The 57671-nt window shown below is 40.3% G+C and carries 53 protein-coding genes and 1 riboswitch (1 of these 54 running past the window's edge); of the genes, 41 read left to right on the top strand and 12 right to left on the bottom strand.

Going from position 1 to position 57671, the window contains the following annotated elements:
• On the bottom strand, window positions 1–1022 hold the 5' portion of the coding sequence (locus GLW08_RS19645; protein ID WP_160850329.1) for a glycine betaine uptake BCCT transporter. Its footprint begins 502 nt before the window's first position; 1022 of the gene's 1524 nt are visible here — the first part of the coding sequence; the start codon lies at window positions 1020–1022; the stop codon falls past the left edge of the window.
• A gap of 242 nt (window positions 1023–1264) precedes the next feature.
• A riboswitch (purine riboswitch) is annotated at window positions 1265–1366 on the top strand.
• Window positions 1367–1744: 378 nt separating this feature from the next.
• On the opposite strand from GLW08_RS19645, the gene purE reads away from it, so the two are divergent.
• The 11 genes from purE to purD are packed head-to-tail and all read left to right on the top strand — an operon-like array spanning window position 1745 to window position 13054.
• Window positions 1745–2233, top strand: coding sequence for a 5-(carboxyamino)imidazole ribonucleotide mutase (gene purE, locus GLW08_RS19640; protein WP_160850328.1), 489 nt, complete (start codon window positions 1745–1747; stop codon window positions 2231–2233).
• A complete protein-coding gene (purK, locus tag GLW08_RS19635) occupies window positions 2223–3347 on the top strand; it encodes a 5-(carboxyamino)imidazole ribonucleotide synthase (protein WP_160850327.1) in 1125 nt (374 codons plus the stop codon). Before purE ends, purK begins: the two co-directional genes overlap by 11 nt.
• Window positions 3348–3350: 3 nt before the next feature.
• Entirely contained in the window at window positions 3351–4070 is a 720-nt protein-coding gene (gene purC, locus GLW08_RS19630; RefSeq protein WP_160850326.1) for a phosphoribosylaminoimidazolesuccinocarboxamide synthase, read from the top strand.
• Window positions 4063–4311, top strand: coding sequence for a phosphoribosylformylglycinamidine synthase subunit PurS (purS, locus tag GLW08_RS19625; RefSeq protein WP_160850325.1), 249 nt, complete (start codon window positions 4063–4065; stop codon window positions 4309–4311). Before purC ends, purS begins: the two co-directional genes overlap by 8 nt.
• Window positions 4311–4994, top strand: a complete 684-nt coding sequence (purQ, locus tag GLW08_RS19620) for a phosphoribosylformylglycinamidine synthase subunit PurQ (protein WP_160850324.1) — start codon at window positions 4311–4313, stop codon at window positions 4992–4994. Before purS ends, purQ begins: the two co-directional genes overlap by 1 nt.
• The gene (purL, locus tag GLW08_RS19615) at window positions 4978–7203 is read left to right on the top strand and encodes a phosphoribosylformylglycinamidine synthase subunit PurL (protein WP_160850323.1); all 2226 of its coding nucleotides are present in this window, start codon (window positions 4978–4980) and stop codon (window positions 7201–7203) included. Before purQ ends, purL begins: the two co-directional genes overlap by 17 nt.
• Complete coding sequence (gene purF / locus GLW08_RS19610) at window positions 7179–8594, top strand: amidophosphoribosyltransferase (RefSeq protein ID WP_160850322.1); 1416 nt, start codon at window positions 7179–7181, stop codon at window positions 8592–8594. The genes purL and purF overlap by 25 nt, the downstream gene beginning before the upstream one ends.
• Before the next feature lie 2 nt (window positions 8595–8596).
• Window positions 8597–9631, top strand: coding sequence for a phosphoribosylformylglycinamidine cyclo-ligase (gene purM, locus GLW08_RS19605; RefSeq protein WP_160850321.1), 1035 nt, complete (start codon window positions 8597–8599; stop codon window positions 9629–9631).
• Complete coding sequence (purN, locus tag GLW08_RS19600; RefSeq protein ID WP_160850320.1) at window positions 9628–10212, top strand: phosphoribosylglycinamide formyltransferase; 585 nt, start codon at window positions 9628–9630, stop codon at window positions 10210–10212. The genes purM and purN overlap by 4 nt, the downstream gene beginning before the upstream one ends.
• 1 nt (window position 10213) lies before the next feature.
• Window positions 10214–11752 carry a bifunctional phosphoribosylaminoimidazolecarboxamide formyltransferase/IMP cyclohydrolase gene (gene purH, locus GLW08_RS19595; RefSeq protein ID WP_160850319.1) on the top strand — a complete coding sequence of 513 codons (1539 nt, stop codon included), beginning with the start codon at window positions 10214–10216 and terminating at the stop codon, window positions 11750–11752.
• An 18-nt stretch (window positions 11753–11770) separates the two neighbouring features.
• Window positions 11771–13054 (top strand): phosphoribosylamine--glycine ligase, encoded by a 1284-nt coding sequence (purD, locus tag GLW08_RS19590; RefSeq protein ID WP_160850318.1) that lies wholly within the window; start codon window positions 11771–11773, stop codon window positions 13052–13054.
• Here purD and GLW08_RS22305 read toward each other — a convergent pair.
• The gene (locus tag GLW08_RS22305) at window positions 13023–13139 is read right to left on the bottom strand and encodes an EYxxD motif small membrane protein (protein ID WP_337193966.1); all 117 of its coding nucleotides are present in this window, start codon (window positions 13137–13139) and stop codon (window positions 13023–13025) included. The two genes, purD and GLW08_RS22305, sit on opposite strands and share 32 nt — an antisense overlap.
• 149 nt (window positions 13140–13288) lie before the next feature.
• A complete protein-coding gene (locus tag GLW08_RS19585) occupies window positions 13289–13546 on the bottom strand; it encodes a YgaP family membrane protein (protein WP_160850317.1) in 258 nt (85 codons plus the stop codon).
• Window positions 13547–13629: 83 nt separating this feature from the next.
• Here GLW08_RS19585 and GLW08_RS19580 point away from each other — a divergent pair, with 83 nt between their 5' ends.
• The 3 genes from GLW08_RS19580 to GLW08_RS19570 are packed head-to-tail and all read left to right on the top strand — an operon-like array spanning window position 13630 to window position 16838.
• Complete coding sequence (locus tag GLW08_RS19580; protein WP_160850316.1) at window positions 13630–15369, top strand: adenine deaminase C-terminal domain-containing protein; 1740 nt, start codon at window positions 13630–13632, stop codon at window positions 15367–15369.
• Between the two features lie 47 nt (window positions 15370–15416).
• Window positions 15417–16517, top strand: coding sequence for a DUF3048 domain-containing protein (locus GLW08_RS19575; protein WP_160850315.1), 1101 nt, complete (start codon window positions 15417–15419; stop codon window positions 16515–16517).
• Window positions 16518–16535: 18 nt separating this feature from the next.
• Window positions 16536–16838 (top strand): YerC/YecD family TrpR-related protein, encoded by a 303-nt coding sequence (locus tag GLW08_RS19570; RefSeq protein ID WP_036823294.1) that lies wholly within the window; start codon window positions 16536–16538, stop codon window positions 16836–16838.
• A 291-nt stretch (window positions 16839–17129) separates the two neighbouring features.
• On the opposite strand, the gene GLW08_RS19565 is transcribed toward GLW08_RS19570, so the two are convergent.
• A complete protein-coding gene (locus tag GLW08_RS19565; RefSeq protein WP_160850314.1) occupies window positions 17130–18512 on the bottom strand; it encodes a glycine--tRNA ligase in 1383 nt (460 codons plus the stop codon).
• Between the two features lie 393 nt (window positions 18513–18905).
• Here GLW08_RS19565 and GLW08_RS19560 point away from each other — a divergent pair, with 393 nt between their 5' ends.
• The 16 genes from GLW08_RS19560 to rlmD all read left to right on the top strand — a co-directional run bounded on the left by GLW08_RS19560 (window position 18906) and on the right by rlmD (window position 38846).
• On the top strand, window positions 18906–19595 hold the full coding sequence (locus GLW08_RS19560; protein ID WP_160850313.1) for a heptaprenylglyceryl phosphate synthase: 690 nt from the start codon (window positions 18906–18908) through the stop codon (window positions 19593–19595).
• Window positions 19596–19610: 15 nt separating this feature from the next.
• On the top strand, window positions 19611–21869 hold the full coding sequence (gene pcrA / locus GLW08_RS19555) for a DNA helicase PcrA (RefSeq protein WP_160850312.1): 2259 nt from the start codon (window positions 19611–19613) through the stop codon (window positions 21867–21869).
• A 13-nt stretch (window positions 21870–21882) separates the two neighbouring features.
• The gene (ligA, locus tag GLW08_RS19550) at window positions 21883–23892 is read left to right on the top strand and encodes an NAD-dependent DNA ligase LigA (protein ID WP_160850311.1); all 2010 of its coding nucleotides are present in this window, start codon (window positions 21883–21885) and stop codon (window positions 23890–23892) included.
• 15 nt (window positions 23893–23907) lie between these two features.
• Window positions 23908–25068, top strand: coding sequence for a CamS family sex pheromone protein (locus GLW08_RS19545; RefSeq protein ID WP_160850310.1), 1161 nt, complete (start codon window positions 23908–23910; stop codon window positions 25066–25068).
• A gap of 369 nt (window positions 25069–25437) precedes the next feature.
• Window positions 25438–26079, top strand: coding sequence for a class I SAM-dependent DNA methyltransferase (locus tag GLW08_RS19540; RefSeq protein WP_160850309.1), 642 nt, complete (start codon window positions 25438–25440; stop codon window positions 26077–26079).
• A 23-nt stretch (window positions 26080–26102) separates the two neighbouring features.
• Window positions 26103–26570, top strand: coding sequence for an S-ribosylhomocysteine lyase (locus tag GLW08_RS19535; RefSeq protein WP_160850308.1), 468 nt, complete (start codon window positions 26103–26105; stop codon window positions 26568–26570).
• A gap of 13 nt (window positions 26571–26583) precedes the next feature.
• Complete coding sequence (locus GLW08_RS19530) at window positions 26584–27501, top strand: PLP-dependent cysteine synthase family protein (protein ID WP_160850307.1); 918 nt, start codon at window positions 26584–26586, stop codon at window positions 27499–27501.
• Window positions 27502–27505: 4 nt separating this feature from the next.
• Window positions 27506–28642 carry a bifunctional cystathionine gamma-lyase/homocysteine desulfhydrase gene (locus GLW08_RS19525; RefSeq protein ID WP_160850306.1) on the top strand — a complete coding sequence of 379 codons (1137 nt, stop codon included), beginning with the start codon at window positions 27506–27508 and terminating at the stop codon, window positions 28640–28642.
• A gap of 267 nt (window positions 28643–28909) precedes the next feature.
• Window positions 28910–30463, top strand: a complete 1554-nt coding sequence (pruA, locus tag GLW08_RS19520; RefSeq protein WP_160850305.1) for an L-glutamate gamma-semialdehyde dehydrogenase — start codon at window positions 28910–28912, stop codon at window positions 30461–30463.
• A gap of 498 nt (window positions 30464–30961) precedes the next feature.
• Window positions 30962–32479, top strand: coding sequence for a sodium/proline symporter PutP (gene putP, locus GLW08_RS19515; protein ID WP_160850304.1), 1518 nt, complete (start codon window positions 30962–30964; stop codon window positions 32477–32479).
• A gap of 396 nt (window positions 32480–32875) precedes the next feature.
• Entirely contained in the window at window positions 32876–33166 is a 291-nt protein-coding gene (gene gatC, locus GLW08_RS19510) for an Asp-tRNA(Asn)/Glu-tRNA(Gln) amidotransferase subunit GatC (protein ID WP_160850303.1), read from the top strand.
• A 12-nt stretch (window positions 33167–33178) separates the two neighbouring features.
• Window positions 33179–34654, top strand: a complete 1476-nt coding sequence (gene gatA / locus GLW08_RS19505; RefSeq protein ID WP_160850302.1) for an Asp-tRNA(Asn)/Glu-tRNA(Gln) amidotransferase subunit GatA — start codon at window positions 33179–33181, stop codon at window positions 34652–34654.
• On the top strand, window positions 34654–36084 hold the full coding sequence (gene gatB / locus GLW08_RS19500; protein WP_160850301.1) for an Asp-tRNA(Asn)/Glu-tRNA(Gln) amidotransferase subunit GatB: 1431 nt from the start codon (window positions 34654–34656) through the stop codon (window positions 36082–36084). The genes gatA and gatB overlap by 1 nt, the downstream gene beginning before the upstream one ends.
• Before the next feature lie 69 nt (window positions 36085–36153).
• Window positions 36154–36303 carry a hypothetical protein gene (locus tag GLW08_RS19495; RefSeq protein WP_160850300.1) on the top strand — a complete coding sequence of 50 codons (150 nt, stop codon included), beginning with the start codon at window positions 36154–36156 and terminating at the stop codon, window positions 36301–36303.
• Window positions 36300–37214 (top strand): diacylglycerol kinase, encoded by a 915-nt coding sequence (locus GLW08_RS19490; protein ID WP_160850299.1) that lies wholly within the window; start codon window positions 36300–36302, stop codon window positions 37212–37214. Before GLW08_RS19495 ends, GLW08_RS19490 begins: the two co-directional genes overlap by 4 nt.
• 237 nt (window positions 37215–37451) lie before the next feature.
• The gene (gene rlmD / locus GLW08_RS19485) at window positions 37452–38846 is read left to right on the top strand and encodes a 23S rRNA (uracil(1939)-C(5))-methyltransferase RlmD (RefSeq protein WP_160850298.1); all 1395 of its coding nucleotides are present in this window, start codon (window positions 37452–37454) and stop codon (window positions 38844–38846) included.
• Between the two features lie 21 nt (window positions 38847–38867).
• Here rlmD and GLW08_RS19480 read toward each other — a convergent pair whose 3' ends face one another.
• From GLW08_RS19480 to GLW08_RS19465, 4 genes are all read right to left on the bottom strand, one after another.
• Window positions 38868–40340: a recombinase family protein gene (locus GLW08_RS19480; RefSeq protein WP_160850297.1), complete on the bottom strand. Its 1473-nt coding sequence runs from the start codon at window positions 40338–40340 to the stop codon at window positions 38868–38870.
• A gap of 810 nt (window positions 40341–41150) precedes the next feature.
• A complete protein-coding gene (locus GLW08_RS22035) occupies window positions 41151–41240 on the bottom strand; it encodes a hypothetical protein (protein WP_337193968.1) in 90 nt (29 codons plus the stop codon).
• Window positions 41241–41355: 115 nt separating this feature from the next.
• Window positions 41356–41535 carry a hypothetical protein gene (locus tag GLW08_RS19470; RefSeq protein WP_160850296.1) on the bottom strand — a complete coding sequence of 60 codons (180 nt, stop codon included), beginning with the start codon at window positions 41533–41535 and terminating at the stop codon, window positions 41356–41358.
• Window positions 41525–41746, bottom strand: coding sequence for a hypothetical protein (locus GLW08_RS19465; RefSeq protein ID WP_160850295.1), 222 nt, complete (start codon window positions 41744–41746; stop codon window positions 41525–41527). The genes GLW08_RS19470 and GLW08_RS19465 overlap by 11 nt, the downstream gene beginning before the upstream one ends.
• A 977-nt stretch (window positions 41747–42723) precedes the next feature.
• Here GLW08_RS19465 and GLW08_RS19460 point away from each other — a divergent pair.
• Window positions 42724–44265, top strand: coding sequence for a hypothetical protein (locus GLW08_RS19460; RefSeq protein WP_160850294.1), 1542 nt, complete (start codon window positions 42724–42726; stop codon window positions 44263–44265).
• Between the two features lie 870 nt (window positions 44266–45135).
• Window positions 45136–46950 (top strand): ATP-dependent nuclease, encoded by a 1815-nt coding sequence (locus GLW08_RS19455; RefSeq protein WP_160850293.1) that lies wholly within the window; start codon window positions 45136–45138, stop codon window positions 46948–46950.
• Window positions 46951–47396: 446 nt separating this feature from the next.
• On the opposite strand, the gene GLW08_RS19450 is transcribed toward GLW08_RS19455, so the two are convergent.
• A complete protein-coding gene (locus GLW08_RS19450) occupies window positions 47397–47813 on the bottom strand; it encodes a hypothetical protein (protein WP_160850292.1) in 417 nt (138 codons plus the stop codon).
• Window positions 47814–47987: 174 nt separating this feature from the next.
• On the opposite strand from GLW08_RS19450, the gene GLW08_RS19445 reads away from it, so the two are divergent.
• The 7 genes from GLW08_RS19445 (at window position 47988) to GLW08_RS19415 (ending at window position 53591) form a co-directional block, all read left to right on the top strand.
• Window positions 47988–48185: a hypothetical protein gene (locus tag GLW08_RS19445; protein ID WP_160850291.1), complete on the top strand. Its 198-nt coding sequence runs from the start codon at window positions 47988–47990 to the stop codon at window positions 48183–48185.
• Between the two features lie 57 nt (window positions 48186–48242).
• A complete protein-coding gene (locus GLW08_RS19440) occupies window positions 48243–48590 on the top strand; it encodes a YdcF family protein (protein WP_237458515.1) in 348 nt (115 codons plus the stop codon).
• Window positions 48591–49211: 621 nt separating this feature from the next.
• Complete coding sequence (locus tag GLW08_RS19435) at window positions 49212–49754, top strand: sigma-70 family RNA polymerase sigma factor (protein WP_160850290.1); 543 nt, start codon at window positions 49212–49214, stop codon at window positions 49752–49754.
• Window positions 49723–50727, top strand: coding sequence for a DUF4179 domain-containing protein (locus GLW08_RS19430; protein WP_160850289.1), 1005 nt, complete (start codon window positions 49723–49725; stop codon window positions 50725–50727). Before GLW08_RS19435 ends, GLW08_RS19430 begins: the two co-directional genes overlap by 32 nt.
• 374 nt (window positions 50728–51101) lie before the next feature.
• Window positions 51102–51353 (top strand): hypothetical protein, encoded by a 252-nt coding sequence (locus GLW08_RS19425; RefSeq protein ID WP_160850288.1) that lies wholly within the window; start codon window positions 51102–51104, stop codon window positions 51351–51353.
• Window positions 51354–52098: 745 nt separating this feature from the next.
• Window positions 52099–53037, top strand: a complete 939-nt coding sequence (locus GLW08_RS19420) for a DNA/RNA non-specific endonuclease (RefSeq protein ID WP_160850287.1) — start codon at window positions 52099–52101, stop codon at window positions 53035–53037.
• Window positions 53038–53372: 335 nt separating this feature from the next.
• On the top strand, window positions 53373–53591 hold the full coding sequence (locus GLW08_RS19415; protein ID WP_160850286.1) for a hypothetical protein: 219 nt from the start codon (window positions 53373–53375) through the stop codon (window positions 53589–53591).
• A 101-nt stretch (window positions 53592–53692) separates the two neighbouring features.
• Here GLW08_RS19415 and GLW08_RS19410 read toward each other — a convergent pair whose 3' ends face one another.
• On the bottom strand, window positions 53693–54694 hold the full coding sequence (locus GLW08_RS19410; protein ID WP_160850285.1) for a thermonuclease family protein: 1002 nt from the start codon (window positions 54692–54694) through the stop codon (window positions 53693–53695).
• A gap of 181 nt (window positions 54695–54875) precedes the next feature.
• On the opposite strand from GLW08_RS19410, the gene GLW08_RS19405 reads away from it, so the two are divergent.
• Entirely contained in the window at window positions 54876–55163 is a 288-nt protein-coding gene (locus GLW08_RS19405) for a hypothetical protein (RefSeq protein ID WP_160850284.1), read from the top strand.
• Window positions 55164–55376: 213 nt separating this feature from the next.
• Here GLW08_RS19405 and GLW08_RS19400 read toward each other — a convergent pair whose 3' ends face one another.
• Together GLW08_RS19400 and GLW08_RS19395 are read right to left on the bottom strand one after the other, a co-directional pair.
• The gene (locus GLW08_RS19400; protein WP_160850283.1) at window positions 55377–55532 is read right to left on the bottom strand and encodes a hypothetical protein; all 156 of its coding nucleotides are present in this window, start codon (window positions 55530–55532) and stop codon (window positions 55377–55379) included.
• A 381-nt stretch (window positions 55533–55913) separates the two neighbouring features.
• Window positions 55914–56366: a hypothetical protein gene (locus tag GLW08_RS19395; RefSeq protein WP_160850282.1), complete on the bottom strand. Its 453-nt coding sequence runs from the start codon at window positions 56364–56366 to the stop codon at window positions 55914–55916.
• Window positions 56367–57222: 856 nt separating this feature from the next.
• Here GLW08_RS19395 and GLW08_RS19390 point away from each other — a divergent pair.
• The gene (locus tag GLW08_RS19390; RefSeq protein ID WP_160850281.1) at window positions 57223–57561 is read left to right on the top strand and encodes a hypothetical protein; all 339 of its coding nucleotides are present in this window, start codon (window positions 57223–57225) and stop codon (window positions 57559–57561) included.
• The last annotated feature ends 110 nt before the right edge of the window (window positions 57562–57671 follow it).

The raw sequence follows: 57671 nt of genomic DNA, 5'->3' as shown, positions 1-57671 counted from the left end.
AACTCACGGATGGTACGTCCTTTCGAAACACGTGCAATGAATGTACCAACGAATGGTGACCATGCAGTAAACCAAGCCCAGTAGAATACGGTCCAATTTTGAATCCAGTCGTTATGGTCCGAACTTAATGGTGCCATTTGGAAGGTCATCATTGGGAGATTTTGTATATAAGAACCAAACGTACTTGAGAACATGTTCATGATAAAGACAGTTGGTCCTAGGATTAACGTAAGAATGATAAGAGTACCAGCCAGCACAATGTTGGCATTACTCAAGTATTTAATACCTTTACCTATTCCACTCCATGCTGAAAGCATGAATAGAATCGTAACGGCAATAATGATGACAAATTGTGTCGTAAAGTTGTTTTCAATTGGACTAATGAAACTTATTCCACCACTGATTTGTTGCGCGCCAAGTCCTAATGACGTTGCAACACCAAAGATGGTAGCAAATACCGCAATAACATCGATTGTTTTACCAAATCCACCATTAATTTTATCACCAAGTAGTGGTTGGAATGTTGCACTAATAACACCTGGTGCTTGTCGGCGGAATTTGAAGTAGGCAATGGCAAGGGCAATGACGGTGTAAATCGCCCAAACGTGAATACCCCAGTGGAAGAAAGCATAACGCATTGCTTCCTTTGCTGCTTCCTTTGTCTCCGGATCTCCTGTTGGAGGCGTAGCGAAGTGAGCAAGTGGTTCAGCAGAACCCCAGAATACAAGTCCAATTCCCATACCTGCACTAAATAGCATAGCGAACCATGTAATCTTATTATATTCAGGCTTTTCGTCTGGTTGGCCCAATTTCATTTTTCCATATGGACTGAAGATTAAATAGATGGAAAAGATAACAAAGATGGCAATCGTTAGTAGATAGAACCATCCGAATTTCTCAGTAAGAAACCCTTGTAAATTCCCCGAGTATGTTGCTAAATTTTCTGGAGCAACAACACCCCATAACACAAATATGGCGGCTAGAGCAATTGATATCCAGAATACTGATGTAACCTTATTCATGATATCCCCTTTCTAGTCTATTTTGACTTTTTGTTAAGTTTAAACTGTATATACGTTTCATACCGGATATAAGTTTAACACTTTTTAAAAATTCGTCAATAAATAAGTGTTTTCAGCAAAAAATCCCTCTATAGTAGGCAAAATGTCGAATATTGTAATACACGAACGATTCCGTTTATCTGATCAAGTAATGTTCGAATTCAAGTTGACTTGTTTTTGTGATTACTGTTACGATGGAAGTAGACATTTTTAAATAGCGACCTCATATAATCTCGGGGATATGGCCCGTAAGTCTCTACCTGACGACCGTAAATCGTTGGACTATGAGGGAAGATGATGTGCACATAGTCAGGGGACCTCTATCTTTTAATAGGTAGGGGGAGACCTTTTACGGGATGCGCCTATATCTTCTCTCTTAGTGAGAGCAAGGTATAGGCGCTTTTTTATTTACAAAGTAAGAGGATAAGTTCTGGCGCTTATGTGTCTAACTCCAGCGCCTAGCAAACTTCCTGCTCCTCCTTACGATAAGTCAACATCGGATCGCTACCGCTCTCCGTGTTTCCTTTATCTCAAGGAAGTTCGATTAAGTTCGCTGCATCGTGCAGCAACATCGAACCAACCCACATCCTGTGGGCAGCAGTTTTTACGTCGCTATCAGGGCGCTTGCGCTTTTCTTCTATATAATAGGAAGTTTTTCAAAATAATTGGTGAGGTGATGAGGTATGGCAATGGTTGGAGTAGTGATGGGAAGCTTGTCAGATTGGGAAACAATGAAGTCTACATGTGACATGTTGGATCACTTTGGAATCGAGTATGAAAAAGAGATTCTATCTGCTCATCGAACCCCAGACGATATGTTTCAATTCGCAGAATCTGCACGGGAAAAAGGTTTGAAGGTTATTATCGCTGGTGCAGGCGGAGCGGCTCACTTACCGGGGATGCTCGCATCGAAAACAACGTTACCAGTGATTGGCGTGCCAGTTTCCTCTAAGTTAGATGGATATGATTCGCTATTATCCATTGTACAAATGCCTGGAGGAGTTCCAGTAGCTACGGTAGCAATCGGGGCTTCTGGTGCTAAGAATGCAGGGATTTTAGCTGCTGAGATGATAGGGGCATTTGATAATGAAATTGCTGAAAAATTAGCAGTCTATAAACAAGAATTGAAGAATCATGTTGAAGGGATGAGGGGGCAATTACATGAGTCATAGTCTTTTTCCAGGGAAAACGATTGGGATCTTAGGTGGTGGTCAGCTAGGAAAAATGATGGCGATGGAAGCCAAGCAAATGGGCTATCGCATTGCTGTATTGGACCCATCTCCTAATGCTCCATGCGCACAAGTGGCAGATGAGCATATCCAAGCTGCGTTAGATGATGTGGAAGCGGCTATTCGCTTAACGGATATTGCGGACGTCATTACCTATGAATTTGAAAATGTAGATTTAGAGCTTGCCAATGAACTAGAAAAACGCGCTAAACTCCCGCAAGGATCATATGCATTAAAGGTTACGCAGGACCGTGGTAATGAAAAGCTCTTGTTAACAGAAGCGGGTGTTGCTGTGGCTCCATATCGTTTAGTAGAAACTGTACCTGAATTGCATGAAGCTGTTACACAACTTGGATATCCATGCGTTATCAAAACAACGCGAGGTGGGTATGACGGAAAAGGCCAGCAGAAGCTTGAATCAGTGGAGGATCTTCAGGAAGCGGAAGACATTCTCCGTAACAATCCACCTTGCGTAGTAGAAGCTTGGCTTCCATTTGATATGGAGATTTCCGTAGTCATGACAAGAGGCATCGATGGAGACCTTACGATGTTTCCGGTCCCGGAAAACATCCATGAAGATCACATCCTGCGTCAAAGCATTGCGCCTGCACGAGTGAGTGCACCTATCATTGATCAAGCCAAGGAAGCAGCACAGTCTATTGCAGATCGATTGCAATTTTTAGGCACGTTTGCTTTTGAGATGTTTGTTGTAGGGGATGAGGTGTATGTAAATGAAATGGCCCCTAGACCTCATAACTCAGGTCATTACACGATAGAAGCTTGTAATGTTTCTCAATTTGGTCAGCATGTTCGAGCCATTTGTGGATTACCACTTCTAGATGTTCAAGCCCCTTATGCAGCGGTGATGACGAACATCCTGGGTCATGAAATCGAACCTTACTTGGAAGACGGTACAGCTTTTAAAGGAAAGCATGTTCATTTATATGGTAAAGATGGTGTGAAGCCAAAAAGAAAGCTAGGTCATACGACCGTGGTAGGAACGGATGTAGATGCATTGCTGCAACTTGTTCAGCACACTAGTAATAGAGGAGGGTAAGGCATGAAGAGTGCGTTGTTATACGAAGGGAAAGCAAAGAAGGTTTATTCGGTTTTAGGGGAAGAATTTCAGCTGATTCTGGAGTATAAAGATGATGCGACAGCCTTTAATGGAGAGAAGCATAAGATTTTTCGAGGCAAGGGTCGATTAAACAATCTGATATCCTCTCATATTTTTCAATATCTACATGAAAAAGGGATAGCTTCTCATTTTATTCAAGCCTTATCGGATACAGAGCAGCTCGTCTATCAAACTCGTATTATCCCAATTGAAGTAGTGGTTCGAAACATAGCTACAGGTAGCCTGACAAAACGCCTGGGTATCACAGAAGGAGAGGTTTTCCAGGAGCCTCTTGTGGAGCTTTATTACAAAGAGGATGCCCTCAATGATCCTCTAATGAATGATGATCATGCCAAACATATAACTGGAATCAGCGAGGGAGAACTGGAGTTTATCAAGGAACAAGCTAGAAACATCAACAACCATTTACAAGCGATGTACGACAAAATAGGTGTGAAGCTAGTAGATTTCAAGCTAGAATTTGGACGTTTACATGATGGCAGTATTGTGTTGTCAGATGAAATCTCTCCTGATACGTGCAGGTTATGGGAGGAAGAGACTGATCGCAAGATGGATAAGGATGTTTTCCGAAATGATATCGAAGATTTAGTTGAAATCTATGACACGATCTGGAAACGAATGGAGGAGAATGTACATGTATAAAGTGAAGGTATATGTAACGTTAAAAGAAGGGGTATTAGACCCACAAGGGAAGGCGATTCAACAGTCTCTTAGATCTTTATCCTATCAAGAAGTAGAAGAAGTACGGGTTGGGAAATATATTGAGTTATTTGTCGAACAGCATGAACAGCTAGAGGAGCGGATCAACAAAATGTGTGATGAACTGTTAGCTAATCCAGTCATTGAAGAGTATCAATACGAAATCGAGGAGGCTGTTCGCTAGTGAAATTCGCTGTCATCGTTTTTCCAGGGTCCAATTGTGACCGTGATATGTTGTACGCAATTACGGATGCGTTGCAGGAAGAAGCTCATTTCGTATGGCATTCCGAATCCGATTTGTCTTCCTATGATGCCATTCTACTTCCAGGTGGTTTCTCTTATGGAGATTATCTACGGTCCGGTGCTATGAGCTCTACCTCTCCTATCATGAGAGCTGTAAAGGAGGAAGCGGGAAAAGGAAAACCAGTACTAGGTGTTTGCAATGGGTTTCAAATCCTATTAGAAGCTGGGTTGTTACCAGGTGCGATGCTTGCAAATGAGAACCTCTCGTTTATCTGTCGAAACATCCCGGTCCGTGTGGAACAGAATGACACGCTATTTACGAATGCGTTCGATCAGAAGGAAGATATTATTCTACCGATTGCTCATGGAGATGGCAATTACTACTGCGATGATGCTACCTATCAATCGCTTGTGGAGCATGATCAAATCGTCTTTACGTACCCATCCAATCCGAATGGTTCGGTCCATGATATAGCAGGGATTTGTAATGAACAAGGAAATGTCCTTGGGATGATGCCACACCCGGAACGAGCGGTAGAAGCATTACTAGGTTCTACAGATGGACTGAAAATCTTTCAATCTATTTTGACCAATTGGAGGGAAGCACATGTACTCAACACTTGAGATCAGCCCAGAGAAAATCGACCAAGACCAACTTTACAAAGAGATGGGATTAACAGACGGGGAGTTTGCTTCCATTAAAACGATTCTAGGAAGAAGTCCGAATTATACGGAAACAGGTTTGTTTTCGGTTATGTGGTCAGAACACTGTAGCTACAAAAACTCGAGGCCTCTTTTGAAAAAATTCCCTACCAAGGCACCTCATGTGCTGCAAGGTCCTGGAGAAGGAGCGGGAATCATTGATATTGGGGATGACAAAGCGGTTGTATTTAAAATCGAAAGTCATAACCATCCATCAGCAATCGAGCCTTATCAAGGGGCGGCTACAGGTGTTGGAGGCATTTTGCGCGATGTCTTTTCCATGGGTGCTCGTCCGATTGGATTGTTGAATTCCCTCCGTTTTGGCGAGTTAACGTCTGAACGTGTGAAATACCTTTTCCGTGAAGTGGTCCATGGCATTTCTGGTTACGGAAATTGCGTTGGCGTACCTACTGTAGGTGGAGAAGTGCAATTTGATTCTTGCTATGAAGGCAATCCTTTAGTGAATGCGATGTGTGTTGGTCTTATTGATCAAAAAGACATACAAAAAGGAATTGCCACTGGTCTCGGCAACTCTGTTATGTATGTAGGCGCACCAACTGGTCGTGACGGCATCCATGGGGCTACGTTTGCCTCTGAAGAGTTGTCTGATGAGTCAGCTAGTAAACGTCCATCTGTCCAAGTCGGGGACCCGTTCATGGAGAAACTTTTGATTGAAGCATGCTTAGAGATTACGCAATGTGATGCCCTTGTAGGCATGCAAGACATGGGCGCAGCTGGATTAACGTCATCTGCGAGTGAGATGGCTAGTAAATCTGGTACAGGAATTGAAATGATCATGGATGATGTTCCACAGCGCGAACAAAACATGACGCCATATGAACTGATGCTCTCTGAATCTCAGGAGCGAATGCTGTTAATCGTTGAAAAAGGTCGCGAGACAGAGATAGAAGCAATTGTGCAAAAATACGGTCTTAGTGCTAGTACGATAGGGGAAGTCATTGATGATCAAGTACTTCGTTTACGTTTTCAGGATGAAACGGTAGCAGAGGTTCCGGTTGATGCCCTGGCAGAGGAAGCTCCTGTTTACTATCAAGATTCAAGACAGCCTGACTATTACACAGCGTTTCAACAACAAGCATCTTACCTTCCCCATGTAGAAAATGCAGAAGACATGATTGTGAAGCTTCTACAACAGTCCACCATCGCAAGTAAAGAATGGGTATATGACCAGTATGACACGATGGTTGGGACAAATACGGTTGTTACACCTGGTTCTGATGCTGCTGTGCTTCGTATTCGAGAAACGAACAAAGCCATTGCCATGACAACGGATTGTAACTCTCGATATATCTATCTAGATCCTAGCGTAGGTGGAAAAATTGCTGTTGCGGAAGCGGCGCGTAACATCGTGTGCTCCGGAGGGAAGCCATTAGCCCTAACCGATTGTTTGAACTTTGGAAGTCCAGATATTCCGGAGAACTACTGGCAAATGGAGAAGACAGTAGAAGGAATGAGTGAAGCATGTTCCAGCCTTACCACACCTGTCATCAGTGGAAATGTTTCTCTCTATAATGGTTCCAACAATCAATCGATTTATCCAACACCAGTTGTTGGCATGGTTGGTCTGATTGATGATGTAAACCACACTACCCGCCAAGGATTCACTACTACAGGTGATGCCATCTATGTAGTTGGCGATGCATCTCCAGAATTTGGGGGGAGCGAACTTCAGAAGGTGCTCGAAGGGGAGTACTTCGGTACGCCTCCAAGCATTAATATGGAAGTAGAACAAACACGACAAACGCAACTGCTGGAAGCGATTCAAAGTGGCTATGTTCATTCTGCCCATGATGTAGCAGAAGGTGGATTGGCCGTGGCGCTTGCGGAGTGTCTATTCGATAACGAGTTAGGTTGTGATGTACACCTGGAAGGAGAAGCAACAACCGAGCTATTTAGTGAAAGCCAATCTAGATTTATTGTCTCTGTTCCTCAAGCAAAGAGGTATGAGTTTGAAAATCTCCTAACAGATGCACGCCATATAGGAGTTGTAAATGAAACGGAAACAATGTCCATTCACTTAAACGAACAACAGGTTGTATCCTTATCAACAAAAGATATAAAGGCAGCCTGGAGGGAGGCGATTCCATGCCAGCTGAAATCAAAGGATTAAATGAAGAATGTGGTGTATTTGCCGTTTGGGGGCATGAGGATGCCGCGCAAATCACTTATTATGGCTTGCATAGCTTACAACATAGAGGACAAGAAGGTGCAGGAATTGTGGCCTCTGATGGGGAGCACTTGCACTTGGAAAAGGGACTTGGATTGATTACAGAAGTTTTTCAAGAGAAGAATTTCGATCGTTTGCATGGTCACGCAGCGCTTGGCCATGTACGCTATGCCACACAGGGGGACGGGGGCTATGATAATGTCCAGCCCCTTCTATTCCGTTCCCAATCTGGTGGTCTTGCCCTTGCTCATAATGGAAATTTAGTTAATGCCCAGGCGTTAAAAAGTCAACTAGAGGCACAAGGGAGTATTTTACAAACGACATCAGACACAGAGGTAATTGCTCACTTAATCAAACGTAGTGGCAACCTTCCATTGAATGACCGCATCAAGCAAGCTTTATCGATGCTGAAAGGTGCTTATGCGCTAGTGATTATGACAGAAGACCAACTGTTTGTAGCCCAAGACCCGAGAGGATTACGCCCTCTTTCCATCGGTCAAATGGGAGATGCCTATATGGTGTCCTCTGAGACATGTGCCTTTGATGTAGTCGGAGCAGAATATATCCGCGACGTAGAACCAGGGGAGATGCTGATGATAAACGAGGAAGGCATTCACGCGGACAGATTTTCAGCACCAATTCAACGTACAACGTGTTCGATGGAGTATGTCTATTTTTCTCGTCCAGATAGCAATATCGATGGCATCAATGTTCACTCCTCTCGTAAGCGCATGGGGAAACAATTAGCGCAGGAAGCTCCAATCGATGCTGATATCGTGACAGGTGTTCCGGATTCTAGTATTTCTGCAGCGATTGGGTTTGCTGAGGAAACCGGTATCCCTTATGAGCTAGGACTCATTAAGAATCGCTATGTAGGCAGGACGTTTATTCAGCCTTCTCAAGAGCTACGAGAACAAGGTGTGAAAATGAAATTGTCTGCTGTTAGAGGCATTGTGGAAGGAAAGCGTGTCGTGATGGTCGATGATTCCATCGTGCGCGGGACGACGAGTCGACGTATTGTCCGCATGTTAAAAGAAGCTGGCGCTTTAGAAGTCCATGTTCGAATTGGTGCCCCGCCTATCAAGAACCCTTGTTATTATGGTATTGACACCTCCACGACGTCTGAGTTGATTGCAGGCACTCACAACGTGGATGAAATTCAAGAATTGATTGAAGCAGACAGCTTAGCTTATCTATCTGTTGATGGGCTGGAAACAGCGATTGGGAAAAAAGAAGAATCGATTAAGCATGGCCATTGTCAGGCATGCTTTACGGGATCTTATCCAACGGAAATTTTCCCAAACACATTGCATCCACACGATAAGGAGGTGTAAGCATGCGTGATCATTATAAACAGGCCGGCGTTGATGTAGAAGCAGGGTATCAGGCTGTCGATCAAATGAAAGATCATGTGAAGCGGACCCATCGCCGTGAAGTCATGGGAGGATTGGGAAGCTTTGGTGGCATGTTCGATTTTTCCATGCTATCCTACAAGGAACCTGTCCTTATCTCTGGTACGGATGGGGTTGGCACCAAGTTAAAACTCGCTTTTGAGATGAATCGTCACGATACGATTGGCGTCGATGCAGTCGCCATGTGTGTGAACGATATTGTTGCTCAAGGGGCAGAGCCGTTATTTTTTCAAGACTACATTGCTTGTGGTAAAAATGAACCTGAACGCATTGAGGCCATTGTCAAAGGGATTGCGGACGGATGTGAACAGTCCGGTTGCGCATTAATTGGCGGGGAAACAGCCGAGATGCCTGGTATGTATAAAGAAGAAGAGTATGACCTAGCTGGGTTTGTTGTTGGAGTAGCCGAGAAAGAGCAACTCATTACGGGAAAAGAAGTAAACACTGGTGATGTTTTGATTGGACTTTCGTCGAGTGGGATACATTCCAATGGATTTTCATTAGTTCGTAAGTGGATCGAGGAATATGGATTGGACTTACAAGCGCAATATAAAGGTCTTGATCAAACGTTTGATCAATCTTTAGGAGACGTTCTGTTAACCCCGACGAAACTCTATGCAAAAGCGATTCAAGAAGTACAGCAACACGTTACCATCAAAGCTATTTCCCATATTACTGGTGGAGGATTTGAAGAAAATATCCCACGCATGTTTGGTGATGCATTTGGAGCCCAGGTTGAACAAGGTAGCTGGCCAGTACCGTCGATATTTACCTTCTTAAGTGATATCGTTGGTATGGAGAAACAAGACATGATGAGTATTTTTAACATGGGAATTGGCATGGTCCTAGCTGTAGCACCTGAGGACGTAGATGCTACTATAACTGCGGTTCAGCATGCAGGGGAAGAGGCTTATACGATTGGAACTGTCATAGAAGGGCAAGGTGTGACGTACCGATGAGTAATGGCTTAACGAACATTGCCGTGTTTGCCTCTGGAAGTGGGTCAAATTTTGAAGCAATCGCAGAAGAAGCGTTAGCGGGACGTCTCCCTTGTCAGGTGAAAGTGCTCGTTTGTGATCGAGAGCATGCACCTGTGAAGGAAAAAGCTCAAGCGCTAGGTATCTCCGTGTTTTGCTTCCGCCCACGTGATTATGAACAGAAAGCTGATTTTGAAGCTGAAATTGTTCGAATGTTACAAGAAGCGGATGTTGAACTTATTGCCTTAGCTGGGTATATGCGTCTGGTTGGTTCAACACTATTGAAAGCGTATGAAGGTCGAATTATGAATATCCATCCCTCCCTACTACCAGCTTTTCCTGGTAAAGATGCAGTGGAACAAGCGATGGAAGCGAATGTGAAAGTAACGGGGGTTACCGTTCACCTCGTTGATGAAGGAATGGATACTGGGCCGATTATAGAACAAGAGGTTGTTCGAATCCAAACTACAGACGATGCCCAATCCTTACAGAAAAAAATCCAACAGATAGAGCACCGACTCTATCCAGCAGTTATTCAACAATTTGTAGAAGGAGAGATCTAACGTGGCTCAGACAAAGCGCGCACTACTAAGTGTATCGAATAAAGAAGGTATTGTAGAATTTGCTACCCAACTAAACCAACTCGGTTATGAGCTTGTCTCTACTGGTGGCACAAAACGTACGCTAGAGGAAGCGGGTGTTACCGTAACAGGCATTTCTGACGTAACCGAATTTCCGGAAATTTTACAAGGCAGAGTGAAGACACTTCACCCTCATATACATGCCGGCCTGTTGGCTCAAAAGACAAACCAAGATCACATTCAACAACTAGAAGAGCTTGGGATAACAGGGATAGACTTAGTGGTTGTGAACTTATATCCATTCAAAGAAACCATCGCAAAAGAAGGCATTACAGAGGCTGAGGCAATTGAGAACATCGACATCGGTGGACCTACGATGCTTCGTGCAGCTGCGAAAAACTTCGAACATGTAACGGTTGTCGTGCAACCAGAAACCTACAGTGAAGTGCTCTCTTATTTACAAGAAGGCGATGTGCCTGTTTCCTACAAAAAGCAACTAGCAGCGAAAGTGTTTCAGCACACAGCAAGCTATGATGCTCACATTGCCAATTATTTTGCAGAAGCCATTGAAGAGGAAACTCCTGCGCAATTGACGAAAACGTATGAAAAAGTTCAGTCCTTACGTTATGGAGAGAATCCGCACCAACAGGCAGCTTTTTATCAAGATCCATTGTATAAGGGAGTCTCTCTTGCTCACGCAGAACAATTGAACGGTAAGGAATTATCTTTTAATAATATCCAAGATGCGAATGCAGCGCTTTCGATGGTGCTTGACTTTACAGAACCAGCAGCGATTGCAGTGAAGCATATGAATCCTTGTGGCGTTGGTGTGGCGGATGATCTACTCAGCGCGTATGAGCGTGCTTATGCAGGGGACCCTGTATCGATTTTTGGTGGAATCGTTGCCGTGAATCGTGAAGTAGATGAGGCTACTGCAGCAAAAATGAAGGAGATTTTCTTAGAGATTATCATTGCGCCATCTTTCTCACAGGAAGCCCTTAATGTCTTAACCCAAAAGAAGAACTTGCGCCTGCTTAAAGTGGATATGGAAAAAGAAAAAACATCTGACCAACAACTTGCTACCGTACGTGGAGGATTACTTGTACAGGATGTTGACCAAGGTACACTAGACGACGTCACGACTTCTGTTCCAACCGATCGTCAGCCGACAGAACAAGAATGGGAAGACTTGAAGCTTGCTTGGAAAGTTGTAAAGCATGTGAAATCCAATGCGATTGTCGTAGCGAAAGGGAATCAAACGGTTGGTGTAGGTGCTGGACAAATGAATCGTGTAGGTGCTGCCAAAATCGCCTTTGAACAAGCAGGGGATCATAGCAACGGTGCCGCGCTAGCAAGCGACGCATTCTTCCCTATGCCGGACACGGTGGAAGAAGCAGCAAAAGCCGGAGTGACTACGATTATCCAACCAGGTGGCTCTAAGCGCGATCAAGATTCTATAGATGCATGTAATCAGCATGGCATTGCAATGGTGTTTACGGGTATGCGTCACTTTAAACACTAAATAAAAGGGAGCGATAAAATGAATATTCTTGTTGTTGGAGGCGGAGGCCGAGAGCATAGTATCGTGCAAGCTTTATCGAAAAGTAACAAGGTTCAAACCGTTTATGTAGCTCCTGGGAATAAAGGTATGACCGAAGCAGAATTCGTGCCAATTTCAGCGACAGACCCTGTAAAGTTAGTGAATTTTGCAAAGGAGCAACAAGTTGGCCTAACGATTGTTGGGCCTGAGCTTCCTCTTTTAGATGGTGTGGTTAATGCTTTTCAAAAGGCTGGACTTGCTGTATTTGGTCCTACAAAGGAAGCAGCTCTCATCGAAGGAAGCAAGGCCTACGCGAAAACCTTGATGGAGAATTACGCTATTCCAACTGCTTCCTACCAAACCTGTACATCAACGGTTCAAGCGAAAGATTATGTGATTGAGAAAGGTGCTCCCATCGTAGTGAAGGCAGATGGTTTAGCTGCTGGAAAAGGTGTAACTGTAGCCATGACGCAAGAAGAAGCCTTTCAAGCCATCGATTCGATGATGGAAGATGAACAATTTGGTGCAGCTGGTTCTCAAGTAGTGGTGGAAGAGTTTTTGGATGGAGAAGAATTTTCATTGATGGCGTTTGTGAGTGGAGAAAAGGTCTATCCGATGATTCCTGCTCAAGACCACAAACGAGCACTTGATGGTGATCAAGGACCGAATACAGGTGGGATGGGGGCTTATGCGCCAGTGCCATCTCTTTCTGAAGTTTATATAAAGCAAGCTATAGAGACCATTCTAAAGCCTACAGCTAAGGCGCTTGTACAGGAGGGACGTTCCTTTACGGGGATTTTATATGCGGGATGTATTAAAACAAAGGAAGGACCTAAAGTCATTGAATTCAATGCGCGTTTCGGAGATCCAGAAACACAGGTAGTGCTACCTCTCTTGGAGAATGATCTTCTGCAGGTCATCGAGGATGTTTTGGCAGGTAAAGACCCGCAACTTCGTTGGAAAGAGGACTATTGCGCAGGTGTAGTGCTTGCATCTGAAGGCTATCCAGGCCCCTATGAAAAGGGAAACCTTGTACCGGAACTACCTCATAATAAGGAAGGCCAATTCATCAATTATGCAGGTGTGAGCAGGCATGAAGACAGGCTAGTATCCAATGGGGGGAGAGTCCTGCTCGTTGGAGCATTGGCTACTTCATTGAAAGATGCTGTGGCCAAAGTTTATAACACATTTTCATCCGTATCGATCGAAGAAGACGCATTCTTTTACCGACAAGATATAGCGCATAAAGCCCTTAACTCTTCCGCTTCTTGTGAATATAAATAAACGCTATAGCCACAATACTTCCAATAATCGTAGCAATTACAAAAGTCATATCAGTTAAGTACTCCGTGATGTTCAATTCATTCAATGGTTATTCCTCCTTATAGATGCGCCCGGTTCGAGGACCGGGCGTGTTTGTTTTAATACCAGGGTGTGGTGGTGTTAGTGGATATCCGCCCGTTTGCAGCAAATCTGTCAGTTTTAAGCAGTAAGAGTCCCAGCTAACCGCCACTCCTACTAAGAGGGATTAAAATAACTCTCTTGCTCTTCCTCGTTTTCCTCGTCTTCAGAATTCATCATGCTTTCGCCTACAGCTGTTAGAGGGCAGTATCTCACAATTCCCTCTGCAACTTTCATGGAGGCAAGCATGATCATGAACCAGTGACCTTGGCGCCACGGTCTCCGCACCATTTTAGCTGTGCTGTAGCAAAGCATCGTTAAGCCTACCGTAATTCGAATCATGGCATTGATGATGCCGATATTTTGACGTACCATTTTTTCACATTCCCTTCAAAACGTTAATGCAGCAAACTGCGCTGATGTGTTAAACTAGAAAAAAAGCAATGGAGGACTACACGATGAACGAACACCGTTATAGATGGCGCAACCGACAGCTACGTGAACATGTCGCTGTAGTAGACGGTCACGTGCTGCCAACAATCGTATTAACTAATGCAACGTATTTGAACGTATACATGAAACGATGGATGCAGGCTCATATTTGGATTTATGAGGATCGCATTGTGTATGTTGGAGACAAACTTCCTGAACAGAACGATACAACAGAGTTTGTGGATTGCTCTGACCAGTATTTGGTCCCGGGTTACATCGAACCTCATGTCCATCCATTTCAGTTATATAATCCCCATCGATTCGCTCAATATGCATCGCAAACAGGTACAACTACCTTAATTAATGACAACCTAGTGTTGCTTTTTTTATTGGAAACTAAGAAAGCGTTTTCTTTATTGGAAGACCTAAATGATTTACCTGTGTCCCTATACTGGTGGAGTCGATTTGATTCTCAATCTGCCTTGCAAGACGAAGATACATTTATTAAAGAAGAACAAGTCCTTTCGTGGCTTGAGCATGACGCCGTTTTACAAGGAGGCGAACTCACGTCTTGGCCAAGTGTTTTAAAGGATGATGACCGTGTTTTACACTGGATGCAAGAAACAAAACGAGCCCGCAAACCGGTGGAGGGACATTTTCCGGGTGCTTCTGTGAAAACCTTAACGAAGATGAAACTGCTTGGAACTGATGGCGACCATGAAGCCATGACAGGGGAAGAAGTGTTTAATCGGCTTAGCTTAGGATATAACGTTGCCTTGCGTTATTCTTCCATCAGACCGGATCTTCCACAAATCATTAAGGAAATGAACGAATTAGGCATTGATCATTATGATCAAATTATGATGACCACCGATGGAAGCACTCCTTCTTTTTATGAACAAGGAATTATGGACCGTTGTATCGAAATTGCATTAGAGAACGGCATCTCTGAGGTAGAAGCATATCGAATGGCTTCCTTTAATGCAGCCAAATACTTTGGAATGGAACACCGTATTGGTAGCATTGGTCCAGGCCGTGTAGCGCATATTAATTTTCTGAATGCCAAGGACGAACCAACCCCTCACTCTGTTATTGCAAAAGGGAAATGGGTGAAGCGGGACGGACAATCAATAGATGAGGCTGACACATTTGATTGGAGCCAACACGAAATGGGTCCGTTAGAATTGGATTGGGAAATGGACGATAAGGACTTTCAATTTTCATTACCACTTGGGCTTGAAATGGTGAATGACGTCATTTTAAAACCATATCCTGTTCAAGTTGAACTGGCATCTAATGAGGTAAGCACAGAGGATGAAGCGTTCTTAATGCTAGTCGATCGGGACGGCAAATGGAAAGTCAATTCAATGTTGAAAGGATTCACAACATCCTTAGGAGCGTTGGTGAGCTCCTATTCTAATACGGGGGACCTCGTTTTAATTGGGAAACGTAAGCAAGATATGAAACTTGCCTTTCAGCGGATGAAGGAACTAGGAGGAGGGATTGTACTCGCACATGATGGCGAGATCATTTTTGAGCTTCCATTGCATATTGCAGGTATGATGTCTGAAAAACCAATGGGTCAACTGATAGAAAAGGAAAAAGAACTGAAAAAGTTGCTATCAGAACATGGATTTCCTTTTGATGATCCAGTTTATACGTTGTTGTTTCTATCTTCTACCCACTTACCATTTATCCGAATTACACCAAAAGGAATTATGGATGTGAAAAAGAAAGAGGTACTCTTTCCTGCAATAATGCGTTAAAATATGAAATAGGTTAAAGAAATAGTTGTGAAAAGAAGGGTGTAGGTATGATGTATAAACGTCTAATCTTACTATTTCTTCTAGCTTTTCCACTTATATTAGCTGCATGCGCAGATAATTCTTCTAGAGAAGCACAAAATGTAGAAACAATCGACCGAGATGAGACTAACGTGCAAAAGGAAGAGGATGGGGGAAATACGAAAGAAGAAAAGCAAAAACAAGAGCCAGTATATCAAAATATGTACCCGCTAACAGGCGAGCCTACAAATGAAGATGTAGATGACCGGATTGTGGCGGTAATGGTGAACAATCACTCTTTTGCCCAACCACAAACGGGGTTAACGAAGGCAGATATGGTCTATGAAGTGTTAGCTGAAGGCCAAATCACTCGATTCGTAGCTTTTTTCCATAGTGACATGCCGGATGTAGTAGGTCCTGTGCGAAGTGCTAGGGAATACTATATTAATATTGCTAAAGGCTACAACGCACTTTACCTTTATCATGGAGCGGCTACATATATTGAGAATCAACTTAAGCAAGGTTGGATTGACCATTTAAATGGGATGTATTATGACGATAATGGAACGCTTTTTAAACGAGAAAGTTTCCGAAATCCTCCACATAACTCCTATCTCCAAATGGATGGAGTATATAAGACAGCCGAAGCCAAAGGGATGGAAGTCGAGAAAAATCATAAGCCCCTTCCTTTTCTAAGTGACCAAGAGGTGGAAGGCTTAAGTGGAGAGACAGCAACAGATGTGAAAATCACATACTCTACTACACCACAAGAGACAGTTACCTATAAGTATGACAAAACTTCTAAAAAATACGTGAGATACAGTGACGGGGATAAAACCATCGACAGAGAAACGGAAGAACCGATGACGGTTGATAATGTATTTATCGTCGAAACAGGTCACGAAATTATTGATAACGTCGGCCGCCGAGCAGTAGATTTAGACTCCGGGGGTAGCGGGTATTTACTACAAAGAGGGAAAATGCAAGAAGTTCAATGGAAAAATGTAAACGGACGAATTCTGCCATACAAGGATGGTAAGAAGCTAGGATTTGTTCCAGGGAAAACGTGGGTGAACATTGTTCCAGAACGTCCTGGGATCCAACAATCCGTAAACATGAGTGCGCAATAGACAAAAGGAGTGTCCAAGATGCAAATTGATAAGTTACGCGGAAAGGAACTAGACCAACTATTTAAAGCCATTCTATCTTTAGAAACAGTCGAAGAATGCTATGAATTTTTCGATGACCTAGCAACTATGAACGAAGTGCAATCGTTGGCCCAGCGCTTAGAAGTTGCGCGCATGCTCCGTGATGGCCATACGTACCATAAAATTGAGGAAGACACAGGAGCATCTACGGCAACCATCTCCCGTGTGAAGCGTTGCTTGAATTATGGAAATGATGCTTATGTGATGGCGCTAGACCGTGTTGCAGAAAATGAACAAGAATAAGAGAGGCCCCTGCTCAGTTGAGCGGGGGTTTTTTTAGTGTGCTTTGGTGGGGTGCATGGGGCTGCTGCGGAGATTGAGGGGCTCGGGGAATGGGGGTTGCTCGCAAATTTGAAAATATGATCCGAAATCTGCAATTTTGCTCGGAAATCGAAAAAGTTGCTCCGAAAATCAAAATTCTGCTCGCAAATCCCAAAAAATGCTCCGAACCCCGCCCACCCGCACCGCACCCCTGCATCCGCGCATCACAGCACAAAAAATGCCCAATCCTAAGATTGGGCATCCTTCACACCATTAATAATCTATTTTCCCCTCTAAAAAGCTGCGCAATTCAGAGATGTTCATACGTTTCTGCTCCATTGTGTCACGGTCCCGTACGGTTACTTGACCGTCTTCCTCTGAGTCGAAGTCATACGTAATGCAGAATGGTGTTCCGATTTCGTCGTGGCGGCGGTAGCGTTTACCGATAGAGCCAGCATCGTCATAATCGACCATGAAATGCTTGCTTAAGTCAGCAAATACTTCTTTCGCTTGCTCGCCAAGCTTCTTGGAAAGTGGGAACACGGCTGCTTTGTATGGTGCGACAGCAGGGTGGAACTTCATAACAGTACGAGAAGACCCATCTTCAAGCTCTTCTTCCTGATAAGCATCAGCTAGGAACGATAGCGCCAGGCGGTCTGCACCTAGAGCAGGCTCGATGACATATGGAATATAGCGGTCGTTGTTTTCTTGATCGATATATTGGAAGTCCTCGCCAGAATGTTCCGCATGCTGGGTAAGGTCAAAGTTCGTACGAGACGCAATGCCCCACAGCTCGCCCCATCCCATTGGGAATTTATATTCGATGTCTGTTGTCGCGTTACTGTAGTGAGACAACTCATCAGACTCATGCTCGCGTAAGCGAAGGTTTTCCTCCGTGATGCCTAGAGAGGTTAACCAGCTGTGGCAGAAATTCTTCCAGTATTCATACCATTCAAGCTCTTCACCAGGCTTACAGAAGAATTCCATTTCCATTTGTTCGAATTCACGTGTACGGAAGATGAAGTTACCTGGCGTGATCTCGTTACGGAAGCTTTTTCCGATTTGGCCGATACCAAATGGAAGTTTCTTACGCATGGAACGCTGTACGTTTTTGAAGTTTACAAAAATCCCTTGTGCTGTTTCTGGACGTAGGAAAATTTCATCGGTTGAATCCTCGGTTACACCTTGATGCGTTTTGAACATCAGGTTGAACTGACGGATACCTGTGAAGTTTTGCGCTCCACATGTTGGACAAGCGATATCATGCTCGTCGATTAGCTTTCTCATTTCATCAAATGGAAGGCCATCGACAATCATCTCGTTGCCTTCAGCTTCTAGTTTGTTTTCAATTAATTTGTCAGCACGGTGACGAGATTTACAGTCTTTACAGTCGATCATTGGGTCATTAAAGTTGCCCAGGTGACCAGATGCTTCCCATGTTTTTGGATTCATTAAAATAGCTGCATCCAATCCAACGTTCATCGGATTTTCTTGGATGAATTTTTGCCACCATGCACGCTTTAAGTTATTCTTTAGCTCAACACCAAGTGGACCATAATCCCATGTGTTCGCTAGTCCTCCGTAAATTTCAGAACCTTGAAAGATAAATCCACGATGCTTTGCATGTGATACTAGTTGCTCCATACTGCTTGACATAAGTATTTCCTCCTTTTGTTTCCAACAATTTGTAGCCCCTTGAGACAGAAAAAACTCCCGCCACTGGGACTAATTCTAATCCCAGGGACGAGAGTTTTTACCCGCGGTTCCACCCTGATTGATGCTTTTATGCATCCACTTTATGTGTGCATATTCGGGAATGCCGTTTCCTTCCTCCGTTCTCTAGGCTTTCACCATCCCTAGATCGCTTGGGTGAAGAGGGGGGAAGTACTATTTTTCCGTCATCATATGATCAATATTAATTTGCTTATTAATAGTAGCATAGCGGATATTGATTCACAAGTCCAGCCTAAAAACAACAACTTCCCGTTCATATGACGTGTCGATTTTTGGTATAATGTATAGATGGAAAACGAAAACGGAGGATCACACATGTATGATATGAACCAATGGGAGCACGTGTTTAAGCTTGATCCCAATAAAGAGATATCTGATAAAGATTTAGAAGACATATGCGAATCAGGAACAGACGCGATTATGGTTGGGGGTACAGATGGTGTTACGCTAGATCAAGTATTGTCATTACTAGCTAGCATTCGTCGCTATACCGTCCCAGTTATTTTAGAAATTTCCAATTTAGAATCGATCACTCCTGGTTATGATTACTATTTTGTCCCTACGGTATTAAATAGTACGGACAAGAAATGGGTGATGGATCTTCATCACCAGGCTGTTAAAGAATACGGCGAGATCATGAACTGGGATGAAATCATGGTAGAAGGGTATTGTATTTTAAACCCTGAAGCGAAGGCTTATCAACGAACGGAATGCGATATGCCTGATGACGAAGATGTAGTGGCGTACGCACAAATGGCAGAGAATATGTTTAAGCTGCCGATTTTTTATATGGAATACAGTGGAACTTATGGCAATCCTGAGCTTGTTGAAAAAGTAAGCCATGCCCTAAAAGACACGCTACTCTTTTACGGTGGCGGAATCCAGTCTAAGGAACAAGCGAAAGAAATGAAGGCGTATGCCGATGTTGTTATCGTTGGAAACTTAATATATGAAAATAAGAAAGCAGCACTCAAAACGGTCAAGGCCGTAAAAGAACGAGAGTAAAGGAAGGTGTCTCCTTTGAGCCCGTTAGCGAATGACTTACTAAAAGGTTTGAATAAAGAACAACAACAAGCAGTGAAAAAGACAGATGGTCCACTATTAATTATGGCTGGAGCAGGGAGTGGTAAGACCCGTGTACTTACCCATCGAATTGCGTATTTATTAGGGGAAAAAGATGTGTCGCCCCGAAATGTACTAGCCATCACGTTTACGAATAAAGCCGCCCGCGAGATGAAAGAACGTGTCCGCGATATTATTGGTCCAGAAGCCAATGATATGTGGATTTCCACATTCCACTCCATGTGCGTTCGCATATTGCGTCGCGATATAGACCGTATCGGAATCGATCGTAATTTTTCTATATTAGACTCTACGGATCAGCTTTCGGTTATTAAACAAATACTAAAAGATCTGAATCTTGATCCGAAGCAATACGATCCTCGTGCCATGCTCGGTGCGATTAGTAGTGCCAAAAACGAGTTGAAAACAGCAGAAGATTTTGCGAAAACGGTCGGCAATCATTACGAACAGCAGATTGCAAAGGTATATGAAAAGTATCAAAAAACTTTGCGGAAGAATCAATCACTAGACTTTGATGATTTGATTATGCAGACGTTAACGCTATTTGATCGCTTGCCAGAAGTGCTGGAGTATTACCAGCGCAGGTTCCAGTATATTCACGTGGATGAGTATCAGGATACGAACCACGCCCAGTATCAGCTTGTAAAGTTAATGGCAAGTCGCTACCAAAACCTTTGTGTTGTAGGCGACTCGGACCAATCGATTTATAAATGGCGTGGAGCCGACATTCAAAATATCATGTCTTTTGAGAAAGATTATCCAAGTGCAACGGTCATCATGCTTGAGCAAAATTATCGCTCCACGAAGAGCATTCTGAATGCAGCCAACGAAGTCATTCAACTAAACTCAGGCCGTAAGCCGAAAAATTTATGGACCGATAACGATGATGGGGAGAGCATTCAGTATTACCAGGCGCCATCTGAGCGTGATGAAGCACTGTTTGTTACGAATCGGATCGAAGAAATGGTTCACGGCAAGCAGTTCAACTATAAGGATTTCGCGCTTTTATATCGTACCAATGCCCAGTCCCGTACGATTGAGGAAACGTTTGTGAAAGCGGGCATTCCGTATCAAATCATTGGCGGTACAAAGTTCTACGACCGTAAAGAAATCAAAGACTTGTTAGCATACCTGCGTTTGGTTGCCAATCCGAATGACGACATTAGCTTTTCTCGTATCGTAAACGAACCAAAACGTGGTGTTGGGAAGACGTCGCTTGAAAATCTGCAAATGTATGCCGCTCGTCATGATATTTCCCTATATGAAGCAGTTGGGGAGGTAGAATTTGTTGGCCTGAGTAAAAAGGCAACTGCGGCCCTTAAGCAATTTGGCCAAATGGTGAAAAACTGGACTCAGCAACAAGATTTCCTATCTGCGACAGACTTAGTGGAAGATGTGTTAAAACAAACAGAATATGAAGAGATGTTGAAAAGGGATAACAGTTTAGAGGCACAAAGTCGTTTGGAGAATATTAACGAATTCCTATCGGTTACAAAAAACTTTGAAGAGAATAATGAAGATAAGAGTTTAATTAGCTTCTTAACGGATTTAGCACTCGTTGCCGATATTGATCAGGCCGATGATGATCCATTCGCTGATGATAAAGTAACGCTCATGACCCTTCACTCTGCCAAAGGTCTGGAGTTCCCAGTTGTGTTCCTTATCGGAATGGAGGAAAGCATCTTCCCTCATAGTCGTTCGCTCATGGACGAAGAAGAGATGGAGGAAGAACGACGCCTTGCGTACGTAGGTATTACAAGAGCGGAGCAACAGTTATTTTTAACCCATGCCAAAATGCGTACACTATTTGGTAAAACAAATATGAATCCAATGAGTCGCTTTATCGATGAGATTCCTCAAGAATTAATCGAAGGCCGAGACGGAAAGAGCAATCAGCAAAGCAGTTCGCCGTTTAGTGGAGGATATAATGATCCAGCTCCGTCCGGGTTTACTAATGGAAAACAATCTCAAGAACAACCAAAGCGTAAAGCAACCACGATGAAGAAGAATGCCGGAACAGGTGGCGAGAGCCTCGAATGGAAAACAGGTGACAAAGCGTCTCATAAGAAATGGGGCGAAGGTACAGTCGTCAATGTAAAAGGAGAGGGCGATTCCATGGAACTAGACATCGCATTTCCAGCACCAACCGGAGTCAAGCGTGTTCTAGCGAAATTCGCTCCTATATCGAAAGCGTAACTGAGGTGAGTGCATGAATAGAGAAGAAGCAATCGAGCAAATCAAATCCCTACGAGAAGAGTTGGAACAATACAATCATGAATACCATGTATTGGACCAACCATCTGTATCGGATTATCAATACGACATGAAAATGCAGGAATTACTCAAGTTAGAGGAAGAACACCCTGACCTTGTAACATCCGACTCTCCTTCCCAGCGTGTGGGAGGGGAGCCTTTGGATGCGTTCCAAAAGGTGCAGCATACGATTCCCATGCTCAGTCTTGGCAATGCATTCAATGAAGACGAGCTTCGCGAATTCGACCGTCGGGTTCGGGAAGGCGTCGGCGTCGATGAAGATGTGAGCTATGTCTGTGAGTTGAAAATCGATGGCCTCGCTATTTCCTTGCGCTATGAAGACGGCGTATTCACGCAAGGAGCTACTCGCGGAGATGGTACGACTGGGGAAGATATTACACAAAACCTTCGCACCATTAAAAGTATTCCTCTGCGCATTAAGGAAGAAGAAACGATTGAAGTGCGTGGCGAAGCGTTTATGCCTCATCGATCGTTTATTGCATTGAACGAAGCTAGAGAGGAATCGGAAGAGGAGCCTTTTGCCAACCCACGTAACGCGGCAGCAGGTTCGCTTCGTCAACTGGATCCGAAAATTGCGGCCAGTCGTAACTTAGATATTTTTCTATATGGCGTAGGCCAGTGGGATGCAGGGGAACTGGAATCTCATAGCGAACGCCTGGAATACATGCAGAAGCTCGGGTTTAAGACGAATCCTGAATGGAAAAAGTGCCCGACCATTGAAGATGTCATCGACTATGTAAACACGTGGACAGAATCACGCGAGAACTTAAATTATGAGATTGATGGAATCGTAATCAAGGTAGATAATCTCGACCAGCAAGAAGAACTTGGTTTTACGGCCAAGAACCCTCGTTGGGCCATTGCCTACAAATTCCCTGCCGAAGAAGCGATTACGAAGATTACTGACATTGAGTTAAGCGTCGGCCGAACGGGAGCAGTAACACCGACGGCAGTCCTTGAAGCGGTTAAAGTCGCAGGTACGACTGTCAAAAGAGCGTCCTTGCATAACAAAGACCTCATCCGTGAAAAGGATATTCGCATTGGCGATACCGTCGTCATCAAAAAAGCTGGCGATATCATCCCAGAAGTCGTGCGTGTTTTGTTTGATGAGCGCACAGGGAATGAAGAGGAATACTTTATGCCAGAAACGTGTCCAGAATGTGGTAGTGAGCTTGAGCATCTTGAGGAAGAGGTTGCTTTGCGTTGCTTGAATCCTAACTGTCCAGCTCAACTAAGGGAAGCGCTCATTCACTTTGTGTCTCGAAACGCAATGAATATTGATGGACTAGGGGAAAAAGTGATTGCGCAACTTTTCCGCGAAGATTTGGTTCATACCATCGCCGATTTATATAAACTAGAAAAAGAAGCGTTGCTTCAATTAGAGCGTATGGGCGAAAAATCAGCAGACAATTTATTGAATGCGATAGAAGCCTCGAAAGATAACTCCATGGAACGACTGTTATTCGGACTTGGCATTCGTTTTGTAGGAGAGAAAGCAGCCAAAACGCTATCACAAGAATTTGAGACGATGGAACGCCTCAGCCAGGCCACATACGATGAGTTGATTGAGATCTATGAGATTGGCGAAAAACTAGCAGACTCGGTCGTGCGCTATTTTGAAAAACCACAGGTGCTGGAACTCATTCAAGAATTAAAAGCGCTTGGCTTGAACCTGGAGTACTTGGGACAAAAGAAAAGCCAGGCAGCTGAAGATTCAATTTTTAATGGGAAAACGGTGGTTATTACTGGTAAAATGGAGGAGTATAATCGTTCCGAAATCAAAGAACGAGTCGAAGCATTTGGTGCAAAAGTGACAAGCAGCGTCAGCAAGAAGACGGATTTATTGATTGCTGGGGAAGACGCTGGTTCTAAATATGACAAAGCTCAAGACCTAGGGATTGAGATTTGGGATGAACAACGCTTCATCGAGGCGTTAAACCAATAGGGAGAGTGGAGAAACATGAAGCGGATCGCATTGTTGATGTTGAGCCTTGTTGTATTAGGGACAGGGTGCGCTCCGGCCTATGAAAAGAATGAAGAAGTGGGAGTCGAGACAACTGAGCAAAATCAACAAGAGAAAGCTATCGTTCCAAAGTACAGCATTTCTGAGGACTACTACCGTCCGTTAGAAAAATACAAGCCGAGTAAATCGCGAGGGGTCATCACCCATCAGATGGCGAACCGCTTCGATATTAAAGAAATGGAAGTTGGGTTACGCCGTCATGCGAAAGGTGTCTTTGACCCTAAAGATTACTTTTTCCAGGAAGGTCAATACTTAACAGATGATATTTTATATGATTGGTTGGATCGTGCGAAAAACGAAGCCGAAACAAACGGAACACCAAACGGTCTGAATCCATCTGTGAAAGAGGATGCTGGGGAGGAGGCGCTTCGAGACAATCCGAAGTATCTCTCCCATATCCTCGAGCAGGATTACTTGAAGAAAAATGAAGAAGGCGACGTCGTACAGCTGAAAGGGATGACCATCGGATTGGCGATGAAATCCCAGTATCAATTCCAAGAGGAAATTGGTGGTCCAGTTTTATATGAGGACATTCCAGTAGCAGAAATGCTCAAGGAAGGAAAGCAAATCGCCCAAACAGTCCTCGAGCGTCTTCGAAAAATGGAAGACCTTCAGGACGTACCAATTATGTTTGCCATCTATCGTGAAGAAGAAAAAGGAGCCATGGTTCCAGGTAACTTTGTAGCGAAAACAACAGTTCAGGGGAGCGACATGAAACTTGGAAGTTGGGAACCGATACAAGAAGATTACGTACTATTCCCATCTGATGAAGCTAGTGGAGCCCACCCCGAAGATGCCAGTCTGATAAGTGATCTTCAAAACGATGTAGCGGAGTACTTCCCGAACTATATCGGCGTAGTAGGAAAAGGCTTTTATATTGAAGATGAGCTTAGGGAATTAACGATTACAATCCCAATTGAATTCAAAGGACAGACTGAGGTCATTGGGTTAACTCAGTACGTTTACTCCATTATTGTGGAGAATTTCCCGAACTACTTTGACCTAGAAGTGAACATCGAGTCTCACAACGGACAGGAGAGCTTGATTTCAAGAGAAGCAGGAAAAGAAGAACCATATGTTCATATATATGGCCAGTAGGTGGAGAGGAAAAGGCATTGTCATGGACAATGCCTTTTTTGCGTTGGAGGGAGGGGCGACGAGGCGCATTGGAGCGACTTTTTTGATTTAGGAGCGGGAATTTCAGAATAGGCGCGACTTTTTCCATATAGGAGCGAAAATTCGAAAACAGGAGCGACCCAGCCCGGCGGCCCCTCCCGAGCATGGAACATCTAACCAACCCATCCCGCATAGCCTCCATGAAAGGTGCCACAAAGCATCTCAATCTCCATCAGAATTGGGCGCATGTCTATATACTTATCTTTCAAGGATATGCTATACTCACAGTAATAACTAAAAACCAAGTAAACTCATAGGAATTATAAAATTAACCTGATGAGGTGGAGATAAATGGGTAGGGAGTTTATTGATTTATTCAATGGGTGGGCAGCGTCCTATGATAAAACCGTATCGGGTGACGATATAGAGTATCGCGAAGTTTTCGCGGGCTATGAAGCTATATTGAAGGCTGTGGTTGCGAAGACGAAAGGTCCGAATGTACTCGAATTCGGTGTCGGGACGGGGAATTTAACGAGAAAATTGATCAATGAAGGTCATCATGTATATGGCATTGAGCCTTCCATGGAGATGCTGAAAATTGGTCAGCTAAAAGTGCCGGAAGCAAAAATCCAAGAAGGAGACTTCATCGATTTTACCGTTCCTTCTGAACCGATTCATTCAATTGTAAGTTCGTATGCGTTTCATCATTTAACAGACGAAGAAAAAGAAACAGCCATCGAGAAATATAGTGAGCTTCTAGCTTCTGAAGGCGTAATTGTATTTGCAGATACGGTATTTGAATCACAACAAGCGAAGCGGCACATGATCGAAAAGGCGATAGCTTCTTATTTTCATAATCTAGCGGAAGATTTATCAACAGAGCATTATTCAGATATTCCAACGCTAACAACGATCTGTCGGAACCATGGCTTTGATGTCATGTTTGAGCAGCTTAATCCATATGTTTGGTTAATGGTAGCGAAGAAAAAATAACCATCGAAAAAGGAGCGATTTTCATGCCGATGAATGTAGAAAGTTTCAATCTTGATCATACGAAAGTAAAGGCGCCTTATGTTCGTCTGGTGGGTATCACAGAAGGAACAAAAGGAGACAAAATCTACAAATACGACTTTCGCATTAAGCAACCGAACGTGGAGCACATGGATATGCCGTCTCTCCATTCCTTAGAGCATATGATGGCTGAATTCAGTCGTAACCATCATGACCATGTCCTGGATGTTGGTCCTATGGGCTGCCAAACAGGGTTTTATATTGCCCTTTTAAACGATGATGACTATGACAATATGCTCCGAGTGATTGAGAATACATTGAACGATGTACTCGAAGCAACGGAAGTTCCGGCATGTAATGAAGTCCAGTGTGGCTTTGCGGCTAGTCATAGCTTAGAAGGAGCAAAACAACTAGCTCAAGATATGCTAGATAAACGCGATGAATGGACGCAGGTGTTTGCAGAAGAGCAATAAGGAGTAGACAGCGATGAACTATGTAACAAGTGTTCAAGAGTTAATAGGGAAAACTCCCTTAATCGAACTCACGAAGGTAGATGTGCCAGAGGGGGTACGTCTATTTGCGAAGTTAGAGTATTTTAACCCGGGCGGTAGTGTAAAAGATCGCCTGGGCCAAAAATTACTCTCTCATGCACTAGAAACAGGTGAGCTACAACCAGGCGGAACAATCATCGAACCAACCGCTGGAAACACAGGAATAGGATTAGCCCTCGCTGCTATTGGGCGAGGGTTTCGTGTGGTATTTGTGACACCGGAAAAATTCAGCCGGGAAAAGCAAACGCTCATGAAAGCTCTAGGCGCAGAAGTTGTAAATACGCCCACTGCGAAAGGCATGACAGGGGCTATTGAAAAAGCAAAACAATTATGTGAAGAGATAAATGGAGCCTATTGCCCGCAGCAATTTGACAACGACGCCAATCCATTAACGTATTACGAAACCCTTGCTCCGGAGATGTATGATGCTTTGGATGGGCAAATTGATATTTTTGTTGCCGGTGGTGGTACTGGTGGAACGTTCGCAGGTGTATCCCGATATTTGAAAGAAAAAAATCCGCATATTAAAAACGTGATTGTTGAGCCTGAGGGATCGATTCTGAACGGGGGAGAGCCAGGTTCACACCGTACGGAGGGCATTGGGATGGAATTTTTGCCTCGCTATATGGATCTGAGCATGTTTGACGCCATCTACACCATTACTGATGACGAAGCGTTTGCGGCAGCCAAACGGTTAGCGTTGCAAGAAGGATTGCTTGTAGCAAGTTCATCAGGTGCAGCGTTTGTCGCGGCGATGCGAGAAGCTGAGAAAGCCTCTGCAGGAACGAATATTGTAACCATTTTTCCCGATAGTAGTGAACGATATATGAGTCAAGGATTTTACGAGGAGTGATGATATGAGACGAAAAACACAACTAATACACGGCGGTATCACGGGAGATGAACAGACAGGTGCTGTATCGGTCCCGATATATCAAGTAAGTACGTACAAACAAGATGGCGTGGGTCAGCACAAAGGGTATGAGTATTCTCGTACAGGGAATCCTACCCGTCACGCATTAGAAGAGTTCATTAAAGATATCGAAGGTGGCAAAGCTGGATTTGCCTTTGGTTCTGGGATGGCTGCGATTACCTCCGTGTTGATGCTATATAATAGCGGAGATCATCTCATTTTTACAGACGACGTATATGGAGGTACGTACCGTCTCGTATCGAGTGTGTTGAACCGTTTTAATTTAGACGTGTCGTTTGTCGATACGTCCGATCAAGCTAAGATCAAAAAAGCCATCAAGCCGAATACAAAAGCCATTTATGTAGAAACACCAACCAATCCGTTACTTAAGGTAACGGATTTACAAGCAACCTCTGATCTTGCTGAGGAGCATGGCCTGACGTTTATCGTGGATAACACGTTCAGCACGCCATACTGGCAAAATCCAATTGATTATGGAGCGGATATCGTATTGCACAGTGCCACGAAATATTTAGGTGGCCACAGTGATGTGGTAGCAGGGTTGGTCGTAGTGAATTCTGAAGCGTTAGCAAGCGATCTCCATTTTATTTTGAACTCTGCTGGAGCCGTACTTGGGCCGCAAGATGCGTGGCTGCTGATGCGAGGGATTAAGACATTAGGAGTTCGGATGGAAGAAATCGAATCGAATACAAAAGAGTTCATCCGCTTCTTGCAAAACCACCCTCAGGTAAGCAATATTTATTATCCAGGCATAACTACACACGTAGGATATGATACGCACGCAAAACAAGCTCGTGGTGGAGGTGGCATGGTGTCCTTTGATGTTGGTAGTGATGCGAACGCAGAAAAACTGCTTATGAACCTCCGCTATTTTACATTAGCAGAAAGCCTAGGAGCAGTGGAAAGTCTCATTTCCGTACCTGCGAAAATGACCCATGCTTCGATTCCGAAAGAACGAAGAGCAGAACTAGGCATTACAGATGGACTTGTCCGAGTTTCGATTGGACTGGAAGATGTAGAGGATCTAAAAGAGGATTTTGAAAAAGCACTACAAGGCTAGCCGGATGGTTAGCCTTTTTTGTCTGTGTGGAGCGGGAGTCGCGGATATATATGGAGGGGCGCGGATATATTTCTATTTTCGCCGATATAACTGAAATGGCGCTGCTATAGTTCGGAAAGTCGCCGATAAATCACCCAAACTCGCCGATATAAACACGAGAAGATAACACGCCAACTTCTCATCAAGGAAAAACTCATAGAACTTCTCCAAATGGCATATCCTATCATAGATGAAAAAAAGTAGCGGAATTGAAGGAGGCGTTTGTTCATGGTAGCACCGTATCAGCATGAGCCTTTTACCGATTTTAGTGTACCTGAGAATAAACAAGCAATGGAAGCGGCACTGAAGCGAGTGGAGGCAGAGTTTGGGAAAGAATACCCTCTTATTATTGGAGGAGAACGTATTTACACAGAGGACAGGATTACATCGTTTAATCCTGCCAACAAAGAAGAAGTGATAGGCTATGTTTCAAAAGCTGACCAGAAGCTTGCTGAAAAAGCGATGCAGGTGGCGGATGAAACGTTCCAATGGTGGCGAAAATCAAAGCCTGAAATGCGCGCAGACATTTTATTTCGTGCAGCAGCCATCGTAAGGCGTAAGAAGCATGACTTCTCAGCTCATTTGGTTAAAGAAGGTGGGAAGCCATGGAAGGAAGCAGATGCGGATACAGCAGAAGCTATCGACTTCATGGAATATTATGCTCGCCAAATATTGACCATTAAAGATGGAGAGTCTGTCTTCAATCGTCCAAATGTAGATAATAGTCGTTTTCACTATATTCCTCTTGGGGTGACCTTAACCCTTTCACCATGGAATTTCTTATTTGCGATTATGTGTGGAACGACGGTAGCACCAATGGTAACTGGCAATACAGTCTTATTGAAACCCGCTAGTCTGACGCCGATTATTGCATATAAAATGATGGAAGTGCTAGAAGAAGCAGGCCTTCCTAATGGGGTCATCAATTTTATCCCTGGAAGCGGATCGGAGATTGGAGATTATTTGGTCGATCACCCTCGAACTCGATTGATTAGTTTCACAGGGTCGAGAGAAGTGGGAACGAGAATCTACGAGAGAGCAGCAAAGGTTCAACCAGATCAAATTTGGTTGAAGCGTGTGATAGCTGAAATGGGTGGGAAGGACACGATTGTTGTGGATGAAGATGCCGATCTTGAACTTGCAGCGGATTCCATTGTTAACTCAGCCTTTGGTTTCAGCGGGCAGAAATGTTCTGCATGTTCTCGTGTCGTCGCTCATGAAGCTATTTATGATACCTTGTTAAAGCGCTGTGTGGAGTTGACAGAAGAACGCGTGAACGTACAAGACCCAGAGGATGGCAGCACGTTCATGGGACCAGTTATTGATCAAGGTGCTTACGATAAAATTATGGAATATATTAAAACTGGAAAAGAAGAAGGGAAGTTAATGACCGGTGGAGATGGCGATGCCAGTACTGGATTCTTTATCAAACCGACCATTTTTGCGGACCTAGATCCCAATGCAACAATCATGCAAGAGGAGATTTTTGGACCTGTCTTAGGATTTACGAAAGCGAAGTCATTCGATAAAGCTCTTGAAATCGCTAACAATACAGATTATGGTCTAACTGGGGCCGTCATTACGAAGAATCGTCTTCACATTGAACAGGCAAGAGAAGATTTTCATGTTGGGAATTTATACTTTAATCGTGGATGTACAGCAGCTATTGTCGGATATCACCCATTTGGTGGATTTAATATGTCTGGAACTGACTCGAAAGCAGGTGGACCAGATTATTTGCTTCATCACATGCAAGGGAAAACGACGTCTGAAATGCTTTAGGTTACAACTTTACCCTCTCAACCAATTTGAGAGGGTAATTTTATCGAGTGAGGATAGAATAGAGGCGAGACTTTATGGGGAAATGGAATGATATGGATGGACATATATAATTTTCAGGATTTAATTTTATAAGTTATCTTGAATACATATAGGTCGATTTGAATATATGCACACAAAAGTCCTGTATTGTTGTATAATTATTCATAGAGTTTATATTTTTTTAAAATTTAGAATGTTCAAATAATATCTTTGTGTTATATTAAATCATATTAATCGCTTATATCCCTTTTATTACATTCAAACACCTATTTTCTGAATAGGGGGAAAAATGTATAGGGGTGTATATATAATTCAATACACATATTTTAAAGGAGGTTAAAGAATGGGCGAGGAATATGCTATTGCAGGAGCCACATGGTTTTGGTTATTTGTTCCAATGCCGATTTTAATTATCTTATCCGCTATTACGTTATTTACTGAAAGGAGAGAGTAGAGCTTATGGGTACAGCTACGTTAATTACTTTTATAGTTTATTTAATTGGAATGCTTGTCATTGGACTTGCGGCTTATCGTTTAACAAGTAACTTATCAGATTATGTATTAGGTGGACGCCGCTTAGGACCTGGTGTTGCCGCACTTAGTGCCGGAGCATCAGATATGAGTGGTTGGCTATTATTAGGATTACCTGGTGCCATTTATGGCGGAGGACTTTCTGCTGCATGGATTGGGGTAGGTCTTGCTATTGGTGCGTACTTAAACTGGCAATTCGTTGCACGTCGTTTGCGTGTTTATACTGAAGTTGCAAATGATTCAATTACAGTACCTGACTTCTTTGAAAATCGCTTCCGTGACAACTCACATATTTTGCGTGTTATCTCCGCGCTCGTTATTTTATTATTCTTTACCTTCTATACGTCCTCAGGTATGGTAGCTGGGGCAAAACTATTTGAGGCATCCTTTGGACTTGGCTATCAGCAAGCTCTATGGATTGGTGCTATTGTTATTATTTCCTATACATTCTTAGGCGGTTTCTTAGCCGTAAGTTGGACCGACTTTGTTCAAGGTATCTTAATGTTCCTTGCATTGATTGCAGTACCAATCGTAGCAATTAACGAACTTGGTGGCTGGGGTCAAGTAATGCAATCGGTAGGTGATATTGATCCAACTCGCTTGGACATGGTGGAAGGTGTTGGATTGTTAGCTATCATTTCATCAATGGCGTGGGGGCTTGGTTACTTTGGTCAACCACACATTTTAACTCGTTTTATGGCATTACGTTCTGCTAATGATGTACCGAAAGCACGTTTTATTGGTATTACATGGATGATCTTAGGACTTTATGGAGCAATCTTCACTGGTTTCGTTGGTCTTGCTTATGTTGCCGATGCAGGCAATACAGCTGCATTAACGGAATTCGGTGTGAAAGTCGTTCAGGGAGAAGGCGGCATTCAAATGCTAGATGACCCTGAGAAAATCTTTATCGCGTTTTCACAAGTATTATTCCATCCAATCATTGCAGGTATTCTACTAGCAGCGATTTTATCTGCAATCATGAGTACCATTGACTCGCAGCTACTTGTTTCATCTTCAGCTGTAGCGGAGGACTTCTACAAAGCGATTCTTCGAAAAAATGCTACAGAGCGTGAACTAGTATGGGTAGGTCGTTTCTCTGTTGGTGCCATTGCCTTAATTGCGGTCTTACTAGCCTATAATCCAGAAAGCTCTGTACTAGGTCTTGTAAGTTACGCATGGGCAGGATTTGGCGGAGCATTCGGCCCAATCGTAATCCTATCTCTATTCTGGAAAGGCCTTACGCGTAATGGCGCTTTATTCGGAATTATCGTAGGGGCAGCAACGGTTGTTATTTGGAAAGTATATGTGACGCCTGTATTCGCTCTATACGAAATTGTTCCAGCCTTCATCCTTTGTGGACTGGTAGCAATCGTAGTCAGCTTAATTGATAAAGAGCCATCTGAAGAAATTAAGCAAGAATTTGATGCAGCAAAAGCTAAATAATTATTATGATCAAAACCTCTTCTATTTCGGTAGGAGAGGTTTTTTACTTTTAATAAGGAAAAAAGAGAATAGGTATCAGCCATCCTCTCAAGGTCTTAAACATACCCTCGCTGTAGAAAAATCCCCACGCCGAAGCTTTGCGTAAGCAGGTCGGAGCTGATCAAGCGCCTTTAGGTTTCGATTAAGGTCGCTGCATCGTACAGCAACATTGAACTGACTTACATCCTGTAGGCCCGCCTCACGCAGGAAAATTGAACCAACCTACGTCGTGTAGGCAGACCATACGTCGATAAATGGATTTCTTATGTAAATAAATAGTGTCAACGTTGATTGTTAGGGGTGCTTTTTGGTATCATCATATAATATGTGAGGTTCGATACGAATGGAGGTTAAACAATGTCACGAATTAGTAAAGAACAAGTAAAGCACGTTGCTCATTTAGCACGGTTACATGTTTCGGAAGACGAAGCAGACATGTTTACAAAGCAATTAGACGATATTATTACATTTGCCGAACAGCTAAACGAATTAGATACAGAAGGTGTAGAGCCTACGACACACGTTCTAGATTTGAAGAATGTGACTCGTAAGGACGAGCCGAAACACTGGTTAACAAAAGAAGAAGCACTTAAAAATGCACCAGAAAAGCAAGATGGACAATTTCGCGTGCCATCTATTTTGGAATAGGGAGGGAAACACATGTCATTATTTGATCACAAGCTATCCGAAATACAAGAGTGGTTACATACGAAAGAGATCAGCGTGAACGATCTTTTGAATGAGGCGTACAACCGCATCAATGATGTAGATGGAGAAGTAAAGGCCTTTTTAACCCTTAATGAAGAAGCAGCTCGCGAGCGTGCGAACGAGCTAGACGAACTTCGTGGCACAACAGAAGGACGAGGCCTTCTATTTGGAATGCCAATCGGAATTAAAGACAACATCGTTACAAAAGGACTCCGTTCCACTGCAGCGAGTCAAATTTTAGATAATCTAAACGATCCACTTTACGATGCCCATGTCGTTCAAAAACTGAACGGTGCTGAATCCGTAACAGTAGGTAAATTAAACATGGATGAATTCGCAATGGGTTCCTCCAACGAAAACTCTAGCTACTATGCTACTCGTAATCCATGGAATACAGATTATGTACCTGGTGGCTCTAGTGGTGGTTCCGCAGCTGCAGTTGCAGCAGGAGAGGTACCATTTTCACTTGGCTCTGACACAGGTGGATCGATTCGCCAGCCAGCAGCCTATTGTGGCGTTGTCGGCTTAAAGCCAACATACGGACGTGTATCTCGTTTTGGTTTAATTGCATTCGCATCATCTCTTGATCAAATCGGACCGCTAACACGTACGGTAGAAGACAATGCTTACGTTCTAGAGACCATTGCAGGCCATGACAAAATGGATTCTACTTCAGCTGACCTAGAAGTCCCTAAATACACCGAAGCTCTTACAGGCGATGTGAAAGGCCTTAAAATTGGTGTACCGAAGGAATACTTTGCAGAAGGTGTTTCTGAAGAAGTGAAGACAGCCGTTCGCGATGCATTAAAAGTCTATGAAGATATGGGTGCTACATGGGAAGAGGTTACACTGCCTCACTCTAAATACGCGCTTTCCACGTATTACTTGCTTTCTTCATCCGAAGCTTCTGCAAACCTAGCTCGTTTTGATGGCGTGCGCTATGGCCGTCGTTCTGAGCAAGCTGAAAACATGATCGACATGTTCAAGCTCTCTCGTAGTGAAGGCTTTGGTGATGAAGTGAAACGTCGTATTATGCTAGGTACCTTTGCATTAAGCTCAGGATACTATGATGCTTACTATAAGAAAGCACAAAAAGTTCGTACGCTCATTAAGCAAGACTTTGAAAAAGTATTTGCGAATTATGACGTAATCATTGGGCCAACAACACCAACACCTGCCTTTAAAGTGGGCGAGAAGACAGAGGACCCATTAACGATGTACGCCAACGACATTCTAACGATTCCAGTCAACTTAGCTGGTGTTCCAGGCATTTCAGTACCATGTGGCTTCTCTTCTGAAGGTCTGCCAATTGGTCTACAAATCATTGGTAACCACTTCGATGAAGGAACCGTTTATCGCGCAGCCCATGCTTACGAGCAGGCGACAGATTACCATACACAAAAGCCGTCCCTGGGAGGTGCCAACTAATGAACTTTGAAACGATTATTGGTATTGAAGTCCACGTAGAGCTAAAAACAGCATCCAAAATCTTCAGCCCAAGTCCAAACGCATTCGGTAGTGAACCAAACTCCAATGTAAACCCAATTGACTTAGGGTACCCAGGGGTATTACCTGTTTTAAATGAAGAAGTGGTCAACTACGCAATGAAAGCAGGCATGGCTTTAAATTGTGACATTGCAAGCCATACAAAATTTGATCGTAAAAACTATTTCTATCCAGACAATCCGAAGGCGTATCAAATCTCCCAATTTGACCAGCCAATCGCAGAAAATGGGCATATTGATATTGAAGTAGATGGCAAGACGAAGCGCATCGGTATCACGCGTCTGCACATTGAAGAAGACGCTGGTAAGCTAACACACAGTGACGATGGCTATTCCCTTGTCGACTACAACCGCCAAGGTACACCTCTCGTAGAGATTGTATCAGAGCCAGACATTAGCTCACCGCAAGAAGCGTATGCCTATCTTGAAAAACTGAAGAACATCATTCAGTACACAGGCGTTTCAGACTGTAAGATGGAAGAAGGTTCCCTGCGCGCCGATGCCAACATTTCCATTCGCCCAATTGGCCAAGAGGAATTCGGTACGAAGACAGAGCTTAAGAACCTGAACTCTTTCTCTTTCGTTCAGAAAGGGCTCGAATTTGAAGAGCAGCGCCAGCAGCAAGTTCTTCAAGATGGAGGCGAAATGCTGCAAGAAACACGTCGTTTTGATGAGCAAACGAAAGAAACGGTTCTCATGCGTGTCAAAGAAGGTTCGGATGACTACCGTTACTTCCCAGAGCCAGACCTTGTACCACTCTACATCGATGAAGAGTGGAAGAAACGCATCTATGACGAAATTCCAGAGTTGCCAGATACTCGTAAGGCTCGTTATATTAACGAACTGAAGCTACCTGAGTACGACGCAATGGTACTAACCAATAACAAAGAACTTTCCGACTTCTTCGAAGAGACCATTAATGCTGGAGCAGAAGTGAAACAGGCTTCTAACTGGTTGATGGGTGAGGTTTCTGGTTACATGAACAAAAACCAGAAAGAGCTAGAGGACCTAGCGTTAACGCCTCAAAACCTTGCAACGATGATTAAGCTTATTGAAGATGGCACGATCTCTTCTAAGATTGCGAAGAAAGTTTTTGCTGAGACGGTCGAAAACGGAACTGAACCAGAGAAGTTTGTAAAAGATCAAGGCCTAGGCCAGATCTCCGATGAAGGTCAACTACGTGACATCATCTCTGGTATTCTAGACAACAACCAGCAATCCATTGATGACTACAAGAACGGTAAGGATAAAGCCCTTGGATTCTTAGTAGGACAGGTAATGAAAGCAACCAAAGGACAAGCAAATCCTCCAATGGTAAACAAGATCATTATCGAGGAAATGGATAAACGCTAAGAGACACTCATATGGATGAACATGTCCTTGTCATAAATCCTGCTACCTTCCATGTAGCAGGATTTATTGATGGATAGACGCCTAGTAAACGTGAAACGTAAAAGGGATGGTTTGCGTACTCGTTACTACGGATATGATAATAAGGTCAAAAACTTTTCAAACATAGAAAAACGAGCTATGATGAGAGGGAATATGGCTTGGATGGAGGAAGACCTATGAAGCGTGCCAGGATCATATACAATCCAACCTCAGGAAGAGAAGCCGTGAGACGAGAACTCCCTGAAATCTTGCAGCGTTTCGAGCAAGCAGGCTATGAAACTTCCACCCACGCGACGGTAGGCGAAGGAGACGCAACCAAAGCCGCGAGATTAGCGGTAGAGCGTTCCTTTGACCTTGTTGTTGCTGCAGGTGGGGATGGAACAATAAATGAAGTAGTACACGGAATAGCAGAACACGAATTTCGTCCCAAGGTAGGCATTATCCCGGTTGGTACAACCAATGACTTTGCAAGAGCGATTTGTGTGCCACGTAACGTGAAGGGTGCCGTGGATGTTATTTTAGATGGCTACTCCAAAGAAATTGATATTGGACGAGTCAACGATCACCACTTCATCAACATCGCAGGTGGCGGGAAATTAACCGAGCTTACCTATGAAGTGCCAAGTAAGCTAAAAACCATGATTGGGCAACTAGCATACTACTTAAAAGGTGTGGAAATGCTGCCGTCGATTCGACCAACCTATGTTCAAATCGAATACGATGGGAAATGGTTCGAAGGCGAAGTCATGGTGTTTCTCGTATCGAATACCAACTCGATCGGTGGCTTGGAAAAACTAGCGCCAGATGCGTTGATGGATGACGGCATGTTCGATTTGCTTATTATTAAAAAGGTGAACATTGGCGAATTAATACGACTAGCCAGCCTAGCGATGAAAGGCAATCACATCAATGATCCGAACGTCATCTACACGACAGCGAATCGTATTAAAGTACACACAGACGAGAAAATGCAGTTAAATATTGACGGGGAATTTGGCGGATTATTACCCGGGGAATTTGTCAATTTATATCGCCACCTCGAATTTTATGTCCCTAGAGGTCGATGGGAGAATGAAGACAGCCAGTGTTAATATGGCTGTCTTTCGTTTGTGCTCTCATGGGTGGCTTAAGCAAATCCTCACTGTGGCAGCAGTCGCCGTAATGATGCTTTGCTTAAGCCTGGCGGGTAAATCTAAGCACTATAGAAGTATTGATCAAACGTTTGATCAATTTTTTCTCCAATAATCCAATCGTTTCTAAAAAAGCGGTTGAAGGGTAAACTATGATATAATGCATACCAGAATGCTGAACGGTAAAGGAAGGTACACATGTCGAAACCACAACCACCTGTACAAAAAAATCAAACGATTGAAGTTACTTTTGAAGACCTGACTCATGAAGGAAATGGTGTAGGGAAAGTAGATGGCTATCCATTATTTGTTCCATACGCCCTTCCAGGTGAAACAGGCCAAGTAAAAGTGATCAAAGTAAAGAAGAACTTCGGATTTGGAAAGCTTTTAGATGTCGAAGAAGAAAGCCAGGAACGCGTTGAACCACCGTGTAATGTGTATGTTCAATGCGGAGGCTGTCAGCTCCAGCATATGAGTTATTCCTTACAGCTTGATATGAAGCAAAAGCAAGTCAAAGACGCCATGCACAAAATCGGTCATCTGAGTGACGTTCCCGTACACCCTGTCATCGGAATGGACGACCCTTGGCGCTATCGTAATAAAATCCAAATTCCAGTTGGAGAAAAAGACGATGGTGGCTTGAAAGCTGGCTTTTACCGCAAGCGAAGCCACGAAATCATCGATATGGATACGTGCATCATCCAAGACGAACACAACGACCGTATGGTGGAAGCCGTTCGCCGTATCGCCGAGCAATACGGTATCGAAGCCTACAAGGAAGAGCACCACAGCGGCGTGTTGCGCCATATCATGGTGCGCACAGGTCAACACACTGGCGATATCATGGTCGTATTGGTGACAAAAACGAAAAAGCTTCCACACCAAGATGCGATCGTAAACGAAATTCGCGAGACGTTCCCAAATGTGAAGTCGATTGTGCATAACGTAAACAGCAAGAAAACAAACGTCATCCTAGGCGAGCAAACGAACGTCATCTGGGGAGACAAATACATCGTCGATCAAATCGGCGACATCAAATTCAACATCTCGCCAAAGTCCTTTTATCAAGTAAACCCAACCCAAACAAAGCGCCTATATGACCAAGCACTAGAGTACGCAGACCTAAAAGGACACGAAACTGTCGTAGACGCCTATTGCGGTATCGGCACGATCAGCCTATTCCTAGCCCAAAAAGCCAAAAGAGTCCTAGGTGTAGAAGTCGTCGCCCCAGCCGTAGACGACGCCAAGAAAAACGCCAAACTAAACGATATCGAAAACGCCGAATTCTACGTTGGCGAAGCCGAATCATTACTCCCATGGTGGCAAGCCCAAGGCCTCCAACCAGACGTCATCGTCGTCGATCCACCACGCAAAGGCTGCGATGAATCGTTATTGAAGGCAATGATTGAAATGAAGCCGGAGAAGATTGTGTATGTATCTTGCAATCCATCTACTTTAGCGCGAGATCTTCGCATTCTTGAGGATGGTGGATTTGAGACGCAGGAGGTTCAGCCAGTTGATATGTTTCCGCAGACGGGGCACATTGAATGTGTGTCGCAGATAGTTTTAAAAGAAGAAGCAGGCTCCCAATAAGGGATTCCTGCTTCTATTTAATTATTGAGGGATAGAGAAGGCGTATTGAATTTTAGGGATGCCATTCTCTTTTACTTCAATTCGATGAACTAAGCGATGTAACATCTCAGGGGTCAATTCATCGAAATTAAGGAAGCTAAGCAGTTCTTGTTTAAGATGATTAATGTTATCAACCACTTGCTCACTTTCCAACGATATAAGTAGTTCGCTCTTCTTTTGAACTAATTCATTGATCTCAGTGTTGTTAGCTTCAACATTTTCAAGGTAATCATCATGAGCAATCTTCTCATCAGCCAAAAGCTTAAGATACTTGCTCTTTCTTCTTTTTAACAAATCAATTTGCTTATTTACTTTGTCGATTTGTTTTTGAATATCTTTTTTAGATTGCTTTGACTTTAGCTCAAGTTGTTTGACGTATTCTTCCTTATTAATATCTTCAACTAACGTTTTAATATCTGTTAAAATCGTGTTTTTTAGCAAATCCTCTTTTACAGTATGGCTAGTGCATGCTTTATTCCCGTATCGTGCATAACTCCCGCATATATAGCCTTTACGATTACTTCGATACCACATTCCTTTACCACAATCAGCACAGAAAAGAATATTCGTGAACAGGTGTTTCTTGGGAGCAGGAATCATTTTAGATCTTCGTTTTAGTTGTCGTTGTACAGCATTAAAAACTTCTCTTGAAATAATAGGTTCGTGTGTATCTTTGTGAACAATATGCTGCTCCTTTTCAATCGTCTTGCGCTTTTTACTCGTGACACTTACTGTTGTGGATCTACCCTGAACCAAGTCACCAACATAATGAGGATTGGTTAGTATAAGTTTGATTGTTGAATCATTCCACTTATCACCAGCATTTTTCTTTCCTGCAACGTCTGCTGGAGTGGGGATGTCTTCATTGTAAAGCCTTCTAGCTATACTTTCCCTGCCACTTCCACTTAGGTATTCATCGAATATCCTTTTAACTATATCAGGTGTAATATCATCCCTTACTTGGAGTTTTCCATCTTGAACATTATATCCATATGGTGGAATAGATCCTTGGAAAAGTCCTTTTTTAGCTCTTGTACGTAAAGTTTCTTTAACCCGATTGCTTGTATTTTGGGACTCTTGTTCGTATAGCCAAGCATAGAGACCAAACATGTTTGTGTTACCCTCTAACGTATTGATTGCGTTGTCCAATGTGATGATATGAATACCCTGGTTTTCACAAAGATTTTTGATTTTATAAGAAAGTTCTCCATTTCGTGCTAAACGAGAAAGTTCTTTAGCCAAAATCATATCAAACTTTTTATCTTGTGCATCTTCAATCATTTTTTGGAGGTTTTTCCTTTTTGCAGTCGTTCCTGTTTGGACATCTACATAAATTTCGTATATGTCCCAACCTTGCTCTTCAATGTATCTATAGAACAAATCTTTCTGGTACTTTAATGATGCTTTTTGTTCTTCTTTATCAGTTGAAACTCGAATGTACACAGCACATCTCATTTGTTCTCATATCCTTTCTGATCGATTTGAGATGTAGCAGTGTTTACCTTATTAGCATTATGGACAAGATTCTCAATTTTATGATCAAATATAAAGTTCATTACAGACTTAAAGTAAGTGTCTTTTTCATGTGAGTAAATATCCTCAACCACATTAGTGTTTTTATCTAACATTGTTATTTATCCTTTCAAAAGTAAAATAAAAAAGCACCGCTAACAATCTCTGAAGAAAAAGAATTCTTCAAGAAGATTCGTTAGCGGTGCTTCCGCGATTTATATTAAAGATATTCGATTTTACATGTTTTACTTAATTCTATTCAGCATTTTTTCCTTTAAGATACTATATCCATGAAACCGATTCTCATAACTATATTTAGGTGTTAAAAGTTGTTCAGGTAGGACATACGGTGTATTACCGATCCTAACAGTTCGAAGCCCCTTATTGTATTTTGATTTTGAACTATTCGATGTCACTTGAGGTTTAGATGCCACCCTAATATACAATATCGATTTCCATTTTATTGGTACTGCAACAGTATTATACATATCAATCCCTACCTTTTATGATCATTATGATAATATTTACGCTAGAATAAACTTTTGAGATTTAAACTTTCGTTTTTATGCCATAACGTAAATAGTACGTTCGATTGTTTGGCCAGAAAAGTATAGACCAAACATGTTTGTGTTACCTTCAGTGTATTGATTGTATTAACTAAGGTGATGATGAGAATTCTCTGATTTTCACAAAGGTTTTTGATTTCGTAGGAAAGTTCTCCACGTGCTAAACGAGAGAGTTCTTCAGCTACAATCACATCAAAATTTTTTCTTGAGAGTCTTCAATCATCTTTTGAAGGTTTTTCCTCTTTGCAGTCGTTCCTGTTTGAACATCTACATATATTTCGTAGATGTCCCACCCCTGCTCCTCTATATATCTTAAGAATAAGTCTTTCTGGTATTATAATGATGCTTTTTTTCTTCCTTATCCGTTGAAACTCGAATGTACACAGCATGTCTCATTTGTTATTTTCATTTCCTTTCTTACTGTATTGAAATGTAGCAGTGTTTACCTTACTAGCATTATGGACAAGGTCATCAATTTTATTATTAATGATTAAGTTCAAAACAGATATAAAATCAGTTTCTTTGTCTTGTGAGTAAAAACGCTCTACAATATGTGAGTTCTTATTTTCCAAACTGCTCACCTCCGTTAAGTACGATTAGATTTGAGTTGTGTTGATTTATAAGTGAACGAAAATAATAAATGTTAATGATATCGCGATTAATTCTGTTCAAGGAATCAACAACAATTGTTTTGTGTGTACAAGATTTTCTTTGTGATTCTAAATGATGTACAGCATTGTTAGCTGAATGAAGGAAAAGAACATTCCCAATTTTGTTCTTCATTCTTACTCATCCTTTCTGTTTTATCATATAAAACACCCCCATGTTTTAAGGGGCGTGCTTCCCTAATCCTGTTCAATAAAAGGTATTAATTTATTTATCCAAGCAAGGAATAAAGTTATAGAATATTTAGTTAACTGCAGTTATGAAAATCAGGTGCGAACCTGAGAGGAATCTTGGTGAACCGCTGTTAAAGTACAACTTCAATAATTGATATGATTGATAACCTTCAATATTCCAATAAAAAAGCACCACTAACTATCTTGTTGGAAAACAATGAGTTCTCCAACAAGATAAAATTAGCGGTGCTTCCGCGAGTGTTTTATTATTTTTAACTATCTCTTATTTCAAATATATTCTATACTATGATTTTTGGCAATCATAAGTACAAAAAAATTCAATCTTAGACTAAGAAAGTTGTTCTCTAAATATTTAGAAGATTAGTTATGTACACCTGGGGAACATTTAGTATTTAATTGCTTAAAGGATTTGTGTAAGTACCTAATGCTAAAGATATCATCGTGACCGGCTTAACTAGTGATGATACCGGAAAAGATCTTTGCTTCTGACTAAGATGATATACCAGATATACTTGAAACCTCTTCCTTTCTGCTAAATACAATATTTTATCTTTTAGTTTAAACACTTTAACAATATGTATATAAACTTGTTAAGGAATATATGTTAAAAGACAGGAGAGGTGATTGTGGTAATCATTATGAAAATAAATGATACCGAAAAAGAACTATTAGATGCTATTATTGATGGAAGGAAACTTTGAAATTAACTTAAATTAATTTTAGGGTTGAAAAAAGTAACATATTTGTAGTAAAATTTCCTTAATAAGAAAGGCAATTAAAAATACATTCAAATTTATTTTTCATAAAGCGAAAGCATCGCTATCTAGGTGAACCTGTATTCACCTGGTTAGTGATGCTTTTTTTATGTCATTAGATTCGTTTTAATTAGGGGATAAATAAATGGGAAACTTCAACAGCTATATACCTAAATTAAATAAGGGGCTTCTTAGAGATTATTCAACTAATAAACTATCTATCTCTAAAAGTGCTATAGACTTAATAGTAACTCTAACCCCTTATATAGATCGAGACGGTACTTTGCACATAGATTTAGTACATGTTCGTAAGTTAATGAAATGGGACCGCCGTACTCTTAAGAGAATACTCTTCGAACTGTTCAATACACGATACAAAGGGAAGGAACTATTAACTTATGAAAATGGTTATTATGTTTCTCATTTTCACGTATCCTCCAATGGTGAGAGTACGTACCAAAAACATCTGGAAGTACTACATTCTCCAGAAGTACGTAATCTAAGCAAAAACCAAAGTCGTTTATTCTATTACATTCTCACTTCAAATGTGTATAACCAACGCACAAGAATATACATTGAAAACCTTTATAAAAATAAGCTGCACGACCTTAAATGTGGTCTTACCATTTATGACGACTACAAAAGTTTAACAGAAGACCTTTTCAAGTTATTAGAGCTTGGTTTAATATCAGTTACTCTTCCAGGGGAGGAGTCTAACAATTATGTGGATGTTAAGGAGAATGGTTACCAAAAGAAGTTCCATCACATCTTTGGTTACAAGAACGATAAAAAACAGCGAACAAGTAAGTACCTTAAGAAAAAACACGTTATTGGCTTAAAAATAAACGCAAAGCATTTCGATAAAAAACCGATTGGCAATAAGGCTGGTGAAGAAGAAATACGTCTGTTAGCTAACCGAAGTCTGTTTTTTTATGAAGATATGAGCGAAGACACTATCAATCTATTCATCAGTAAGAAAAATGAACTCATGGAAAAATTCGGAACTGCAGGATTGGAGATATATCGAGTTACTTTAAACAAATACTTTAAAGATAAAAAAGAATCAATCATCTATTATGATCTTATTGGTAAAGCCGTGAATTACTTTAATGATTTCTATTTATTAGAGGAAATTAAAGATGTAATACTTGGCTCTATTCGTAGTGAAACAAAAGAAACTGGAAAAGAATCAAGTTATATATCCTTAGATCTACCGGCTTTAATTCGGTATTTCATCACATATTCTTCCGATGAACACAAAGTTCTCTTAGACCAGGATATCCAATTAATTCAATATGCCTATGATGTTATATTTTCATCTTCGGAAGATAACCATTGGAATGAACTGCAAGAATCAATACAGTCCGTTTTCGATAAACATGGCACTGCAATAAGAGATGCCTTTATCTCTGAATGTGAAATGAACGATATAACACCATCTCCTTCTATGTTATCCGATGAAGAGGTAAGGGAAGTCATAGTATCTAATGCTAAGAATCACATTCTTTCCAAAAAGCAGTCTATAGAAGAAGCTACCAGAAAGAGCAAAGAAGTAATACGCTTCTTCAGAAAGAAAACTTACTCTAGAAAGAAAACTTCTCCTCTGGACACAACACAAAAAGCTACACAACTAAATAAGAAAATCTCTAATAATAACGTTTACTACAATTGGTTAGAGGACTTATAAGCTGTTTCCCTTCTGTTTTTTAAAGAAGCGATAAACGGCTTATTCGTGTTGATTTAATGTTTCACCAGATTTACTTTCCCCAAATTAAATTAAACCTAAACTCAAAAACCACTAAAGATTCCAAAGAGTGGTTATTTTTATGGCATTAATTAACATATTTTTACAACATAATACAATTATAACCTTTTCGGGAGCAATTACACTTTGTTTTTTGCCATTAAAGTAACTTCTAATCAGCCATTTTGTATATTATATCTCCATAAAAGGGGCTGGAGGGAGCAAAAACACCAAAGCAAATTAGTCTGAAAATAACAAAAGCTCGCAAAAGCCTTGGTGTAAAAGAGAATTTTGCGACCTGAAGAGGTGTTAAATACTTTCTCAATATTATTTGTAATATAATTTGAAACTGAATATGTAACTTTATTTGTAATAGAATTATTCAATTATGACCTCTAAATAGTATGAAACAATTATTGCTTGATAAAATGAAACACTATTTTCCAGTTAAATCAATGCGTCTTACTTAGAGTGACGATCATAATAACTGTGTGACATGTTTGAATATGTCATTTATTCTATGTAGGTTTTGGCAGTATGTTTATTAGAAAGGTGGAATAAATAAATGCCCATTTAAATGTATAAAAGGATAGTATTTATTCAATTATCTCAAATCCAAGTCTTCTTGTTTAGGGCCATAATATGGAAGACTCGATTTCGAGATAAAACTATAAGAAGCAATACATGACAATTAAATATTCAATCTCCAAATATAAAATAGGATATGGTAAAATTTATTCGTATATATGGTAAAAAAAGTATGTATTAAATTGGGCTTATTATTGTAGTTATTACTCATTGGAGGTAAAATTTTTGAAAATTACAGAAATTAAGATTAACAATTTTCGTAGTATTGATGAAGCTGCGATAAGGTTTACAGAAGATTTGATGTGTACGGTAGGAAGAAATGATGTAGGAAAGTCTAATTTAATAAAGGCGATTGAAACGTTTTTTTCAAAAAGAAGTTTTGAGTTAAGTGATTTTCCTTTTGATTCCCAAGAAGGAGTTGAAACTGAAATTTGCATACATTTTGAAGATCATTTTAATTTACCTGAAGAATTTAAATTAGAAAACAAAGCTATATTTAAAATTACATATAAAAATATTTCATCTAAAATAACAAAATATATTGAATGTCTAAAAGAATTTATACCTCCGGAGGAAGAAGAACTAAATGGGTATAATAATATTAAAAATATTGGAAAAAGCTTAGATGTTGAGTTTCCAAAAACCAAGCCTTCTGATCCAGAAGAGGTAAAAAAACTTGAAACCAGAGTAAGAAATGTAATTGAAGAATTAAAAGGAACAAATGTATGGATTGATATAACAAAAAAATGGTCTGAAGTTGAAGAGTATTTTCCGGAGGTGATCACTGTGCCTGCAGCTCAAGATCCTGAAAATGAACAAAAAATGACCTCTGACTCTTCGGCGTTTGGTAGTTTGTTTAGAGTTGGAATAAGAAAATTACTACAACAAGATGAGGAGGGAGTTCAGGCTATAACTTTTCTTGAAGAAAAAATGAAGAATGTTAACGAAAGCATTCTAAATATTGTAGAGGAAAAACTATTATCTCAAGGAAACACCTTCAATCTTTCTCAACAAGCTAGTCCACTTGATATATCTAAAAGTTTTAGCTTCGAAATGAATATAGAAGATGAGCATGGTGTGAAAACACCACTGTCCCAAAGAGGAAATGGTCTTCAAAGGTCTGTATTGATGGCTATAATACGTGCTCAAAGTGATATAAATAAGAAGATAAGTAACCCTACAGAAACCCAGGAACATTTAGGAAATACCGATAAATATTTATATTTAATAGAAGAGCCAGAAGCATTTTTGCATCTATCAGCACAAAGAGACCTCTACTATTCAATTAAAGAGCTTATTTCAGATGGAAGTCAAGCACTAATAACTACTCACTCTACATTATTTATGGATGAAGGTGACTTAGATCAGGTAGTTTTATTATTAAGAGAAGAAGGAAAGACTTCTACTACTCAAGCATTAGATATAGAAGATGTAAAAGAAGATTTAGGTGAAGTAGTACAAGTTAGTCAACTAATGACAGGAAAAGTTTGTTGTTTGGTTGAAGGTATAGCTGACGTTAATGCGCTAAAAGTTTGGTTTAGCAAACTTGGTTATAATCATAAAGAGTTAGGGATTTACTTTGTCGATATGAAGGGTTGTCAAAACGCAGAATACTATGCAAACGTTAAAGTTATAAAAGATTTTAATGTTAATTTTTTAATATTACTCGATACAGATTTCCATAGTTCTGAAAGAGTTAATACTCTAAAAAGTTCTCTTATAAATGAGTTTAATGTAAATGAAAATCATATATTTATCTTGGAAAAAGGTGAGATAGAGAATTACTTTTCTATTGATAAAGTAGAGAAAGTATTGAATTTAAACCAAAATAGCATAGATGAAGAAGAGTATAGATATGACCCTAAACTTGCTATAAATAATGCGAAAAATATTTCTGAAGAAGGTGCAAGAAAATATAAAGAAAAAAGGGATTCTACAAAAATAGCTAAATCAATGGAAAAAGAAGAAATAGATCATGAAATTGTACAATTCATTAATCAATTAGTAAAGGCATCAGGAGGAGAAGTGATCGAAGGATAGTTTGTAGATATCTACAAAAATCTTTCAAATAAAATTCAAACATTCATTTTAAAAGTACACATATTTTAAGTCATGATAGACTAAACAAATTTTATTATAAAGTCATTTCATTTTCCAGGTAACCCAACGATGGAGTTATTGAAAATAGCAAAATTTACTGCTAAAGCTATTACTTGAATCACAACCTGCAAACCTTTAAGACTGGTAAACATTTCTTTCATAACTACCACTCCCTTTCCTACTGTTTTCGCTGGGCTATCACTTGGAACCTCGGCCTGAATCGGCTCTGGGAGAGGAGCCTGGAAAAACAAATAACTATGCATTAAATATAACCAAAAATAGTACGCTTTTCTGGAATAAGGGAAGCCCTTATTAGGTCAATAACTTGAAAATGTTCTAATATTTGAGTTAAAGAAGGAAGATTTATCTATCATGGACTATGTGGTTTAACTTTTCTTAGAAACGCGAAAACTTCCAATTACTACATAACCAAAAATTACTCCAGGAACCGTAATAAGACTAGAGCCTCCTTTAGTCATAATATACCATAGAAAAGGTCTCGGAATGTCGAGGGGGATAGATGCCCAAATGTAAGTTAAAGCTATATAGCCACTTGGTATCCCTATTATAAGTAGCTTGGGGAGATCAAGGCCCCAAATTGTTTCATGTCTTTGCTCCCATAGTCTAGGGAACTTTAAGACCATACCGATAAATATAGGATAGATTCTTTGAAAAACAAGATTGGGCATGGTCCTTCCAGTTGTTGATACTTTTTCTTTTATAGAATGACTCAGTTCGTTACCAAAGTAAAGGGTTACCCCAATGATGATTGTCCAAAATGCATAATACAAATAACGATTCATAACGATCTCCTTTCTTAGGTCTTTAGTATATTTACGAATAAGTTCTCTCAATCGTTTCGTAAAGTTGTTTACTTATAGGAAGGAGGGAATACCTCAAATTCAAGTGTCCCATATTCGGGCGCGAATCTTTAATAGAATTTGCGTCTTTTTTATTTAGAACAGAGATTAATTCTTATGATCATCTATATGGATATAAATGTTAAAATTGTATGTGAAGAGATTAAAGGTGCTAATGTATTTGATAATAGGTTTAATGAAATCGAAGTAATTGAAGAACCATATAAAGATTTGAAAATAAGACAACAGGAGCTTATGAGTAAATGGGATGTTAATCCAAATAATATCGTTAATTTGCGAGATGCTCTAATGTAATATCTCATTCTAATTATCGAGCTTATTTAGAAATAAAGAATATAAGAGGAAGTATTAATGACTTATCCGTTTGATTGTATTACTGATTTCATTTTCGTAGAAACTGATATTTCTCCAGCAGATGTGATTTTAGTTCCGGGTGCTGATCATCCACAACTAATAGAAAAGGCAGTTACTTTATATAAACAAAGTTTAGCCCCATATATACTCCCGTCTGGTGGATATAAACCACAGCACACTTTGGAAAATGCTCGTTTTTCTTTGGAAGTTTTAAAACAAAAGGATATAGCCTTTAATAAAGTTATTTTAGTATGTAAAGCAGGTAATTCTCGGCGTGCATTGCTATGCTATCAAAGCGAATTTCCAAAAGAAGTAGAGTTTCTTACTGGTAGTATTAGTGACTAATTAGTAAATATCTTGAATTCAAGTCTTCATGAGTCGGGCGCTGGATTAAACAGAAAAGAAACAGACCGCAAAATATGCAAAGTTTTATACAAAACTTTTATTTTGCGGTCTATTTTATATACAAAAAACATACTGCCATTTCATACATAAATTAAATGCCAAATACACAAAGAAAGAGTAAGAAAACCTTGATTGGCTAAATGCTTTTCAAGTTTTTTTAGGACTACCAGTAACGATAACCTTCATTTTGTACATAGAATAAGGAGTAGAAAGAAAATGAAGTTATTCAAATTCCAATAAAGTGGTTTATAGGTGTCAGAATTAGAAGTTAAGGGATTATTAAAAGTAAAAAACTTAAATACTGATGAAATTAAGGATAATCCATTTCACCACTCATGAACCGTCCCTATTTACGTGTTTGTGTGTGGAGCGCAAATAGTTAGAAGTAAATAAAATGTTACAAGGACTGTGAAGAGGGAGCTGAAGTCTTAACTTGGAAGATAATTTCATTTCAAAATGATTTTTTTAGTGGAGCGTTTTAATTTTGATAATATATCTCTTTTGAAACTCTCTTGAAACTTTTGAAGCCCTCACAATCTCTAATGGATAAAGGAGGATATCATGAAACAAGCAAACTTGATAAAAAAAGCTAAAAAAGGTTACGAAGAAGCTTTTGAAGAGCTACTAATGCTTCATAGCGAACAGATGTATAGGACAGCATTTTTATATACAGGTAATCGTGAAGATGCATTGGATGTTGTACAAGAGACTTCATTTAAGGCCTATCGTAATCTTAAGAAGCTAAGAAATGATAAGTATTTTACCACGTGGCTTATTCGAATATTAATTAACACAGCCTATGAAGTGAATAGAAAGCAAAAAAAGAGTGTGGCGACCGAAGACATAGGTGAAATCTTTTCTATGAATGATCCAGACGTGAAGTATATGGATCTGGTTGAGGCGATTAAACACTTAAGTAAAAACTATCGCGATGCCATAACCCTATTCTACTTTCACGATCTTCCGATTAAAGATGTAGCACAGACCATGGAGATACCTGAAAATACAGTGAAAACTTATCTACAAAGAGGGAAGAAGGAGCTTAAAGAAAAGATAGAAGGGAAGGATTATCATGAACGAAAAGTTATACAAAGAAAAGTATGAAAAAATAGAAGTACCTCAAAAGGATGTTCATAATGCAATTAAGTTAGGTGTACAAAATGCTAGTCATAAAAAAAAGATCGGTATGAATCGTTGGATGGTACCGGCAGTTGCTGCTGTAATGATGTTAGTGGTAAGCTTTTCGGTTCCTTCACTATCATCAGCCTTTACGAACCTACCTTTTTTAGGGCAAGTTTATTCAGAGTTTAATGACATGGTTGGGAGAGACTTAGCTTCAGAACAATTGATCACAAAACTGGATGAAACAGCAAGTGACCAAGGTGTTCATGTTCAAGTAACTAGTGCCTATTTTGATGGGACAGCTATTGGAGTTACATTCGAAGTTACTGGTAAAGTTAACGAAACAAAGGAAAATGATCAACTTAGTAGCTTCTATGAAATTTTCCATGGAGATGATGGAATATCAGACAGCAAGGAGGTTGTACAGTTAAAGAAAACGGACCAAGGATACGTGGGACAAATTCAAACGTATTATCCGAAAGAGGACATAGGAAATCGAGCAACGCTTCCAATAAGGTTTAATCGAATTGGTAGTCAAGAAGGGGACTGGTATTTTGAGGTTCCGATAAATCATCTCCCGACGCAAACTACCCATGTTAATCAGATGGTTGAGAGCATTAATGGAGATATTCAGGTACAATTCGATAAAGTTGTAACAGGAGAGGCTTCAACGTCTATTGATTACAGTGCCACTTTTCCAGCCTCAGAGAAGAATAATCAGGTCCGATTACAAATAATTACTGACAAAGGTAACAAAATCTTTATAACAAAGGATGGAATTGAGTTAGAGAAAAAACTAGTTAATGACCAGTGGGTTATTAAGGGCAGAAGTATTATTCCAGAGAACATTAGAAAAAACACAGAATATATCAAAGTAATCACTTCAGTTGCCATTGAAGGCGAAGATCCAAACAATCCACTAATCTTAGAACCAGTGAAAATTAACATTGAATAAAGGTTCTATGAATTTATTTCTAATTACAATAAAACGTAGGACGGTACTCCTGTTTGTAAATCTGATATACAAACAGGAGTACCACCTATGTATGTTAACAAAGGTTCATAAATATAAATTAAAAAGAATACCTCAAACACTCCTGATATTCTTATAAGTAAATCACCAGTTCCAGTTATTGATATTCCAGTAATACAATCTCGAATTCGAGTCTTCCAGATTCGGGCGCGAATCTGGAACAAAAAGAGATTCGCGCTTTTTATTATTTTTAGGTCATACCCTGAAAATAAGTATTTCGTCTTTTACTGGTTCTTAATAAAAGCAAATAGTGGTAATATTAGGAAGTAGCAATTTTAAATTGGAGGTGCCAATTTTTGGAACAAAAATATGGCAAGATCTCTATTACATTATTGTTAGTAACCGCTATATTTTATCCACTACTGGTTCTTACTCAGATAGGGACAGCTGAACTTGTTAATGGACTATTAGTTGTAGGTGTGTTAGGGGCTTTCATAACAGCATTTATTAGTAAAAAAGGAACATGGAAAACAATAGGTTTATTGATTTCTTCTTTAATCATCGCAATTTATTTATTATTGATAGTTATGTATTGGTTCGCTTTTTAATTCTTTTGATAAAAATGGTGTATTTAACTACTCTTCATTTCTTTATATAGTACAGCTTAATTAAGCTGATTATACTTAGGAGTGATTTCTTTTTTTATAATTACAAAAGCTCAATCTGGTCACTATACTAGACACGGTTTATAGAACTTGTCCCAGCATTAGGAGCTAATTTATGTTCATTAGAATGCTGTAATTGCAAAAGGTTGGATCCATGAGGAATCTATGTTTGAAATAACTAGATTTGTTCTGATTGGAGGTTTAATAGGAGCTTTAACCGATGGAATAATGATAGGAGTTGGTGCAGCAGCTCTGGTTTTTGCTTACCAGATGGAAATTCATCTCTAATTCAAGTCATCCCTATTCGGCCGCTTTAGTTGAAGAAGGCAATAAATTTAGGGGCACATATTATATGTATCTAATATGTGTCGTCCTTCTTATATCAAATATTTCACCTTTCTAACCTAAATATAACAGCTATTGTCATCGCACGAATTAGGGTGCTAGTTCACTTGTTATTTGAAATGCAATCTATTCAGATTCAAGAAACTCGAAGGATTAATAACATTATGTGGTAAAATGTTATTAATGATTATGATAATTCAGTCTTCAACTAACAAAGAAAAAAAGAGGATGAAGTTGATATTTCTGAAGTTCGTAAAGTAATTGCAAGATCAATAGGTTAACCTATGCGAACATTCCGAGATTTTTTTGAACAATTATGAAACTATTATAGGAGAGTCCTAAAATGAAAAAGAAAATGAGCTATTTAATTTTACTTTTAACGACCATCTTTATGGTTGGTTGTACTGAGGTAGAAGATACATCCATTACAGATAAAGAAACAAATTCACAAGAAGCAGCCACAGCTAATACAGATAAAAATAGCGAAAAAGAAGAAGCTACTACCTCGAGTGTTGATGAATCAACTGTAGAGGAAACGCCAACCGAAACAAATAATGACCTGTTCTCAGGATATAAACGTATTGAAGTTGATGGTGGTGATTTGTCTGGAGATCGTGAAACGAATGTCGTTGTTGACATTGGTTACGGGGACCGTGAATATTGGGCATTTACGAATGAACATGGGCAACTAGTACGTGTCGTTGCAGATGAAATCATTTTACAAGATGACGGTAAGGAACCTGTATTATCGTCTGGAAGATACTACTCTGATGAGGCGAAAGTTCCTGGTGTCGAAAGTGACGTTTTAGATGAAGGGCATGTTATTGCTGATTCTCTCGGAGGGGTATCGAATGCTTATAATATAACACCACAAGAAAGCACGCTCAATCGTCACGGTGATCAAGCCTATATGGAAGATGCGATCCGCAAGGCAGGTGGCGCTACGAACTTTGAAGCAATTATTACATATCCGAATACGGAAACGCAGATTCCTTCAAGTTATCAGTACACCTATACGTTAAAGGGTAACGAAATCGTTGATACATTTGACAATGTGAATCCTGATGAAGTAAACGAATCACTTGGTTTAACAGACAGTGAGCCTTCCGATTCGACGGGTTCAAATTCAAACGGTGATATTTCTAGCGTTGATACGAACGGTAACGGACAAGTGACAATCAAAGAAGCAAAAGCAGCTGGTTTTAGTATGCCAATAATGAGTGATCATTGGCTATACCCCTATATGCGAGATAATGATGGTGATGGGATGGTTGGAGAGTAAGCTCATACCTGAATCAATAAGATCGATTAATCAATAGGTCTGTTTTCGTTCCCGCTGACGACTTCAAAAATTAAATCCGAAGAAGTTCAAATCTATTAATGTATTACAGGATGCGAAGTTTTATTATTCGATGTTAACCAAATAAGAATTTATCTTCCACTAACGTGTGCTATAGTAGAAATTTGAAATTTATCTCGAAATCAAATCTTACGCATAAGTGCGCTAAACTGGAATAAAACAATGCATGATTCTTCTGTTCAATGAAGTTAATGAATGAATATAACCGTATGATATAATATGATTGCCAGAATGATGAATTCAGGTGGTGAATAAGTATGCTTGAACAAAATGACCGTTCAAACAAAACAAAGTATGGTTGGGTTAACCAATGGGCGAAAATGACAGGGGAAAGAGCTAAAATAGATGCAAAAGTAAATAATACCTATATTGTTTATACTACGAAAGATGGTTTGGTTAAAGAATATCCCAATGGTGAAATTTTTCCATATAATGGAGAAGGGTTGGGGAAATCTAATAACCATAGCGTCAAATGAATAAAAGAGCCATTCCAGTATATAGAACGGCTCTTTTAAATACTAGGAGATTTTCATGAAATCTCAATTACTATTAGATATTGGAAAGTGAAAATTAAAGTTTATGGCAAACTCTCACAAGCAACCCCATTACCATCTCCATCTAAACGGTGTGGATCGGAATCAGGACCTCCAGCTGCTTCGAAAAAGGATTGTGCTTCTTCTTGCGTATCGAAATCTCCACAATTACGATCATCTCCAGATGGATCATACGGACCAGTGTAACCATCATTCGTATTGTCATCACCTGTTCCTGTTTCCTCTTCAGTAGCATCAGAGTTAAACCCATCTTCAGTGACATAACCATCTATACTCCAAATCCCTTTTTCAGCATCCTTAGCTCTATTTTGAGCTTTCATGAATTCCTGAGAATAAGTATAAGGAGGGTCATAAACATAAGCGTAACGAGCTAATCCTTCTTCTAATAGCATCTTGTTGAAGTTCTTATCATCTACCCATACATAAGCTAGCAAGCGATCATATTTGTCGCGTTTAGGACCATCAAATTCTAGGGTGATTTCTTTACCACTTAGCTTTTCTTTTGCGAATTCACTTGCTTCAGGTCCAAATGGCTGTACTGGTTTGGATGGGTGTTTCGTTTCTGGAGTATCTACTAAAAGCATACGTACATCTTCCGTTTCACCATCTACGTTCACTTCAATCGTGTCCCCATCAACAACTCGAGTGACGGTAGCTGACTTCTTGTTTTCCTCCTGTATCGTAAAGTCATAGGTTGTTTCTTCGGTCATGGAAACACCGGCCGATGAAGTAATTCCTCCAATATGTAGGGTGTAGCTCTGACTAGGTTGATATCCTTCATCTGGCGCTTCAATACTAACTGTGTCCTCACTTGATAGACTTATAGATTGTTGAAGTTGAGCAGAAGAACCTTCTTTCGTTACATAAACCTCATCTAATGAATCTTCATCAATTGTTGTATTAAATTGTACTGACCAGGTTTTATCCGTTGGTACTCCTGGTTCACTGCCAAAGCTTGCAGCATTAGCTGGTAGAGCAAACGATAGAACCAACATTGCTGATAGCAATAATGACTTCCATTTCATATAAAGATTCCTCCTAATAATCATTTACCTAATTATACCATTTTGAAAGAAGGGAATAGAACAATAGCACTTCTTCTATCTCTTGAGTTACAGAAATTAATAATTGGTAAATTTTCTACCATTTTCAATGACCATGACATTTATTGAGGTATAATCAGTTGTATTAAAAAGGAGGGATACTATGTGTAAGGACTCAGAACTATTGGATGAAATTATTAATGAATTGGAACGACAAAATGCTATTAACCTGTTACCTAATCCTGAAAAAGAAATTTATGAGTATTGCTTATTCGTTGACTTTAAAATGTCGAATGAAGCTAAGAATCCTGGAGAGTATGTGTTGATGGACTCTATTGCTACTCCAATAGAACGTACTGCCAATAAGTACGGTATGACACCAGATGAAGTAATAGAAATCTTACAGAGTGCTAATTATATGATTGATAAAATGCTTTGTTTGGATACTTAGATAATCGGTGTTTATAACCTATATATCACTAATAATGTTTCAACAACAAAATCCATAATCAATCTAAAACTAAAATAATGTAATGTTGCATACTAAATATTTATTGAGACATTGAATCAATTTTTCTTCATTATAATGATGACCAACCTCAATACCGTTGTCTTTCATAATATCTCTGTATGAATTACCTACGATGCGAGTGATTGTGGATATTTAAATAGGCTTCATCATTTCATTTGTTTCCTTCTGAGTAGGGTTCCGGCCATGCTGACTAAAGAATTTATTTGTAAAATCCATTAAGTCCTTAACCATACCTTCTGGTGTATAGTCCGTATTCTTTAAAGCGTCAAACCCTGCTTTTTTCTTCAATTCATTCCATTTGCTAATTCTTTTTCTAAAACTAGTAGATCGCCCCTTCGTCTCCTTAAGCCAATGTTCAAATTTAGCATGAGTTAAATTTTCTGCTCCAAAACAAGTAAAATAGGGGTTTGACTAGATTTGAAATGGACATGGTTAGTATTCTTGTAAAAGATATTGTGTAACCAGAGCAAGACAGACTAATGCGATATTATTGCATGAAGGGAAATTACCAAGAAGAGTCTAGATCATGAAGTGGAAAGAGATTATTTGAACAATTAACTTAAGGATAATGCTTAATTATAAATGTCTGTGAATATTAAAAGTTCACAGACAATTTGTATAATAGATTCTTATTGCGAATAGCGGAACAAGGACAGTTATTAAAGATGCTTAAAGTTTTCGCCCTTCTATGATTGCGTTACTAAGTTCTGTTTCTGTATCGTATCTATTGTGGTCAAAATCTCTGTTTACTTTAAAAAAGTATTTTTTAATCACATCATGGATGTTTGAACCCCAAAAAAGAAGACTTACCTCTTTAAAATGAATCCAATACCCATTTTTTTTAGTAATATTTTTTTTAACTTCTACAGTGACTTTTATCTCCTCAAGGGGTTTGCATTCCTGTGAAGCATCTACAAATTTAAGTTGGATAGCACCATCTTCACATCCCTCTAAGTAAAATACAAAACTTTCAGAAGTAGTGTAAAAAGATTCTATAGGAAGACTAAAAGAGATGGAGAGATTTGATGTTGTAGTACTATGCATTTTTAATTCCATCTTGCCTGCTTTGATTGCATCTTGCAGTAAGTGTGTGAATTGTGATACGGTTAGCGTTTTATTCACGGGCTTTACACTCCTTGGTTAAAATTAGAGATTACTACCTGATTTCTAAAAAACAATATGGTAATAACTTTCCTTCTACTACTTCGGTGTACAGTTTCTCCTCTGAGTTTTTATCACCATTAGCCACCGTCTTAACTTGGTTAGCTAATGGCGCTTGGTGTATATTTTTTTCTGAGCATCGGAAAGGTCAAGACTTCCTCTAGGGTATTTCTACTTGTAATTGTTCTATAAAATGGTGCTTGTCAATTATCAGTTTATGTCGAGTTCGATAATACTCGAGGGGTGACAGGCACCTCTGCTTTAACAATGGCGTGAAGAATGGGATTCTTCAAACCATTGTAAGCGGTGCTTCCTCGTCCAATCTGTGGGGGTTATCCCCTTTGTTTTATGTTCTTTTATAGGAAGGAAATAGAATAAAATGAACATCTTGAATATTAATTTATGTTATATCCACAGTATGTACACACATAGCGAAAGGCGGCATTTATCTTCTTCTTCTTTTTAGACTATTGATATTGATTTATATATATTCAGAAAAGTTAATGAAGGTTATTTATTGTGTATAATGGAACGTCTCCCATAAAAGTCTATACCTTTTGATTTATATTTTTACAAATAGATGAAACTATATAATAAACTACATTCAGCAAAAAACTATTGCAATATGATATACAATGTACGTATAATTAAATTATAAGATACGTTTGAACATTTTATTTAATAAATTCAGATTTAATTTTTATACATTGCATGGGAGCACCATCATGTATAGATACCCAGGGCTAGTGTGCCTTGGATATCTACATGATGGTGCTTTTTTTGTTGTATTAAAAATATCGAGAAGGAGTGTCATTCCTTGATAAAAGTGCAATACGAACAACTTCCCTTAAATTTTGGAGAAATGGATTCAACTCAAACCCTAGAAAATCCAATAGAAGAAAGTACCAATATACTTTTGGAAAAAGAGTGTGAAAACACTTCTCAAAAAGATTCTGTTGAATTAGAGGTTATGCAATCAGGTCAAGACGAAGTACAGACAATTACTGAAATTGATGGGCTATTCACAGAGAACGACTTAAATCGTTTCGGAAAAGGTAGGAAAGGTTGGCATGGGAATGCTATTTCTCGGAATAAGTTCTCCGATTTAAGAATAGAAAATCCGGTCTATGGAAATGATGTGTTTATGGCATTCTAATAATGTAAGGATTGGCATTTAATTTATGCCGGCCCCCGCGGGGGCCGGCATAAATTAAAAAAGTCACTTGCCAACCCCTCATAATAACTTTAAACTCCTCGTTGGACCAA

Source organism: Pontibacillus yanchengensis, assembly GCF_009856295.1.
Taxonomy (GTDB): Bacteria; Bacillota; Bacilli; order Bacillales; family BH030062; genus Pontibacillus; species Pontibacillus yanchengensis_A.
This window is presented reverse-complemented; position numbering and strand designations above follow the sequence as displayed.

Bases quoted from the DNA above. Each gene is read 5' to 3' on its own strand.
- purE (WP_160850328.1), top strand. From the start codon at position 1,745: ATGGCAATGGTTGGAGTAGTGATGGGAAGCTTGTCAGATTGGGAAACA.
- purK (WP_160850327.1), top strand. From the start codon at position 2,223: ATGAGTCATAGTCTTTTTCCAGGGAAAACGATTGGGATCTTAGGTGGT.
- purC (WP_160850326.1), top strand. From the start codon at position 3,351: ATGAAGAGTGCGTTGTTATACGAAGGGAAAGCAAAGAAGGTTTATTCG.
- purS (WP_160850325.1), top strand. From the start codon at position 4,063: ATGTATAAAGTGAAGGTATATGTAACGTTAAAAGAAGGGGTATTAGAC.
- purL (WP_160850323.1), top strand. From the start codon at position 4,978: ATGTACTCAACACTTGAGATCAGCCCAGAGAAAATCGACCAAGACCAA.
- purF (WP_160850322.1), top strand. From the start codon at position 7,179: ATGCCAGCTGAAATCAAAGGATTAAATGAAGAATGTGGTGTATTTGCC.
- purM (WP_160850321.1), top strand. From the start codon at position 8,597: ATGCGTGATCATTATAAACAGGCCGGCGTTGATGTAGAAGCAGGGTAT.
- purN (WP_160850320.1), top strand. From the start codon at position 9,628: ATGAGTAATGGCTTAACGAACATTGCCGTGTTTGCCTCTGGAAGTGGG.
- purD (WP_160850318.1), top strand. From the start codon at position 11,771: ATGAATATTCTTGTTGTTGGAGGCGGAGGCCGAGAGCATAGTATCGTG.
- GLW08_RS19585 (WP_160850317.1), bottom strand. From the start codon at position 13,546: ATGGTACGTCAAAATATCGGCATCATCAATGCCATGATTCGAATTACG.
- GLW08_RS19580 (WP_160850316.1), top strand. From the start codon at position 13,630: ATGAACGAACACCGTTATAGATGGCGCAACCGACAGCTACGTGAACAT.
- GLW08_RS19575 (WP_160850315.1), top strand. From the start codon at position 15,417: ATGATGTATAAACGTCTAATCTTACTATTTCTTCTAGCTTTTCCACTT.
- GLW08_RS19570 (WP_036823294.1), top strand. From the start codon at position 16,536: ATGCAAATTGATAAGTTACGCGGAAAGGAACTAGACCAACTATTTAAA.
- GLW08_RS19565 (WP_160850314.1), bottom strand. From the start codon at position 18,512: ATGTCAAGCAGTATGGAGCAACTAGTATCACATGCAAAGCATCGTGGA.
- GLW08_RS19560 (WP_160850313.1), top strand. From the start codon at position 18,906: ATGTATGATATGAACCAATGGGAGCACGTGTTTAAGCTTGATCCCAAT.
- ligA (WP_160850311.1), top strand. From the start codon at position 21,883: ATGAATAGAGAAGAAGCAATCGAGCAAATCAAATCCCTACGAGAAGAG.
- GLW08_RS19545 (WP_160850310.1), top strand. From the start codon at position 23,908: ATGAAGCGGATCGCATTGTTGATGTTGAGCCTTGTTGTATTAGGGACA.
- GLW08_RS19540 (WP_160850309.1), top strand. From the start codon at position 25,438: ATGGGTAGGGAGTTTATTGATTTATTCAATGGGTGGGCAGCGTCCTAT.
- GLW08_RS19535 (WP_160850308.1), top strand. From the start codon at position 26,103: ATGCCGATGAATGTAGAAAGTTTCAATCTTGATCATACGAAAGTAAAG.
- GLW08_RS19530 (WP_160850307.1), top strand. From the start codon at position 26,584: ATGAACTATGTAACAAGTGTTCAAGAGTTAATAGGGAAAACTCCCTTA.
- GLW08_RS19525 (WP_160850306.1), top strand. From the start codon at position 27,506: ATGAGACGAAAAACACAACTAATACACGGCGGTATCACGGGAGATGAA.
- pruA (WP_160850305.1), top strand. From the start codon at position 28,910: ATGGTAGCACCGTATCAGCATGAGCCTTTTACCGATTTTAGTGTACCT.
- putP (WP_160850304.1), top strand. From the start codon at position 30,962: ATGGGTACAGCTACGTTAATTACTTTTATAGTTTATTTAATTGGAATG.
- gatC (WP_160850303.1), top strand. From the start codon at position 32,876: ATGTCACGAATTAGTAAAGAACAAGTAAAGCACGTTGCTCATTTAGCA.
- gatA (WP_160850302.1), top strand. From the start codon at position 33,179: ATGTCATTATTTGATCACAAGCTATCCGAAATACAAGAGTGGTTACAT.
- gatB (WP_160850301.1), top strand. From the start codon at position 34,654: ATGAACTTTGAAACGATTATTGGTATTGAAGTCCACGTAGAGCTAAAA.
- GLW08_RS19495 (WP_160850300.1), top strand. From the start codon at position 36,154: ATGGATAGACGCCTAGTAAACGTGAAACGTAAAAGGGATGGTTTGCGT.
- GLW08_RS19490 (WP_160850299.1), top strand. From the start codon at position 36,300: ATGAAGCGTGCCAGGATCATATACAATCCAACCTCAGGAAGAGAAGCC.
- rlmD (WP_160850298.1), top strand. From the start codon at position 37,452: ATGTCGAAACCACAACCACCTGTACAAAAAAATCAAACGATTGAAGTT.
- GLW08_RS19480 (WP_160850297.1), bottom strand. From the start codon at position 40,340: ATGAGATGTGCTGTGTACATTCGAGTTTCAACTGATAAAGAAGAACAA.
- GLW08_RS19465 (WP_160850295.1), bottom strand. From the start codon at position 41,746: ATGAAGAACAAAATTGGGAATGTTCTTTTCCTTCATTCAGCTAACAAT.
- GLW08_RS19460 (WP_160850294.1), top strand. From the start codon at position 42,724: ATGGGAAACTTCAACAGCTATATACCTAAATTAAATAAGGGGCTTCTT.
- GLW08_RS19450 (WP_160850292.1), bottom strand. From the start codon at position 47,813: ATGAATCGTTATTTGTATTATGCATTTTGGACAATCATCATTGGGGTA.
- GLW08_RS19445 (WP_160850291.1), top strand. From the start codon at position 47,988: ATGATCATCTATATGGATATAAATGTTAAAATTGTATGTGAAGAGATT.
- GLW08_RS19440 (WP_237458515.1), top strand. From the start codon at position 48,243: ATGACTTATCCGTTTGATTGTATTACTGATTTCATTTTCGTAGAAACT.
- GLW08_RS19435 (WP_160850290.1), top strand. From the start codon at position 49,212: ATGAAACAAGCAAACTTGATAAAAAAAGCTAAAAAAGGTTACGAAGAA.
- GLW08_RS19430 (WP_160850289.1), top strand. From the start codon at position 49,723: ATGAACGAAAAGTTATACAAAGAAAAGTATGAAAAAATAGAAGTACCT.
- GLW08_RS19420 (WP_160850287.1), top strand. From the start codon at position 52,099: ATGAAAAAGAAAATGAGCTATTTAATTTTACTTTTAACGACCATCTTT.
- GLW08_RS19415 (WP_160850286.1), top strand. From the start codon at position 53,373: ATGCTTGAACAAAATGACCGTTCAAACAAAACAAAGTATGGTTGGGTT.
- GLW08_RS19410 (WP_160850285.1), bottom strand. From the start codon at position 54,694: ATGAAATGGAAGTCATTATTGCTATCAGCAATGTTGGTTCTATCGTTT.
- GLW08_RS19405 (WP_160850284.1), top strand. From the start codon at position 54,876: ATGTGTAAGGACTCAGAACTATTGGATGAAATTATTAATGAATTGGAA.